The organism is Streptomyces sp. NPDC001204 (genome assembly GCF_053598035.1).
Window position 1 is genome coordinate 100429 of the sequence record NZ_JBSFJL010000012.1, and the last position, 57671, is coordinate 158099.

At 68.9% G+C, this 57671-nt stretch carries 49 protein-coding genes, 2 tRNA genes and 1 pseudogene (2 of these 52 only partly in view); 22 read left to right on the forward strand and 30 right to left on the reverse strand.

The window, feature by feature from the left end; all coding sequences use genetic code 11:
- From ACWC91_RS18685 to pknB, 3 genes are all read left to right on the forward strand, one after another.
- A protein-coding gene (locus tag ACWC91_RS18685) for an FtsW/RodA/SpoVE family cell cycle protein (protein WP_225076468.1) crosses the window boundary here: on the forward strand, positions 1 to 515 show its 3' portion. 922 nt of this gene lie to the left of the window's left edge; 515 of the gene's 1437 nt are visible here — the last part of the coding sequence; its start codon lies beyond the left edge, outside the window; the stop codon is at positions 513 to 515.
- The gene (locus ACWC91_RS18690; protein ID WP_450640981.1) at positions 512 to 1996 is read left to right on the forward strand and encodes a peptidoglycan D,D-transpeptidase FtsI family protein; all 1485 of its coding nucleotides are present in this window, start codon (positions 512 to 514) and stop codon (positions 1994 to 1996) included. Before ACWC91_RS18685 ends, ACWC91_RS18690 begins: the two co-directional genes overlap by 4 nt.
- A 170-nt stretch (positions 1997 to 2166) precedes the next feature.
- A complete protein-coding gene (pknB, locus tag ACWC91_RS18695; RefSeq protein ID WP_225076466.1) occupies positions 2167 to 4146 on the forward strand; it encodes a Stk1 family PASTA domain-containing Ser/Thr kinase in 1980 nt (659 codons plus the stop codon).
- Between the two features lie 74 nt (positions 4147 to 4220).
- Here pknB and ACWC91_RS18700 read toward each other — a convergent pair whose 3' ends face one another.
- The 5 genes and pseudogenes from ACWC91_RS18700 to ACWC91_RS18720 form a co-directional block, all read right to left on the reverse strand.
- Positions 4221 to 4994, reverse strand: coding sequence for a class E sortase (locus tag ACWC91_RS18700; RefSeq protein WP_225076465.1), 774 nt, complete (start codon positions 4992 to 4994; stop codon positions 4221 to 4223).
- 14 nt (positions 4995 to 5008) lie between these two features.
- Positions 5009 to 6169 (reverse strand): class E sortase, encoded by a 1161-nt coding sequence (locus ACWC91_RS18705; RefSeq protein ID WP_281154613.1) that lies wholly within the window; start codon positions 6167 to 6169, stop codon positions 5009 to 5011.
- On the reverse strand, positions 6166 to 6804 hold the full coding sequence (locus ACWC91_RS18710; RefSeq protein WP_450640984.1) for an aminodeoxychorismate/anthranilate synthase component II: 639 nt from the start codon (positions 6802 to 6804) through the stop codon (positions 6166 to 6168). Before ACWC91_RS18710 ends, ACWC91_RS18705 begins: the two co-directional genes overlap by 4 nt.
- A pseudogene (locus tag ACWC91_RS18715) lies at positions 6801 to 7009 on the reverse strand (hypothetical protein). The gene ACWC91_RS18710 and the pseudogene ACWC91_RS18715 overlap by 4 nt, the downstream one beginning before the upstream one ends.
- 218 nt (positions 7010 to 7227) lie before the next feature.
- On the reverse strand, positions 7228 to 8004 hold the full coding sequence (locus ACWC91_RS18720) for a DUF881 domain-containing protein (RefSeq protein WP_225076463.1): 777 nt from the start codon (positions 8002 to 8004) through the stop codon (positions 7228 to 7230).
- Between the two features lie 140 nt (positions 8005 to 8144).
- On the opposite strand from ACWC91_RS18720, the gene crgA reads away from it, so the two are divergent.
- Positions 8145 to 8399, forward strand: a complete 255-nt coding sequence (gene crgA / locus ACWC91_RS18725; protein WP_225076462.1) for a cell division protein CrgA — start codon at positions 8145 to 8147, stop codon at positions 8397 to 8399.
- A 269-nt stretch (positions 8400 to 8668) separates the two neighbouring features.
- On the opposite strand, the gene ACWC91_RS18730 is transcribed toward crgA, so the two are convergent.
- Together ACWC91_RS18730 and ACWC91_RS18735 are read right to left on the reverse strand one after the other, a co-directional pair.
- Positions 8669 to 9595 carry a rhomboid family intramembrane serine protease gene (locus tag ACWC91_RS18730; RefSeq protein WP_450640985.1) on the reverse strand — a complete coding sequence of 309 codons (927 nt, stop codon included), beginning with the start codon at positions 9593 to 9595 and terminating at the stop codon, positions 8669 to 8671.
- A 131-nt stretch (positions 9596 to 9726) separates the two neighbouring features.
- Positions 9727 to 10260, reverse strand: coding sequence for a peptidylprolyl isomerase (locus ACWC91_RS18735; RefSeq protein ID WP_225076460.1), 534 nt, complete (start codon positions 10258 to 10260; stop codon positions 9727 to 9729).
- Between the two features lie 372 nt (positions 10261 to 10632).
- On the opposite strand from ACWC91_RS18735, the gene ACWC91_RS18740 reads away from it, so the two are divergent.
- Both ACWC91_RS18740 and ACWC91_RS18745 read left to right on the forward strand, forming a co-directional pair.
- Positions 10633 to 11343 (forward strand): DUF5324 family protein, encoded by a 711-nt coding sequence (locus ACWC91_RS18740; protein ID WP_225076459.1) that lies wholly within the window; start codon positions 10633 to 10635, stop codon positions 11341 to 11343.
- Positions 11344 to 11479: 136 nt separating this feature from the next.
- On the forward strand, positions 11480 to 11746 hold the full coding sequence (locus ACWC91_RS18745; RefSeq protein ID WP_281154617.1) for a hypothetical protein: 267 nt from the start codon (positions 11480 to 11482) through the stop codon (positions 11744 to 11746).
- A 147-nt stretch (positions 11747 to 11893) separates the two neighbouring features.
- Here ACWC91_RS18745 and ACWC91_RS18750 read toward each other — a convergent pair.
- A tRNA-Ala gene (locus ACWC91_RS18750) sits at positions 11894 to 11966 on the reverse strand.
- Positions 11967 to 12147: 181 nt separating this feature from the next.
- Here ACWC91_RS18750 and ACWC91_RS18755 point away from each other — a divergent pair.
- Together ACWC91_RS18755 and ACWC91_RS18760 are read left to right on the forward strand one after the other, a co-directional pair.
- On the forward strand, positions 12148 to 12696 hold the full coding sequence (locus tag ACWC91_RS18755; RefSeq protein WP_225076457.1) for a helix-turn-helix domain-containing protein: 549 nt from the start codon (positions 12148 to 12150) through the stop codon (positions 12694 to 12696).
- A gap of 74 nt (positions 12697 to 12770) precedes the next feature.
- Positions 12771 to 14384: a serine/threonine-protein kinase gene (locus tag ACWC91_RS18760; RefSeq protein ID WP_450640987.1), complete on the forward strand. Its 1614-nt coding sequence runs from the start codon at positions 12771 to 12773 to the stop codon at positions 14382 to 14384.
- Between the two features lie 81 nt (positions 14385 to 14465).
- Here the strand turns inward: ACWC91_RS18760 and ACWC91_RS18765 are convergent, their stop codons facing one another.
- Together ACWC91_RS18765 and ACWC91_RS18770 are read right to left on the reverse strand one after the other, a co-directional pair.
- Positions 14466 to 15803 (reverse strand): hypothetical protein, encoded by a 1338-nt coding sequence (locus ACWC91_RS18765; protein WP_450640989.1) that lies wholly within the window; start codon positions 15801 to 15803, stop codon positions 14466 to 14468.
- Between the two features lie 233 nt (positions 15804 to 16036).
- A complete protein-coding gene (locus ACWC91_RS18770; protein WP_003999697.1) occupies positions 16037 to 16165 on the reverse strand; it encodes a DLW-39 family protein in 129 nt (42 codons plus the stop codon).
- Between the two features lie 338 nt (positions 16166 to 16503).
- Here ACWC91_RS18770 and ACWC91_RS18775 point away from each other — a divergent pair, with 338 nt between their 5' ends.
- Both ACWC91_RS18775 and ACWC91_RS18780 read left to right on the forward strand, forming a co-directional pair.
- Complete coding sequence (locus ACWC91_RS18775) at positions 16504 to 16857, forward strand: DUF6344 domain-containing protein (protein WP_281154620.1); 354 nt, start codon at positions 16504 to 16506, stop codon at positions 16855 to 16857.
- Positions 16858 to 17038: 181 nt separating this feature from the next.
- On the forward strand, positions 17039 to 18286 hold the full coding sequence (locus tag ACWC91_RS18780) for an MFS transporter (protein ID WP_225076556.1): 1248 nt from the start codon (positions 17039 to 17041) through the stop codon (positions 18284 to 18286).
- 106 nt (positions 18287 to 18392) lie between these two features.
- Here ACWC91_RS18780 and ACWC91_RS18785 read toward each other — a convergent pair.
- The 9 genes from ACWC91_RS18785 to dnaA form a co-directional block, all read right to left on the reverse strand.
- Positions 18393 to 18469: transfer RNA gene (locus ACWC91_RS18785), tRNA-Ile, on the reverse strand.
- A gap of 133 nt (positions 18470 to 18602) precedes the next feature.
- Entirely contained in the window at positions 18603 to 19346 is a 744-nt protein-coding gene (locus ACWC91_RS18790; protein WP_450640991.1) for a DUF3566 domain-containing protein, read from the reverse strand.
- 18 nt (positions 19347 to 19364) lie between these two features.
- Positions 19365 to 21959: a DNA gyrase subunit A gene (gyrA, locus tag ACWC91_RS18795; protein ID WP_450640992.1), complete on the reverse strand. Its 2595-nt coding sequence runs from the start codon at positions 21957 to 21959 to the stop codon at positions 19365 to 19367.
- Positions 21960 to 22001: 42 nt separating this feature from the next.
- Positions 22002 to 24083 (reverse strand): DNA topoisomerase (ATP-hydrolyzing) subunit B, encoded by a 2082-nt coding sequence (gene gyrB / locus ACWC91_RS18800; protein WP_141359849.1) that lies wholly within the window; start codon positions 24081 to 24083, stop codon positions 22002 to 22004.
- Between the two features lie 373 nt (positions 24084 to 24456).
- Positions 24457 to 24993 carry a DUF721 domain-containing protein gene (locus ACWC91_RS18805; protein WP_225076451.1) on the reverse strand — a complete coding sequence of 179 codons (537 nt, stop codon included), beginning with the start codon at positions 24991 to 24993 and terminating at the stop codon, positions 24457 to 24459.
- Positions 24990 to 26111, reverse strand: a complete 1122-nt coding sequence (recF, locus tag ACWC91_RS18810; RefSeq protein ID WP_225076450.1) for a DNA replication/repair protein RecF — start codon at positions 26109 to 26111, stop codon at positions 24990 to 24992. The genes ACWC91_RS18805 and recF overlap by 4 nt, the downstream gene beginning before the upstream one ends.
- Before the next feature lie 53 nt (positions 26112 to 26164).
- Complete coding sequence (gnd, locus tag ACWC91_RS18815; RefSeq protein ID WP_450640993.1) at positions 26165 to 27040, reverse strand: phosphogluconate dehydrogenase (NAD(+)-dependent, decarboxylating); 876 nt, start codon at positions 27038 to 27040, stop codon at positions 26165 to 26167.
- A 162-nt stretch (positions 27041 to 27202) separates the two neighbouring features.
- Positions 27203 to 28333 carry a DNA polymerase III subunit beta gene (gene dnaN / locus ACWC91_RS18820; RefSeq protein ID WP_225076449.1) on the reverse strand — a complete coding sequence of 377 codons (1131 nt, stop codon included), beginning with the start codon at positions 28331 to 28333 and terminating at the stop codon, positions 27203 to 27205.
- A gap of 838 nt (positions 28334 to 29171) precedes the next feature.
- Entirely contained in the window at positions 29172 to 31163 is a 1992-nt protein-coding gene (dnaA, locus tag ACWC91_RS18825) for a chromosomal replication initiator protein DnaA (protein ID WP_450640994.1), read from the reverse strand.
- Between the two features lie 377 nt (positions 31164 to 31540).
- On the opposite strand from dnaA, the gene rpmH reads away from it, so the two are divergent.
- The 9 genes from rpmH to ACWC91_RS18870 all read left to right on the forward strand — a co-directional run bounded on the left by rpmH (position 31541) and on the right by ACWC91_RS18870 (position 38449).
- Positions 31541 to 31678 (forward strand): 50S ribosomal protein L34, encoded by a 138-nt coding sequence (gene rpmH, locus ACWC91_RS18830; RefSeq protein ID WP_003956500.1) that lies wholly within the window; start codon positions 31541 to 31543, stop codon positions 31676 to 31678.
- Between the two features lie 21 nt (positions 31679 to 31699).
- On the forward strand, positions 31700 to 32071 hold the full coding sequence (gene rnpA, locus ACWC91_RS18835; protein WP_225076447.1) for a ribonuclease P protein component: 372 nt from the start codon (positions 31700 to 31702) through the stop codon (positions 32069 to 32071).
- The gene (gene yidD, locus ACWC91_RS18840; RefSeq protein WP_225076446.1) at positions 32068 to 32421 is read left to right on the forward strand and encodes a membrane protein insertion efficiency factor YidD; all 354 of its coding nucleotides are present in this window, start codon (positions 32068 to 32070) and stop codon (positions 32419 to 32421) included. The genes rnpA and yidD overlap by 4 nt, the downstream gene beginning before the upstream one ends.
- Before the next feature lie 3 nt (positions 32422 to 32424).
- A complete protein-coding gene (yidC, locus tag ACWC91_RS18845) occupies positions 32425 to 33705 on the forward strand; it encodes a membrane protein insertase YidC (protein WP_281154622.1) in 1281 nt (426 codons plus the stop codon).
- A 15-nt stretch (positions 33706 to 33720) separates the two neighbouring features.
- The gene (locus tag ACWC91_RS18850) at positions 33721 to 34233 is read left to right on the forward strand and encodes a Jag family protein (protein ID WP_141359858.1); all 513 of its coding nucleotides are present in this window, start codon (positions 33721 to 33723) and stop codon (positions 34231 to 34233) included.
- Between the two features lie 116 nt (positions 34234 to 34349).
- Positions 34350 to 35066, forward strand: coding sequence for a 16S rRNA (guanine(527)-N(7))-methyltransferase RsmG (gene rsmG / locus ACWC91_RS18855; protein ID WP_281154623.1), 717 nt, complete (start codon positions 34350 to 34352; stop codon positions 35064 to 35066).
- Positions 35067 to 35318: 252 nt separating this feature from the next.
- Positions 35319 to 36392 (forward strand): ParA family protein, encoded by a 1074-nt coding sequence (locus ACWC91_RS18860; protein WP_281154644.1) that lies wholly within the window; start codon positions 35319 to 35321, stop codon positions 36390 to 36392.
- Positions 36389 to 37507, forward strand: coding sequence for a ParB/RepB/Spo0J family partition protein (locus tag ACWC91_RS18865; RefSeq protein ID WP_225076443.1), 1119 nt, complete (start codon positions 36389 to 36391; stop codon positions 37505 to 37507). The genes ACWC91_RS18860 and ACWC91_RS18865 overlap by 4 nt, the downstream gene beginning before the upstream one ends.
- Before the next feature lie 324 nt (positions 37508 to 37831).
- Positions 37832 to 38449: a GNAT family N-acetyltransferase gene (locus tag ACWC91_RS18870; RefSeq protein WP_450640996.1), complete on the forward strand. Its 618-nt coding sequence runs from the start codon at positions 37832 to 37834 to the stop codon at positions 38447 to 38449.
- Between the two features lie 94 nt (positions 38450 to 38543).
- On the opposite strand, the gene trxA is transcribed toward ACWC91_RS18870, so the two are convergent.
- From trxA to ACWC91_RS18905, 7 genes are all read right to left on the reverse strand, one after another.
- Entirely contained in the window at positions 38544 to 38876 is a 333-nt protein-coding gene (gene trxA / locus ACWC91_RS18875; protein ID WP_141359862.1) for a thioredoxin, read from the reverse strand.
- 43 nt (positions 38877 to 38919) lie between these two features.
- Positions 38920 to 39891, reverse strand: coding sequence for a thioredoxin-disulfide reductase (gene trxB, locus ACWC91_RS18880; RefSeq protein WP_225076441.1), 972 nt, complete (start codon positions 39889 to 39891; stop codon positions 38920 to 38922).
- Between the two features lie 169 nt (positions 39892 to 40060).
- Positions 40061 to 40921, reverse strand: coding sequence for an anti-sigma factor family protein (locus tag ACWC91_RS18885; RefSeq protein WP_281154624.1), 861 nt, complete (start codon positions 40919 to 40921; stop codon positions 40061 to 40063).
- Positions 40918 to 41688, reverse strand: a complete 771-nt coding sequence (sigM, locus tag ACWC91_RS18890) for an RNA polymerase sigma factor SigM (protein WP_376501239.1) — start codon at positions 41686 to 41688, stop codon at positions 40918 to 40920. Before sigM ends, ACWC91_RS18885 begins: the two co-directional genes overlap by 4 nt.
- A gap of 26 nt (positions 41689 to 41714) precedes the next feature.
- Positions 41715 to 43433 (reverse strand): protein kinase family protein, encoded by a 1719-nt coding sequence (locus ACWC91_RS18895; protein WP_225076438.1) that lies wholly within the window; start codon positions 43431 to 43433, stop codon positions 41715 to 41717.
- Positions 43434 to 43551: 118 nt separating this feature from the next.
- Positions 43552 to 45882 (reverse strand): murein biosynthesis integral membrane protein MurJ, encoded by a 2331-nt coding sequence (gene murJ / locus ACWC91_RS18900; RefSeq protein WP_450640999.1) that lies wholly within the window; start codon positions 45880 to 45882, stop codon positions 43552 to 43554.
- Positions 45883 to 45927: 45 nt separating this feature from the next.
- Entirely contained in the window at positions 45928 to 48378 is a 2451-nt protein-coding gene (locus tag ACWC91_RS18905) for a DUF6049 family protein (protein ID WP_225076436.1), read from the reverse strand.
- Positions 48379 to 48675: 297 nt separating this feature from the next.
- On the opposite strand from ACWC91_RS18905, the gene ACWC91_RS18910 reads away from it, so the two are divergent.
- The gene (locus ACWC91_RS18910) at positions 48676 to 50148 is read left to right on the forward strand and encodes a CCA tRNA nucleotidyltransferase (protein ID WP_225076435.1); all 1473 of its coding nucleotides are present in this window, start codon (positions 48676 to 48678) and stop codon (positions 50146 to 50148) included.
- 107 nt (positions 50149 to 50255) lie between these two features.
- Here ACWC91_RS18910 and ACWC91_RS18915 read toward each other — a convergent pair whose 3' ends face one another.
- The 4 genes from ACWC91_RS18915 to ACWC91_RS18930 form a co-directional block, all read right to left on the reverse strand.
- Positions 50256 to 50789 carry an LppU/SCO3897 family protein gene (locus tag ACWC91_RS18915; protein ID WP_225076434.1) on the reverse strand — a complete coding sequence of 178 codons (534 nt, stop codon included), beginning with the start codon at positions 50787 to 50789 and terminating at the stop codon, positions 50256 to 50258.
- A gap of 99 nt (positions 50790 to 50888) precedes the next feature.
- Positions 50889 to 52151, reverse strand: a complete 1263-nt coding sequence (locus ACWC91_RS18920; protein ID WP_376501245.1) for an MFS transporter — start codon at positions 52149 to 52151, stop codon at positions 50889 to 50891.
- A gap of 100 nt (positions 52152 to 52251) precedes the next feature.
- Positions 52252 to 53334 (reverse strand): inositol-3-phosphate synthase, encoded by a 1083-nt coding sequence (locus tag ACWC91_RS18925; protein ID WP_225076432.1) that lies wholly within the window; start codon positions 53332 to 53334, stop codon positions 52252 to 52254.
- A gap of 44 nt (positions 53335 to 53378) precedes the next feature.
- A complete protein-coding gene (locus tag ACWC91_RS18930; protein WP_141359873.1) occupies positions 53379 to 54062 on the reverse strand; it encodes a PadR family transcriptional regulator in 684 nt (227 codons plus the stop codon).
- A gap of 399 nt (positions 54063 to 54461) precedes the next feature.
- On the opposite strand from ACWC91_RS18930, the gene ACWC91_RS18935 reads away from it, so the two are divergent.
- Together ACWC91_RS18935 and ACWC91_RS18940 are read left to right on the forward strand one after the other, a co-directional pair.
- Positions 54462 to 57167, forward strand: coding sequence for a transglycosylase domain-containing protein (locus tag ACWC91_RS18935; protein WP_450725979.1), 2706 nt, complete (start codon positions 54462 to 54464; stop codon positions 57165 to 57167).
- 108 nt (positions 57168 to 57275) lie between these two features.
- Positions 57276 to 57671 carry the 5' portion of a glycosyltransferase family 87 protein gene (locus tag ACWC91_RS18940; protein ID WP_450642427.1) on the forward strand. It continues 1113 nt past the right edge of the window, so only the first 396 of its 1509 coding nucleotides appear in the window; it begins with the start codon at positions 57276 to 57278; its stop codon lies off the right edge, out of view.

A 57671-nucleotide genomic window follows, 5' to 3' on the forward strand; every position in this document is an offset into this window, starting at 1 on the left:
AGGAGTACAAGCTCAGCCAGGCCGGCTCCATCGGCCACTCCGAGCAGTCGATGGAAGCGCTGTGGGCGTTCGGCTCCGGCGGCACCCTCGGCTCCGGCCTCGGCCAGGGCCACTCCGACCTCATCAAGTTCGCCGCCAACTCCGACTTCATCCTCGCCACCTTCGGCGAGGAGCTGGGCCTGGCCGGCATCATGGCGATCCTGCTGGTCTACGGCCTGATCGTGGAACGCGGCGTGCGCACCGCGCTGGCCGCCCGCGACCCCTTCGGCAAGCTGCTCGCCATCGGCCTCTCCGGCGCCTTCGCGCTTCAGGTCTTCGTCGTGTCCGGCGGCGTGATGGGCCTCATCCCGCTCACCGGTATGACGATGCCATTCCTGGCGTACGGCGGTTCCTCCGTGATCGCCAACTGGGCCCTGATCGGCATCCTGATCCGGATCAGCGACACCGCCCGCAGACCCGCGCCCGCGCCCGCCTCCAACCCCGACGCCGAGATGACCCAGGTGGTCCGCCCGTGAACAAGCCCCTGCGCCGAATCGCGATCTTCTGCGGCCTCCTCGTCCTCACGCTGCTCATCCGCGACAACTGGATCCAGTACGTCAAGGCCGACACCCTCAAGGACGACAAGCACAACCGCCGCGTCACCATCGCGCGTTACGCCACCCCACGCGGCGACATCATCGTCGGCGGCAACCCGGTCACCGGGTCGGTCGAGACCAAGAGCAACGGACTCAACGACCTCAAGTACAAGCGCACCTACAAGGACGGCCCGATGTGGGCGCCCGTGACCGGGTTCACCTCCCAGGCCTACGGCGCCACACAGCTGGAGAGCATCGAGGACGGCATCCTCACCGGAAACGACGACCGGCTGTTCTTCCGCAACACCCTGGACATGATCACGGGCAAGCCCAAGCAGGGCGGCAACGTGGTCACCACGCTCAACGCGGACGCGCAGAAGGCGGCCTTCAACGGCCTGAAGAAGGTCGGCGGCAAGGGCGCGGCGGTGGCCCTGGACCCCTCCACGGGCAAGATCCTCGCCCTGGCGTCCTACCCGTCCTACGACCCGTCGTCGTTCGCCGGCACCTCCGACGCGGACGCCAAGGCCTGGAACAAGCTCCAGAAGACTTCCGACCCCAACGACCCGATGCTGAACCGGGCACTGCGCGAGACCTACCCGCCGGGCTCCACCTTCAAGGTGGTCACCGCGGCCGCCGCGCTGGAGAACGGGCTGTACAAGTCGGCGGACGAACGCACCGACTCGCCGCTGCCGTGGACCATGCCCGGCACCACCACCGAGCTGCCGAACGAGGGCAACATCCCCTGTAAGGACGCCACCATGCGCGAGGCGCTGCGGTGGTCCTGCAACACCGTCTTCGGCAAGATCGGCGCGGACCTCGGCAACGACAAGATGCTCGAGGAGGCGAAGAAGTTCGGCTTCGACAGCGAGCAGTTCACGCCGGTGCGCGCCAACGCCTCGGTGTTCTCCAAGGACATGAACAAGTCGCAGACCGCGCTGTCCTCCATCGGCCAGTTCAACACCGCCGCCACCCCGCTCCAGATGGCCATGGTCGCCTCCGCCGTCGCCAACGACGGCAAGCTGATGAAGCCGTACATGGTCGACAAGCTCCAGTCTCCCGGCGTGGACACCCTGGAGCAGACCCAGCCGCAGGAGCTGAGCCGGCCGCTCAGCTCGCAGAACGCCCAGATCCTGCAGTCGATGATGGAGACCGTCGTCAAGGACGGCACGGGCAAGAACGCGCAGATCAACGACGTCACGGTGGGCGGCAAGACCGGTACCGCCCAGCACGGCGTCGACAACAGCGAGAAGCCCTACGCCTGGTTCATCTCCTACGCCAAGCTCGCCGACGGCAGCTCGCCGGTCGCCGTGGCGGTGGTGGTCGAGGACAACAACGCCAACCGCGACGACATCTCCGGTGGCGGCCTCGCGGCGCCCATCGCGAAGAACGTCATGGAGGCGGTCATCAACTCCAGGCAGTGAGCCCTGTCACGCCCCCTTCACATCGGTGCACGTTGCGATACCGGTCCTGTATCGGGTGACGGGCTTGGCCAGGTCACACAGAGCGAGCCGGGTACGGTAGGCCCGGACAGCAGCCTCCGGCGGCACATGCGGTGCCGGTCGGGACCGACGGAGAGGGCTGGTAGGTAGCTATGGAAGAGCCGCGTCGCCTCGGCGGCCGGTACGAGCTGGGCCATGTGCTCGGCCGTGGTGGCATGGCGGAGGTGTACCTCGCGCATGACACCCGGCTGGGACGCACCGTGGCGGTGAAGACGCTGCGCGCCGACCTGGCGCGCGACCCTTCCTTCCAGGCCCGGTTCCGCCGGGAGGCCCAGTCGGCCGCCTCGCTCAACCATCCCGCGATCGTCGCGGTCTACGACACGGGCGAGGACTACATCGACGGGGTCTCGATCCCGTACATCGTGATGGAGTACGTCGACGGCTCCACGCTCCGTGAACTGCTGCACAGCGGCCGCAAGCTGCTGCCCGAGCGGTCGATGGAGATGACCATCGGCATCCTCCAGGGCCTGGAGTACGCCCACCGCAGCGGCATCGTCCACCGCGACATCAAGCCGGCCAACGTCATGCTGACCCGCAACGGCCAGGTCAAGGTCATGGACTTCGGCATCGCCCGCGCCATGGGCGACTCCGGCATGACCATGACCCAGACCGCGGCCGTCATCGGCACCGCCCAGTACCTGTCTCCCGAGCAGGCCAAAGGCGAGCAGGTCGACGCGCGCTCGGACCTGTACTCGACGGGTTGCCTGCTCTACGAGCTGCTGACGGTCCGCCCGCCCTTCGTGGGCGACTCCCCGGTCGCGGTGGCCTACCAGCACGTCCGCGAGGAGGCGCAGCCGCCGAGCGTCTTCGACCCCGAGATCACGCCCGAGATGGACGCGATCGTGATGCGGGCACTGGTCAAGGACCCCGACTACCGCTACCAGTCCGCCGACGAGATGCGCGCCGACATCGAGGCCTGCCTCGACGGCCAGCCGGTCGCGGCCACGGCGGCCATGGGCTCCGTCGGCTACGGCGCCTACCCCGACGACCAGCCGACCACCGCGCTGCGACCCGACGCCGGCCCCGCGGCCGCGACGACGATGCTGCCGCCCATGAACCCGGACGACGGCGGCTTCGGCTACGACGACCGCCCCGACCGGCGCCGTCAGAAGAAGTCCAACACCTCGACGATCCTGCTGATCGTCGCCGGCCTCCTGGTCCTCGTCGGCGCGATCTTCATCGGCATGTACGCCTTCGGCGGGAAGGGCGCCAACAACGACATGGTGCCCGTGCCCAACTTCGTCGGCCAAACGAAGGTCGCCGCCGAGAAAATGGCCGAGAACGGCAGCGTCGCGGTGGCCTTCACCCAGGACACCTGCGAGGACCAGCCCAAGGGCAAGGTCTGCTCGCAGGACCCCAAGGACGGCAAGGTCAAGAAGGGCGACACGGTCAACCTGGTGCTGTCCACCGGGGCGCCGAAGGTGACGGTTCCCGATGTCCGCGGCGTGACCTTCGAAAAGGCTCAGTCCCAACTGAAGGAGAAGGGCTTCACGGTCGAGAAGAAGACCCAGGAGTCCGACCAGACCCCCGACGTGGTCATCAGCCAGGACCCCGAGGGCGACACGGAGCTGGAGAAGGGCTCCACCATCACCCTCACGGTCGCCAAGCCGGTCGCGAAGTCGACGGTCCCCGATGTCACCAACGCGACCTGCGACGACGCCCTGGCCCGGATGCGGGAGAACAACCTCCAGGGCGAGTGCGTCGACAACCCCGTGAACGACCCCAATCAGGACAACAAGGTCATCTCGACCGTTCCGGGCCCCAATCAGTCGGTCGACAAGAACTCCAAGGTGACCATCAACATCGGCAGGCTCCAGCAGGAGAAGAAGCGGGTGCCGAAGGTCCAAGGCATGCGTCTGGGGGACGCCAAGCAGGTTCTGGCGCAGAACGGCTTCACCAACATCCAGTTCGCTGAGGGAAGCAGCCAGGACGACAACGCGTTTGTCGTCAAGCAGGACCCGAACGAGGGCCAAGAGGTCGACGACCCCAACACGCCGATCACGCTGACGACCTTCGGCGGCGGCGGCAACAACGGCAACGGGAACGGCAACGGCGGCTTCTTCGGCGGCTGACCACCGACCCCTGACGCGCAGAGCCCCGGTCCCCCTCGCAGGAGGGGAACCGGGGCTCCGTCGTACCGGTCACCTCACCGCAGTTCCTTCGGCGGAGTCCGCTTGGCGTCCACCTTTTCCGTGCGGACCAGTTCGCCCCAGACCACGTAGCGGTAGCGGGAGGTGTACACCGGTGTGCAGGTCGTCAGGGTGATGTAGTGGCCGGGCTTCTTGACGCCCGACTCCTTGGGGACCGAGGACAGGACCTGGACGTTGTACTTCGACGTCTCGGGGAGGATGTCGTAGACCTTGTAGACGTACCACTTGTCCTTGGTCTCGAAGACGACCGGATCGCCCACCCGCACCTTGTCGATGTTGTGGAACTTCGCGCCGTGACCGTCCCGGTGGGCGGCGAGGGTGAAGTTGCCGGACTTGCCGGACGTCGGCAGGGTCGCCTTGGCGGGGTCCACGTAGTAACCGGCCACGCCGTCGTTCAGCACCTCGGCCGACGTGCCCTTCTTGATCAGGACCTCGCCGTTGTGCATGGACGGCACGTGCAGGAAGCCGATGCCGTCCTTGGTGTCCAGCGCTCCGGGGCCGGCCTCCACGGACTGGGCCCACTCGTCGCGGACCTTGCCGCCCTCCTGGCCGGCCTTGCGGTCCGCCAGGACGTTCGTCCACCACAGGGAGTAGACGACGAACAGGCCGAGGACCAGACCCGCCGTGATGAGGAGTTCGCCGAAGACGCTGACGGCGAGGGCCAGCGGGCCGGTACCCCGGCGGCGCCGCGCCCGGCCGGGGCCCGACGCGTCACCGTGCCCTTCGCGGCCGTCGGTGTGCCCTGCCGTGTCGTCCGTGGTCGCTGCCACTGTTCTTCCGCCCTTTAACTGACGAGCGCATCCGGCTTGCCCTTGCTGCGCGGCCGTTCCTCGACCATCTTGCCCCAGACGATCATCCGGTACTTGCTGGTGAACTCCGGTGTGCAGGTGGTCAGCGTGATGTAGCGGCCGGGCCCGGTGAAGCCCGATCCCTTCGGGACGGGATCGAGGACGCTGATGTTGGCCGGCGAGGTCACCGGCAGAATCGACGCCATCTTGTAGACGAAGTACGTGTCCTGCGTCTCCACGACGATCGCGTCGCCCGGCGAGAGCTTGTTGATGTAGCGGAACGGCTCACCGTGCGTGTTGCGGTGGCCCGCGAGCCCGAAGTTGCCCGTCTTCGCGTCCGGCATCGCCGTGTTGAGGTCGCCCTGCCCGTAGTGCCCGACCATGCCCTTGTCCAGCACCCTCGGCTTGCTGGTGCCCTCCGCGATGGGCACCACCACGTCCAGCTTCGGGATGTGCAGGAGGGCGAATCCCTGCCCCGGCTCGAACGTCCCGGGATTGCGCTTGCCGCTCGCCCAGTCGTCCTGCAACTGGTGCGCCTCACTGCCCGCCTGCGCGTGCGCCCGGACGTTCGTCCACCACAACTGGTAGGTGACGAAGAGCAGCATCACCACACCGGTGGTGATGAACATCTCGCCGATGACCCGGCTGGCGATCACCGCCGGGCTCGCCCGGCGTGCCCGCGCCTGCCGGCGCGCCTCCACGCGGGACAGCGGCGCGGACGCCCGGTCGGCCGGGCCGTCCTCCTCCGAGGGCGCGCCCGCCTCGGCCCCACGACGGCCGTGACGGCGCCTGGCGGCCTTTCTGCGGGCCGCGCGTCCACCCGGTGGGGGTGCGGGGGCCCGCACGGCGGAAGACGCGCCAGGCGGCGGATCCGGGATCCGCAGCGCCATCGTCTCGTCGTCGGCGGGAGGCAGATAGGCCGTCGCGTCGCCCGCGGGCCCGTACGGCACCCCCGCAGCGCTCTGCTGGGGCTCCGCGCGCTGCTGGGGCGCGCTCGGCTGAGGCGCCGCCCCGGGAGAGCCGTAGGGCGTCGCGTGGGGGTCCTGGGGCATGCCCTGCGCCCCGCCGCCGTACCACTCCTCGAACGCGTCCGGCCCCCCGTACGACTGCTGCCCGTACGAGGTGTCCGTCTCGCGCTCGGGGCGCAGCGCGGTCACGCCGTGGCCCTGCCCACCACCGGGGCGAGCCCCGCCGACCTCGCCACGGCCTCCTTGTCGCCGCACTCCGCCAGCCAGTTGGCCAGCATCCGGTGCCCGTGCTCGGTCAGCACCGACTCGGGATGGAACTGCACGCCCTCGACGGGAAGTTCACGGTGCCGCAGGCCCATGATGATGCCGTCGTGCGTGCGCGCCGTGACCACCAGTTCGTCGGGCACGGTCGCCGGCTCGGCGGCCAGGGAGTGGTAGCGGGTCGCCGTGAAGGGGGAGGGCAGGCCCGAGAAGACGCCCGTGCCCTCGTGCTCCACCAGCGAGGTCTTGCCGTGCAGCAGCTCGGGCGCGCGGTCCACCACGCCGCCGTAGGCCACCTGCATCGACTGCATGCCCAGGCACACGCCGAAGACGGGAACACCGGTCGCGGCGCAGTGCCGGACCATCTCCACGCAGATGCCGGCCTGCTCGGGCGTGCCCGGCCCCGGCGAGAGCAGCACGCCGTCGAAGCCGTCCTGCGCGTGCGCCGCCGACACCTCGTCGTTGCGCAGCACCTCGCACTCGGCCCCCAGCTGGTACAGGTACTGGACCAGGTTGAAGACGAAGCTGTCGTAGTTGTCGACGACGAGAATCCGCGCACTCACTGGTTGTCCACCGTCACATCGTTGAAGGGAAGCAGCGGTTCGGCCCACGGGAAGACGTACTGGAACAGGGCGTAGACCACGGCCAGGACCAGCACCAGTGAGATCAGCGCCTTCACCCACGCGTTCCCCGGCAGATGCCGCCAGATCCAGCCGTACATGCCGTCCCTTCCGTCTCCCACGGCACCAGACTCACGCCGTGCGCCACCAGACTAACGGCGCGGCGCCCGAGGTTTCCCGGCCTCCGCGAGCTGTGCGAAAACCGCGTGCGACCGGACGTACGTGGCACAGCGTCGATCACCTCAACGATCGCGGACACGGTTTTGCACGGCCCTTTGTCGATCCGATACGCGAATCAGGCCGTTCCGTTCACCAGTACGACGTCAGGGCGCCCGCACCGGGGTGCCGGCGCCCTGGCGTCCGGGCCTACTGCACGGGCTTCGCGTGGTGCAGGTCCACCGTGCCGGAGTAGCCGGGCAGCGTCACCGTTCCGTCGTCGGTGACCTTCCAGCCGAGGCCGTAGACGTTGACGTACACCATGTAGTTCTGGATCGCCGGGGAGTCCGCGAGCGCCTTCTGGAGCTTCCCCGGATCCCCGACCGCCGTGATCTTGTACGGCGGCGAGTAGACGCGGCCCTGGAGGATCAGCGTGTTGCCCACGCAGCGCACCGCGCTGGTGGAGATCAGCCGCTGGTCCATCACCTTGATGCCCTGGGCGCCGCCCTTCCACAGCGCGTTGACCACGGCCTGGAGGTCCTGCTGGTGGATCACCAGGTAGTCGGGCTGCGGCTCGGGGTAGCCGGGGAGCTTCGCGGTGGCGTCGGGCGGGGCGTCGTTGAGCGTGACCGTGATCGCCTCGCCCGTGAGCTTCCGGGTGCCCGCGCTCTTCTCCAAGCCGTTCAGCCTGCCGTCCTGGGGCTTGCCGCCGTCGTCGCGCGCGGCGAGGGACTCGATGTCGTCGCGCAGGGCGGCGTTGGACTCGTCCAGCTCCTTGTTCTTCCGGCTGCGCTCCTGGACGAGGTCGGACAGCTTCAGAAGGGACGCGTCCGTGCGGATGTTGGTGCCCTTGGCCGTGTTGAAACTAGTGAAGAAGATCAACCCGGCGAGGGCGAAGACGGCCACGGTCATGATCCGCACGGGCCTCGGTCGGCGCGTGCGGTCCGGGCCGGCACCCGTCCCCGGGAAGTCGGCAGAATTGCTCAACGTACCCTTATCTCCTTCGGCGCCGCGGAAGCACTACGCTAACGGACGTCCGGGGGAGTGCTCAGTGTGCCCTTGTACGCTGCTCCGGAGCCAGCCCAGTTCCCTGCGCGGCCACCAGCGCATCGACAGGAGAGACCCTCGTGCCGAAGTCACGTATCCGCAAGAAGGCCGACTACACGCCGCCGCCGGCCAAGCAGGCCGCGAGTATCAAGCTCGAGGGCCGCGGCTGGGTGGCGCCCGTCATGCTGGCGCTCTTCCTCATCGGCCTGGCCTGGATCGTCGTCTTCTATGTGACCGACGGCTCCCTGCCCATCGACGCCCTGGGCAACGCGAACATCGTCGTGGGCTTCGGCTTCATCGCGGCCGGATTCGCCGTCTCCACGCAGTGGAAGTGACGTCGGCCTCCCGGTGAACACAGCTCTGCCCACGGGTATCCGCTGAGTTATCCACAGGCCGGAGGAATTTCCACATGCGGCCTGGGGAAAACGCTGATGATCTGTGGATAACCAGTGCGCCATTGACACCGGTACGACTGTCACACCGCTCATCCACAGTGTGTAAGCCCCCTGCCTGACCTGCGACAACACAGGTCGACGGCAGGGGGCACAGGTGTTCCCGCACGCTATGCACAAGATCGGACACCAACTGTGGACAACAAGCGCTCTCAGGTGAGCTGAACCGTTCTGAGCAGCGTCAACACGACGACGACCACCAGCACCAGCGCACAAGTGCCGTACTGCACCAGGTCCCGTCGCTCACGCGGGGCGTGCACCATCGCGTACCCCACCACCACACCGGCGACCAAGCCTCCGATGTGGGCCTGCCAGGCGATGTTGCCCCAGCCGAAGGTGATGATCAGGTTGATCACCAGCAGGGCGATGATCGGCCGCATGTCGTAGTTGAGCCGGCGCATCAGCACCGCGGTGGCGCCGAACAGTCCGAAGATGGCGCCGGAGGCGCCGAGCGAGGCCTGGTTGGGCGCGGCGATCAGATAGGTGAGCGCGCTGCCGGCGAGCCCGGCCGTGAAGTAGAGCGCGAGATATCGGGCGCGGCCGAGAGCCGCCTCGAGCGGGCCGCCGACCCACCACAGGCTGAGCATGTTGAACAGGATGTGGATGTAGCTGCCGTGCAGAAACATCGCGGTGAGCAGCCGATACCACTGGCCGTCCGCGACCCCTTCGAAGGAGCCCAGCGAGGGGAAGTAGGCCCAGCCGATGAGGTCGAACCGATCGGTGAACCGGTCTCCAACGGAGAGCTGGACCAGGAAAAAGGCGAGGTTGAGGCCGATCAGCACCTTGGTGAGCAACCGGGGATCGGCGGTCATGGTGCCGCCGGCCAGCGTGCGGGACCGCGACGCCGCGGGCGGGTGGCCGGTGCCGGAGCCGCCGCGGACGCAGTCCGGGCACTGGAAGCCCACCGAGGCGTCGACCATGCACTCGGGACAGATCGCCCGGTCGCAGCGGGCGCAGCGGATACCGGTCTCGCGGCCCGGATGGCGATAGCAGGTGGGCAGGCGGTGGGCGTCCGGCGGGCCGTGGTCCGCCGGGTCCTGGCCCGCCGGGCCCTGCGGGCTGCCTGGTGCCTGGTCCATGGGGTTCCCCTCGATTCGTCCTGCGCGGAGCACGGCTGCGGCTGCTCGCTGGCAATGCACCGCCCCGCCCATCCTTACGGACAAGCGGGGCGTTTGGTTCCCTGGGGGAGGTGTCGGGACGGGCCCTTCACTCAGCCTTCGCGGGTCTCGACGACGACCGACTCGATGACGACGTCGTTGACCGGGCGGTCGGTGCGCGGGTTGGTCTGCGCGGTCGCGATGGAGTCCACGACCTTCTGGCTGGCCGCGTCGGTGACCTCGCCGAAGATGGTGTGCTTGCGGTTCAGCCAGGACGTCGGGGCGACGGTGATGAAGAACTGCGAGCCGTTGGTGCCCGGGCCCGCGTTGGCCATCGCCAGCAGGTAGGGCTTGTCGAAGGAGAGGTCCGGGTGGAACTCGTCCTTGAACTGGTAGCCGGGACCGCCGGTGCCGTTGCCCAGCGGGTCACCGCCCTGGATCATGAAACCGCTGATCACCCGGTGGAAGACCGTGCCGTCGTAGAGCTTCGCCGAGGACTTCTCGCCGGTGGCGGGGTGGGTCCACTCGCGCTCCCCCTTGGCGAGTTCGACAAAGTTCCGGACCGTCTCGGGAGCGTGGTTCGGCAGGAGCCGGACCTCGATGTCGCCGTGGTTGGTCTTCAGGGTGGCGTAGAGCTGCTCAGCCACGATCTGCCTTCCGTTGTCTTCCTGTGACTCCCCGATCCTCGCACGGCCCGCGCCGTGCGTCGCCCAGCGGTCGCTTCCCAGGGGAGATCCGCCGGATTCGGTTGCGGAAAACCGGGCGAGTCCTCCCGGACGGGAGCGCGGCACGGCGATCCGTGGCATTGTCGACGACAAGCTCCTGTTGCTCCTTATTCATCCCCTATCGCACGTGATCGTCTCCCGGCGGACTCCCGATCGGCAGGGCCACCGCGGTGACCGCGGTCGTCACCCGTGACCCGGATGCCCGTTCGCACATGCCGCCGGGCCCGTTGGCAGGCATGATCCGTAAAAGGGTGGAAAGTCGAATTACCGTACGCCACCGAGGAGGAGGAACCCGTGACCCGCATCGACAGCGTGCGCGCCGCGACCGGCTCGGCGAGGGACAGCGTGCTGCACGCCGCGGAAGTGGTGGCGCCCTACGCCGACACGGCCAGGGAAAGGGCCGCGCACTACGCACACGAGGCACGCGTACGGCTCGCGCCGAAGGTGACGCTGGCCGCCGACCAGGCCCGCGTCCAGTACGGCGCCCATGTCGCACCCCGGCTGGAGCAAGCCCGTACGCAGGCCATGGCCCATGTGCCGCCCAAGGTCGACCAGGCCGCCCAGGAGGCCGCCGAGCGGACGCGCCGGGCCGCGCGGCAGGCCGCCGAGTACTCCCGGCCGCGGATCGAGCAGGCGATGGCCGTGGCGGGGCCGGTCGCGGACGAGGCCGCGGCGCGCGGCGCCGCCGCGCTGGTGGCGCTGCGCGGTCAGGTCCCGGCCCGGAAGATCCAGAAGCTGGCCCGCACACAGCAGCGGCGGGCGCGGGCCGGGCGCGCCGTGAAGCTGCTCGCGCTGGCGGGCACGCTCGCCGGCGGTGCCTTCGCCGCCTGGAAGTGGTGGGACAAGCAGGCCAACCCCGACTGGCTGGTGGAACCGCCGGCCGCGACCGAGGTACCCGATTCGGGCCGGCTGACGTCCGTGGACGGCACCGGCCAGTCCGTGCTGGACCCCGAGGTCCAGGCGAAGGAGGCCGAGGAGGCGGCGGACCGCGACGAACAGGGCTGACCGCCAGCGGCGAAAGACCCCGCCTGACCGGTGTTTCCACAGGTCAGGCGGGCTTTTGTCGCGTGCACGTGGTTCCCGGTCCGCCTGCGGGTAGGTTGAGGTCGCCTGAGGCACCAGCAAGGATCGAAGGGGGACCATGCTCGACGCAATCACGGCAACCATTGCCATCGGCGTCACCGTGGCGTTGGCAGCCGTCGGCGGCCGTGCCTCGAAAAAGCGCAAGAAGGCTTTCTGGGAGCGCTATGGGTCCTTCGAAGGGTTCCGGGGCCAGGTCGACGAGGCGAAGATCCAGCGGGTGCGCAGGGAACAGGGCGATGTCGTCGCCATCAAGGTGGTACGGCAGACCTACCCGTACGTCCCGCTCCTCCTCGCGAAGCGCTGCGTGGAGGAACTCCCGGCATAGCCGAGGGACCCCGCTCGGAAGCATCCATCGGGGCGCGCTCCGAAGGCGGACGGACAAGCGCACACACGCCTGTCCGGGCGCACCGCGTGCAGCACGAAAAACGCCCCCCGACACCGCGTTTCCGCAGGTCAGAGGGCGTTTCACCGGTGGAGCCTAGGGGAGTCGAACCCCTGACATCTGCCATGCAAAGACAGCGCTCTACCAACTGAGCTAAGGCCCCGGACGAGAGCACCCGGCCGGAAGATCCGCTCACCGGTCGGTGCCGCAGACCAGAGTACCGGGTCACCCCCCGGATCTCGCAAAAAGATTGGGGCTCCCCGCGGCCGACCACTCTCCGTAAGATGCTCCGCGTGGTTCGCTACAGCGAACCGCGGTACTTGGGGAAGCGATGGGGAGACGCAATGGACGCCGCACAGCAGGAAGCCACCGCAAGAGCGCGGGAACTGCAGCGGAACTGGTACGGGGAGCCGTTGGGGGCGCTCTTCCGCAAGCTCATAGACGACCTCGGGCTCAACCAGGCCCGACTGGCGGGGGTACTGGGACTGTCCGCCCCGATGCTGTCGCAGCTGATGAGCGGCCAGCGCGCGAAGATCGGCAACCCTGCGGTGGTCCAGCGGGTCCAGCTGCTCCAGGACCTGGCGGGCCAGGTGGCGGACGGCAGCGTCAGCGCGGCCGAGGCGACCGAGCGCATGGAGGAGATCAAGCGGTCGCAGGGCGGCTCGGTGCTCAGCAACACCACGCAGACGACGAGCACTTCAGGGGCGCCGACGGTCAAGCGGGTGGTCCGCGAGATCCAGTCGCTGCTCCGCTCGGTCGCGGCGGCCGGTGACATCATCGAGGCCGCGAACACCCTCGCCCCGACCCATCCCGAACTGGCGGAATTCCTCCGGGTGTACGGCGCCGGCCGCACCTCGGACGCGGTCGCGCACTACCAGTCCCACCAGAACTGACGCCACGGGGGTCGTATCGCGCGTCGAGGGGGATGCGAGGGGGACAACCGCAGGGGGAGGAGCGACGCACAGCCATGGGTGAGGTCTTCGCCGGCCGGTACGAGCTGGCCGACCCGGTCGGACGCGGGGGAGTCGGCGCGGTCTGGCGGGCCTGGGACCACCGCCGCCGCCGGTACGTGGCCGCCAAGGTCCTCCAGCAGCGCGACGCGCACTCCCTGCTGCGCTTCGTGCGGGAGCAGGCGCTGCGGATCGATCACCCCCATGTGCTCGCACCGGCCAGCTGGGCCGCCGACGACGACAAGGTCCTGTTCACCATGGACCTGGTGGCCGGAGGCTCGCTCGTCCACCTGGTCGGGGACTACGGCCCGCTGCCCCCGGCGTTCGTCTGCACCCTGCTCGACCAGTTGCTCTCCGGCCTCGCCGCGGTGCACGCGGAAGGTGTCGTGCACCGCGACATCAAGCCCGCGAACATCCTGCTGGAGGCCACCGGGACCGGCCGGCCCAGGCTGCGGCTGTCGGACTTCGGCATCGCGATGCGGCTGGGCGAACCGCGGCTGACGGAGACCAACCTGGTGGTGGGGACACCGGGTTACCTCGCTCCCGAGCAGATGATGGGCGCCGAACCGGACTTCCCCGCCGACCTGTTCGCCACCGGTCTGGTCGCCCTCTATCTGCTCCAGGGCGCCAAGCCGGACGCCAGGGCGCTCGTGGAGTACTTCGCTGAGCACGGAACTCCCGGTGCGCCCAAGGGTGTTCCCGAGCCGCTGTGGCAGGTCGTGGCCACCCTGCTGCAACCCGATCCGCAGGCCAGGTTCCGTACCGCGACGGGTGCGCGCAAGGCCCTTGCCACGTGCGCCGAGCTGCTGCCGGAGCCGGGCCCCGACGACGAGCTGATCGAGATCTTCGACCAACTCGGCCCGCTGCCACCGGGGTTCGGACCCGAGGGACCGCTCACGCGGAGCCCTGGAGTGACGGTCGGGCGTACGGCGGCGTCCGCCTCCGCCGGTTCGGCCACCGGGTCTGTGGTTCCCGGTGCCGGTGCCGGTACCGCCGCTTCCGGTACCGGCTCCGTGGCTTCCGGTTCTGCTACCGCTTCCGGTACCGCGAGCGTGCCGGACCCGCGTCTCGATCCACGGGAGGGGACCGGGTCGGCTCCGAGGACGGACGGCAGCGGCTCGTCGACCGGGCCGCCCCAGCCCTCCACCATGTCCGACACAGGCAGCTTCCACCTGCCGCCGCCCCGGACCGCCGCCCCGGAGCGGGAAGTCCCACGGCACCGGGCCGCTCCCCCGCAGGCAGTTCCACCCCCAGCCGCGCCCCCGCAGGCCGTCCCCCCGGCACCGGCCGCCCCGCCCTCCGGCGACGTGCCGCTCGAACCCGCGGTCCAGCCCGCGACCCAACCCCCGGTCCGGCCTCCGGTCCAACCCGCGGCCCAGCCCGTGGTCCACGTCTCCTTTCACGACCCCACGCATGTGCTGTCCTCCCCCGATCCACGGCAGCGTGCTGATGTCTCTACTGCTTCGTACACCGCCGAATCCCCGCAGGTTCCCGTTCCGGCGCTGGGAATCTCACGCCACCGCGCCAGGCGCCCGCGCCGCCCCGGCCCACCCGCGACGGTGGCGGTCCCGCTCCTGCTCCTCGCGCTGGCCTGCTACGCCATCGGTTTCTGGGCGCTGAGCCGTCTGTGAGACCCGCCGGGCCGATCCCGGCCGGGTCCCGGTCCCCCTGTTCCCTCCCGTCCCTCCGCCCCTCCCGTCCCTCCCGCCGCCCTACCGGGCTTCGGCCCTGCGCCGGGCAAGCACGGTCCACACCCCGAGGACGGCCAGCAGGACCGTTCCCGCGCCGATCCCGCCGACGGCGAGCGCCCGGAGTGCCGCGGAGCCGTCCGCCGCCCCGGCCGGGGTCGCGGCGGCCCGGTCGTGGGCGGTGACCTCGAAGAGCCGGCCGGGCTCGGACCGGCCCGCGTAGTCCGGTCCCGGCTGTGCCGTGCCGTCCACCCGCACACGCAGGATCAGCCCGTAGGGCCCCTCGCCGAAGGAGTCGGCGGTCTGGGCGGCGAGGTGCACGACCAGGTAGTGGAGGCCGGCGAACCGCATCCCCTTGACCTGGTCGGCGAAGCCGTTGCGGTTGGCGTGGGCGACGGGCGGCAGGGGACCGAGGACGGCGGACGTCTGCCGGCCGGTGTATCCGGCGTACGCCTCCTCGACGTATCCGCGTACCGGGTTGTAGAGCGACAGGGTCAGCGCCCCGCTCACGTAGCCGCTGCCGCCGCTGGAACTGCCCAGTTCGACGATGGCGTTCGGCTGCTGTCCCCAGTCGACCGGGACCTTGTAGAAGAGCGTCTGGCCGGGCCGGATCCGGGTTCGCCACACGCCTTGCCCGACCGTGCGCGCCGCGACGAACCCGGCGCCGCCGGCCCGTTCGACCACCTGGCCGGTGACAGGTTCGGGCGAGGCGGAGTTCCAGGCCTCGGGCGCGCTGGTGGCCCCGGTGCGTTTCAGCGGCGGTTCCGAGACGGCGGCGAGTTCCAGGGGCCAGACGTCGGACGAGGATCCCTTGGCGCCGACGCGTTCGACGAGCACGTAGTACGCCCCGGCGCCCTGGCACAGGCTGCGCCCGGAGGAGACCTCGCGCGCGCCCCACGCGGCGATGGGGTGCGGACTGCGGCTCGGGCCGAAGCGAACGGCCTGCAAGGAGCAGGGGGCGCCCTGGGCACTCTGCACCGAGATCCTGAGGCCGTCGGTGGCGGCGACCGTGGTGCCGGGTCCGGGCACCGCCGTGACGGAGACGTAGGCGGTGGAGGTGGCGTCCAGGTCGAGGCGGTAGTAGAGCTTGCCGCTGCCCGGCAGGGAACTCCTGTAGGTGTGGCCCGGCTCGAGGCGTGCGGCGTCCGTGGTGCTCGCGGCTCCGGTGACGGACCGGGCGCCTTCGGTGAAGGCGTACGGGTCCGGTTCACCGGCCGCGAACGCGCTCGGGCCGGGGACGGCCGCCGCGAGGCACAGCGCCGCCGCGGCCGCGCCCAGGCGCCCGGCGAGCTTGTGCGAGGGATGCCGGCCGCGCCGGAGGCACCCTGCCCTCGCCTGCCGTCCCGCCCCACGCCGTACCATGCCGCGCCACCCCTCGCGTTCCGTCGCTCCGGACGTCGCCCATCCTGCCCCGAGGGCCGCTACGCCATCCGCGCATTCCCCAGGCGCGTACGCAACACCGGCCTCAGGAGCGACGCCTACCCCACCTTCCACGACCCCGCAACACGGGGCCCGGCCCGGCCGGTTCGGGGGACCACAACACAAAACCCCGACCGCTACGGCGGTCGGGGCCTGCTCAGTTCGGGAATCAGTGCTCACGAACCCGTGGGCACGGAGTCAGTCGCCTCCGTCCACAGATCCTGCTCGGCGCGATCCGCCTGGATCTGGCGGTACACGAGGAGCCCGCCGATGGCGGCCAGTGCGACCAGGAGAAGCTTCTTCACCGCGCGACCTCGTCTTTCCTTGACGTAGGGGACCTCTGGCGCCCGACTATACACACCGGCCGATACCGATCGGTGACCTGCGTCGGCTGTCAACTGCCGTGCGCGTGAGCGCAATAGACGCGGACGAAACCGCTCTCGATCGGAGGGTGATCGCACCCGCACGGACGGTGACTTTGGCCACCCTCCTCCCGGCTTCGCACCTTTTCACCGCTCATGAGCCCATCCGAGTGGTGTTCATCCGAAGATCGCTGCGCCACGGGCGTCGGTCCACCACTTCGCGACGCTCATACACATGATGAGCAAAGTACGCAAATCGCCCAACCCGAAAGTGAGGGGCCATGGACCAGCACAAGGTCATCAAGCTGTGGACCGCCATCGTCACCGCCTTCCTCGCGCTCTGCACGGCGCTCGGACTCATCACCACGACCGCCTCCGCGGCCTCGGCCGCACCGCAGCCCGAAACGGCGCCCAAGAGCACCGCACCGGTGCCGGCACAGACGACGACGTCCTTGTCCAGTCCCCACACCCGGTCCCTGCCTCCCACGATGCAACAGCGCATCCGCGCCGAGGCCCACGGAAGGACCCCCGGCTGCCGCCACCGCCCGCCGACCGACGCCTTCTCCCTCGCCGCCGAACCCCGATGCCTCCCGGCCGAACCGCCGGCCCGCCCGACCATCCCCCTCCAACGCTGACAGTGCCGCACCGGCCCGGCCGGTGCCACCACCAGCACCCATGACGTAACGGCGATTCGCGTACAGCACCTGCCGCATACGCGAAGCTCCCCGGTCATCACGATCGGGGAGCTTCGCCTGCGTGGATATCCGGTCTTGGGACACCCTGTGCTGCGCGACCGCGCATAGTACGGTCCGCCGAGTGAATCCCCGTGCATCTCTGTCTGTCCTGGGAAACCGGCCATTCCGGCTCTTACTGCTGGCCAGGCTGATCTCCGTGAGCGGATCGGCCATGGCTCCCGTGGCGCTGGCCTTCGCCGTTCTTGGGTTCAACGCCCGGCCCGCGGCGCTGGCGACCGTGCTGGCCGGCAACACTCTTCCTCAACTTGTGCTCCTGCTGGTCGGTGGCGTTGTCGCGGACCGGTTCTCCCGCCGCGGCCTGATCGTGGTCGGCAACCTGGCGGCCGGACTGGCCCAGGCCGGCGTCGCGCTCCTGATCGCCACGGGTGCGGCCAACACCACGCGGGTGGCGCTGCTGGCCGCTGTTACGGGCGGCGCCAATGCGCTGATGACCCCGGCAATGAACAGCCTGCTGCCCCAGCTGGTGGACGCCCGGCAACTTCAGGAGGCCAACGTCCTCGTGCGGCTCCCCACCAACATCGTCAGGATCGCCGCTCCTGCCCTGGGAGGCGCCCTCGTCGCTCTGATCGGCCCGCAATGGGTCCTCAGTTGGGACGCCGCGAGTTTCGCCCTCGCGGCGCTGCTGTGCGCGTTCCTGACCATCGCCGGGACAGCGAAACCCGGTCCGGGCGCCTCCGTGCTGCACGACTTCCGCACCGGCTGGCGGGAGTTCGCGCAGCGTTCCTGGCTCTGGTCCTACACCCTCTCGGGCACCGTCGTCGTGGCCCTGTGGCTCGGCAGCTACCAGCTACTGGGCCCTGTCGTCCTGGACCGTACCGACCTGGGTGCCGCGGCCTGGGGGACAGTGCAGGGCAGTTTCGCTGTCGGGCTCGTTCTCGGTGGCCTCATCGCCCTCCGCTGGAAGCCCGACCGGCTCATGATCGCGTGTGTGGCCACCGGCCTCCCCCTGGCGTTGCCACTCGTGATACTCGCGACCGGACCTCACCTTGTCGCCCTGGCAGCATCAGCAGCCGTGGCCGGAATCGGGCTCGACCTGTCGATCGCCTACTGGAACACCGCGCTGCAGCAACAACTCCCGACAGACGTCTTGGGCCGAGTCACCTCTTTCAGTTCCATCGGAGAACTCATGGCTGTTCCCCTCGGATACGTCATCGTCGGCCTGACCGCTACCTCCACCGGCACGACTCCCGTCCTCCTGACGAGTGCCGTCCTCATCTTCCTGGCCTCGATCGTTCTGTTTGCCGTGCCCAGCCAGTGGACGATCCGCCGCCTGCCCACGGAGGCAACGGCGCAGCCGGCCACGGCATGACCGCGACTTGGAAGTCAGGGGAGCCAGGACGCTCCGGGCCGCAGCCGGTCTCTTCGCCTGAACCCACAAAAGACCCCCAACCATGATCGGTTGGGGGTCTTCTCGCTGGTGGGGCTAACAGGATTTGAACCTGTGGCCTCATCCTTATCAGGGATGCGCTCTAACCAACTGAGCTATAGCCCCGCCGCGCTCTGCGGTGTGTGTCCCGCGCGCTGACTCCTGAAGATTAGCGCACGAGGGGGGCAGTCCCAAAATCGGTTGTCGGAGGACCGTCAGCGGACGTTCCGCGACACCGGCGCAGGCGCGGCCGGTCCGTCTACTCGTCCTCGGCCAGCGTCAGCTCGACGCCGCCGACGAAGCCCGCGGAGAGGTTGTAGATGAACGCTCCGAGGGTCGCGAGGGCGGTCGCCAGCACCACGTCGATCACGGCGATGATCGACGTGAACATCAGCACGTGGGGAAGGGACAGGAAGGACTGGAGGTCGAAGCCGTTCGACTCGTTGGAGCCAGTGGCCTCCGAGATCGTCCCGCCGACCGTGGAGAACACGCCCATCGTGTTCATGACCATCCACAGCACGGCGGACGCCACGATCGTGCAGATGCCCAGGGCGATGGAGAGCAGGAAGCTGACCTTCATCACCGACCACGGGTCGGCCTTGGCCACGCGCAGCCGGGCCTTGCGGGTGCGCGGGGCGGTACGCACGCCCGTGCGCGGCCGGCGCACCGCCTGGGAGGCGGGCTCGGCCGACTGGTAGGCCTGCGGCGGGTGGTACGGCCCGGAGGGCTGCTGCGTCTGCCGCTCCCCCGGCAGCGGAGAGCCCGCCGCCTGCTGACCGGCCGCGGCGTTCGCCTGCTGGGCCTGCGGGCCTCGGGTGTCCGTCACCGTTCCCCCCTGGGATCCGTGAGTGTGGGGCGTGTGCGCATCGGTCGCGGGCGACTTGATCGCTTGCAGATTGGTCGTATGCGTGTCCGTCGCAGGCGCGGCGGAGCCACGGCCGCCGCCGTCCGCTCCTGTACCCGTGGAGGTACCGGCCGATCCGGCGCCCGTGGCTCCGCTCACGATGACTCTCTCCTCGTGCTACTCGGCCGAGGGCACCTCGCCCTCGTCCGTGCCGCTGGTCGCGGCCCCCTCGACGGTCTCGTCCACGGCCACGTCGCCGTCGACTTCCTCCGCCTCGCGCCCCGCCTCGGCGTTACGTGCGATACCGACGACGGCATCGCGCTTCCCCAGGTTGATCAGTTGGACGCCCATGGTGTCACGGCCCGTCTCCCTGACCTCGTTGACTCGCGTACGAATCACACCGCCCGAGAGCGTGATGGCGAGGATCTCGTCGGTCTCCTCGACCACCAGCGCCCCCACGAGCGAACCGCGGTCCTCCACGATCTTGGCGGCCTTGATGCCGAGGCCGCCGCGACCCTGGACGCGGTACTCGTCGACTCGGGTCCGCTTGGCGTACCCGCCATCGGTGGCAGTGAACACGAACGTACCGGGTCGAACAACATTCATCGAGAGCAGTTCGTCGCTCCCGCGGAAACTCATGCCCTTGACACCCGAGGTGGCACGGCCCATCGGACGCAGAGTGTCGTCGGAGGCGGTGAACCTGATCGATTGCGCCTTCTTGCTGATCAGAAGCAGATCGTCATCTGCGGAGACCAGCTCGGCCCCGATCAGTTCGTCATCGGAACCGTCCTCCTGCTCGCGCAGGTTGATCGCGATGACACCACCGGAGCGAGGCGAATCGTAATCCTTCAGAGGCGTCTTCTTGACCAGGCCAGCCTTGGTGCCGAGCACCAGGTAGGGCGCCGCCTCGTAGTCGCGGATCGCGAGGATCTGGGCGATCGCCTCGTCCGGCTGGAAGGCCAGCAGGTTGGCCACGTGCTGGCCACGCGCGTCCCGGCCGGCGTCCGGCAGCTCGTAGGCCTTGGCCCGGTAGACCCGGCCCTTGTTGGTGAAGAACAGCAGCCAGTGGTGCGTGGTGGAGACGAAGAAGTGGTCGACGATGTCGTCTTCCTTCAGCTTCGTGCCGCGCACACCCTTGCCGCCGCGCTTCTGGGCGCGGTAGTCGTCGGTCTTGGTCCGCTTGATGTAGCCGCCGCGGCTGACCGTGACGACGATGTCCTCTTCGGCGATCAGGTCCTCGATGGACATGTCGCCCTCGTAGGGGATCAGCTTCGTCTTGCGGTCGTCGCCGAACTTCTCGACGATCGCGGCCAGCTCCGCGCTGACGATCCCGCGCTGGCGGACCGGCGAGGCGAGGATCTCGTTGTACTCGGTGATCTTCGCCTGGAGCTCGTCGTGCTCCTGGACGATCTTCTGGCGCTCCAGGGCGGCCAGACGACGCAGCTGCATCTCGAGGATGGCGTTGGCCTGGATCTCGTCGATCTCCAGCAGGCCCATCAGGCCCTCGCGCGCGACCTCGACGGTCGCACTGCGCCGGATCAGCGCGATGACCTCGTCGATGGCGTCCAGGGCCTTGAGCAGGCCGCGCAGGATGTGGGCGCGCTCCTCGGCCTTGCGCAGCCGGAAGCGGGTCCGGCGGACGATGACCTCGATCTGGTGCGTCACCCAGTGGCGGATGAACGCGTCCAGCGACAGGGTGCGCGGCACGCCGTCGACCAGCGCCAGCATGTTGGCGCCGAAGTTGGTCTGGAGGTCGGTGTGCTTGTAGAGGTTGTTCAGGACGACCTTGGCGACCGCGTCCCGCTTGAGGACGATCACAAGGCGCTGACCGGTGCGCGAGCTGGTCTCGTCGCGGACGTCCGCGATGCCGCCGATCTTGCCGTCCTTCACCAGGTCGGCGATCTTCTGCGCGAGGTTGTCCGGGTTGACCTGGTACGGCAGCTCCGTGACCACCAGGCACTGGCGGTTCTGGATCTCCTCGACCTCGACCACGGCGCGCATGGTGATCGAGCCGCGACCGGTGCGGTACGCCTCCTCGATGCCCTTGCGGCCGACAACGAGCGCTCCGGTGGGGAAGTCCGGGCCCTTGATCCGCTCGATCAGCGCGTCGAGGAGCTCCTCGTGGGAGGCCTCCGGGTTCTCCAGGTACCACTGGGCACCGGAGGCGACCTCGCGCAGGTTGTGCGGCGGGATGTTGGTCGCCATGCCCACCGCGATACCGGCCGAGCCGTTGATCAGCAGGTTCGGGAAACGGGACGGCAGGACGGTCGGCTCCTGGGAGCGGCCGTCGTAGTTGTCCGTGAAGTCGACGGTCCCCTCGTCGATGTCGCGGACCATCTCCATCGACAGCGGCGCCATCTTGCACTCGGTGTAGCGCATGGCCGCCGCCGGGTCGTTGCCCGGCGAGCCGAAGTTGCCGTTGGAGTCCACCAGCGGCATCCGCATCGCCCACGGCTGCGCCAGGCGGACCAGCGCGTCGTAGATCGAGGAGTCGCCGTGCGGGTGGTAGTTGCCCATGACGTCGCCGACGACGCGGGCGCACTTGTAGAAGCCGCGCTCGGGGCGGTAGCCGCCGTCGTACATGGCGTACAGGACGCGGCGGTGGACGGGCTTGAGACCGTCCCGGACGTCGGGCAGCGCACGCGAGACGATGACGGACATCGCGTAGTCGAGGTAGGAGCGCTGCATCTCCGTCTCGAGCCCGACGGGCTCGACACGCATGGCGAGGTCGCCGCCCTCTTCAGGGGTGACTGGAGTGTTCTCGTCGGCCATTGCTGGTGAGGATCCTTCCTGGTTCGGTCAGCTGAGACCGACTCAGATGTCGAGGAAGCGGACGTCCTTGGCGTTGCGCTGGATGAACTGGCGGCGGGCCTCGACGTCCTCGCCCATCAGGACCGAGAACAGGTCGTCGGCCTGGGCGGCGTCGTCGAGGGTGACCTGGCCGAGCACCCGGTGCTCCTGGTCCATGGTGGTCACGCGCAGCTCCTCGGCGTTCATCTCGCCGAGGCCCTTGAAGCGCTGGATCGAGTCCTCCCGCACCCGCTTGCCGCGCTGGCGGCCCAGCTCCAGGAGCGCGTCGCGCTCGCGGTCGGAGTACGCGTACTCGACGTCCTCCCGGCCCCACTTGATCTTGTAGAGCGGGGGGCGGGACAGGAACACGTGCCCGGCCTCGACCAGGGGCCGCATGAAGCGGAACAGGAAGGTCAGCAGCAGGGTGTTGATGTGCTGGCCGTCGACGTCGGCGTCCGCCATCAGGATGATCTTGTGATAGCGGAGCTTCTCGATGTCGAAGTCCTCGTGCACACCAGTGCCGAACGCGGAGATCAGCGCCTGGATCTCCTGGTTCTGGAGGATCTTGTCGATCCGCGCCTTCTCGACGTTGAGGATCTTGCCGCGGATCGGCAGGATCGCCTGGTACTCCGGGTTGCGGCCGGACTTGGCCGAGCCGCCGGCGGAGTCACCCTCGACGATGAAGATCTCGCACTTGGTGGGGTCGTTCGACTGGCAGTCGGAGAGCTTGCCCGGCAGGGAGGCGGACTCCAGCAGGCCCTTGCGGCGGGTGAGGTCGCGGGCCTTGCGGGCCGCCACACGCGCCGTGGCCGCCTGGATGCCCTTGCGGATGATGTCCGCCGCCTCGACCGGGTTGCGGTCCAGCCAGTCGTTCAGGTGTTCGTAAACGGCCTTCTGGACGAAGGTCTTCGCCTCCGTGTTGCCCAGCTTGGTCTTGGTCTGGCCCTCGAACTGCGGCTCGCTCAGCTTGACCGAGATGATCGCGGTCAGACCCTCGCGGATGTCGTCGCCCGTGAGGTTGTCGTCCTTGTCGCGCAGCAGCTTCTTGTCGCGCGCGTACTTGTTGATCAGGCTGGTGAGGGCCGCGCGGAAGCCCTCCTCGTGCGTACCGCCCTCGTGCGTGTGGATGATGTTCGCGAAGGAGTACACGCCCTCGCTGTAGCCGCCGTTCCACTGCATGGCGACCTCGAGGGACAGGCTCTTGTCCTTGTCCTCGGCCTCCAGGTCGATGACCGTGGGGTGCACCACCTCTCCCTTGCGGGAGTTGAGGTACTTCACGAAGTCGACGATGCCGCCGTCGTAGCGGTAGACGACGGCCTTGACCTCGTCCTTCTCGTCCGCTCCCGCCTCGTCCGCGCCGGACGTGGCCTTCGCTGACTCGCGCTCGTCGGTGAGCTTGATCGTCAAGCCCTTGTTGAGGAACGCCATCTCCTGGAAACGCCGCGACAGCGTCTCGAAGGAGTAGTCGGTGGTCTCGAAGATGTCCGGGTCGGCCCAGAACGTCACCGAGGTTCCGGTGTCGCCGGTCTCCTCGTGCTGGGCGAGCGGGGCCGTCGGCACGCCCAGCTTGTAGTCCTGCGTCCAGCGGTGGCCGTCGGTCCTGATCTCGACCGACACCTTGCTGGACAGGGCGTTCACGACGGAGACGCCGACGCCGTGCAGACCGCCGGAAACCGCGTAACCACCGCCGCCGAACTTGCCGCCCGCGTGCAGCACGGTCAGCACGACCTCGACGGCGGGCTTGCCCTCGGACGGGACGATGCCCACGGGGATGCCACGGCCGTTGTCGACGACGCGGACGCCGCCGTCGGCGAGGATCGTCACGTCGATCGTGTCCGCGTGCCCGGCCAGTGCCTCGTCGACGGAGTTGTCGACCACCTCGTACACGAGGTGGTGCAGGCCACGCTCACCGGTGGAACCGATGTACATGCCGGGTCGCTTGCGGACCGCGTCCAGGCCCTCGAGCACGGTGATCGCGCTGGCGTCGTAAGAGGCCGTGACCTCACCGTTCGAGGATGCGGCCCCGTTCACGCCGGCTTCGGTGGACGGGATGTTCTCGTTGGGGTTGCCGGAATCGGCCACGAAGCGCCCTTTCTGGCACAGCACGAGCCGGGCTCGTCGGCGGGTTGCCGGAGCGGCTGCGGCATGTTGCGTTGGTAAGCCTTGCTCAGCGTTGCTCAGCTTGTCCCGGACGGTCCCCACGATTGGGGCGGGATTGCCTTCCAGTCTACCGGTAGCGCTGACAGTGATGGGGGTTTGCCGGTACCTGAGTACGCATGTGGCGCCCTCAACCGGTCTTGGCCGGGTCCCGATATGCACAAGGGGGCTCCAAGAGGCTCACAGCGGCACTCAGCGCTTCCGGACGTCAACACTTCGCTACTCCCGGGTCAGGTCGGGATTCGCAAGGGCGTGCGGTTGTACGAAGGACGGCCGTCATGGGCCCGGAGACGACCACCGCAAACCCGTCGTGTGACGTCTGTCACCCATAGGTGTCGCCGGGGCCCGTGCTGCCCGGCACCCGCAGCGGACCGTACCTGCGGCCGCCACCGCCCGGCCCGAAGACCTTGATCGTCCGCACCGCGCCGTGCCCCAGGTCCTCGTTGAGCCGGGCCACCAGCGTCGGAGCGAGCAGACGCAGGTTCGTCGCCCACGCCGTCGAGTCGCAGCGCACCGTCAGCACCCGCTCGTCCTCGTCGTACCGGTCCGGCACGCAGTGCTTGGCCACATCCGCCCCGACGATCTGCGGCCAGCGCCCCATCACGCCGCCCACCGCGGCCGGCGCCTCCCAGCCGCGCTCGGTGATCAGCCGGTTGATCGCGGCGCCGAGAGCCATGGGATCACGGCCGTCGGCCCGCGCACCGGAACGCAGACCACCGCGCCGTGCCTGCCGGCGCTGCTGCGCCACGTCCCCACGCGCGCGTGCCGCCTCCTTCGCCGCGCGCAGCGCCACGCGTGCGAGGTCGACGCCCGACGGCTCGGGCGCCTTCCCCCGGCCCGGGTCCCGCTCGCCGCTCATACGCGCTCCACCGTTCCGTCCGACACGGCGAACCGCGTACCCGTCAGCACGTGCGGCACGTCGTCGTCGACCGCGGCGGTCACCAGGACCTGCTCACCGGGCGCCACCAGCTCCGCCAGCCGCTCACGGCGACGGGTGTCCAGCTCCGCGAAGACGTCGTCGAGGATCAGCACCGGCTCATTGCCCTCCGCGCGCAGCAGGTCGTACGACGCCAGACGCAGTGCCAGCGCGAACGACCAGGACTCCCCGTGGGAGGCGTACCCCTTCGCCGGCAGCTGACCGAGTCTGAGCACCACGTCGTCCCGGTGCGGCCCCACCAGCGTCACGCCCCGCTCGATCTCCTGCTTGCGGACGTCCGCGAGCGCGGCCATCAGCTGGGCGAAGAGATCCTCACGCGTGTGTGCCTCGCCGGGCGCCGACGGCTTGTACTCCAGCACGACCGGACCGCCGCCGGGAGCCAGCTGCTCGTACGCCTTGTCCGCCAGCGGCTCCAGCGCGCCGAGCAGGTCCAGGCGCTGGGCGAGCAGTTCGGCGCCCGCCCGCGCCAGATGCTGGTCCCACACGTCCAGCGTGGACAGGTCCATCGAACGGCCACCGTGCCGACGCGCCAGCGCGGCCGACTTCAGCAGCGTGTTGCGCTGCTTGAGCACCCGCTCGTAGTCGGAGCGCACCCCAGCCATGCGTGGAGAACGCGCCGTCACCAGCTCGTCGAGGAAACGCCGCCGCTCCCCGGGATCGCCCTTGACCAGGGCCAGGTCCTCGGGCGCGAACAGCACGGTGCGTACGATCCCCAGCACATCCCGCGGCCTGACCTGCGAGGACCGGTTGATACGGGCGCGGTTGGCCCGGCCGGGGTTCAGCTCCAGCTCGACCAGCTGCTGCCGCTCGCCCTGCCGCACCTGCGCCCGGATCACCGCACGCTCGGCGCCCATGCGGACCAGCGGGGCGTCGGAGGTGACCCGGTGGCTGCCGAGCGTGGCCAGGTAGCCGATCGCCTCGACGAGGTTCGTCTTGCCCTGGCCGTTGGGGCCGACGAACGCCGTGACACCCCGGTCGAGCGGAACCTCGGCCCGGCCGTACGAGCGGAAGTCGGCCAGCGACAGATGCGTGACGTGCATGGTCGTTCGCCGACCTCCCCCGGCGTTGCGGACCGCTCAGGCGGTCCGGTGGACTACTTCTTCTCCACGGCGTGACCGCCGAACTGGTTGCGCAGCGCGGCGATCATCTTCATCTGCGGCGAGTCCTCCTGGCGCGAGGAGAACCGCGCGAACAGCGAGGCCGTTATCGCGGGCAGCGGCACGGCGTTGTCGATGGCGGCCTCCACGGTCCACCGGCCCTCGCCGGAGTCCTGCGCGTAGCCCCTCAGCTGCTCCAGGTGCTCGTCCTCGTCGAGGGAGTTCACCGCCAGGTCGAGCAGCCAGGAGCGGATGACGGTGCCCTCCTGCCAGGAGCGGAAGACCTCGCGGACGTTCGCCACGGAGTCGACCTTCTCCAGCAGCTCCCAGCCCTCGGCGTAGGCCTGCATCATCGCGTACTCGATGCCGTTGTGGACCATCTTGGCGAAGTGGCCCGCCCCGACCTTGCCGGCGTGCACCGCGCCGAGGTCGCCCTCCGGCTTGAGCGCGTCGAAGACCGGCTGCACCTTGGCGACGTTCTCCGCGTCGCCGCCGTACATCAGCGCGTAGCCGTTCTCCAGGCCCCACACGCCGCCGGAGACGCCGCAGTCGACGAAGCCGATGCCCTTGGCGGCCAGCTCCTCCGCATGCCTCTCGTCGTCCGTCCAGCGGGAGTTCCCGCCGTCCACGACCACGTCGCCGGGCTCCAGCAGCTCGGCGAGGGCGTCGATCGTGCCCTGGGTGGGCTCGCCTGCCGGGACCATGACCCAGACCACGCGCGGGCCGTGGAGCTTGCCCACAAGCTCTTCCAGGCTGTGGACATCGGCGAGGTCCGGGTTGCGGTCGTATCCGATGACGGTGTGGCCTGCGCGGCGGATCCGCTCGCGCATGTTGCCGCCCATCTTGCCGAGGCCGACGAGACCGAGCTCCATCAGTTGCGTTCCTTAGGTTTCACGACGTGACGTTCCGGCACTTTCGTACCTGCGTCCGAGCCTAGACCCGGACGCTCGCGCACATCCGTGGGCATAAGCGCTCATGCGTATGCCCGGACCTGAGGTCGCCACCTGCGGAAACGCGCCCGGCCGTCAGCCGGCTCAGCCGCTCAGCCGTACCGGCATGATCAGGTACTTGTAGGCCTCGTCCGCCTCGGCGTCCACCGCGGGCTTGCCGCTGAGCAGCGCCGGCTTGGTGGACGTCGTGAAGGACAGCTGGGCCACCGGGGAGTCGATCGCGCTGAGGCCGTCCAGCAGGAACGTCGGGTTGAAGGCGATCGAGATGTCGTCGCCCTCCAGCTGCGCGTCGACCCTCTCCACAGCCTGTGCGTCGTCGCTGGAGCCGGCCTCCAGGATCAGCACGCCCTGCTCGAAGCTCAGACGCACCGGGGTGTTGCGCTCGGCGACCAGCGCCACGCGCTTGACGGCCTCCACGAAGGGGGCAGTCTCGATGACGGCCACGGAGTTGAACTCCGTCGGGAACAGGGTGCGGTACTTCGGGAGGTCGCCCTCCAGCAGACGCGTGGTCGTACGCCGCCCGGCACCCTCGAAGCCGATCAGGCCCTCACCGGAACCCGAGCCGGACAGCGCCAGGATCACGCTGTCGCCGCTGGTCAGCGCCTTGGCGGTGTCCAGCAGGGTCTTGGCGGGCACCAGGGCGACCGCGGAGGCGTCCGGGTTCTCCGGCTTCCACAGGAACTCGCGGACCGCGAAGCGGTAGCGGTCGGTGGAGGCCAGCGTGACGGTGTCGCCCTCGATCTCGATACGGACACCGGTCAGCACGGGCAGCGTGTCGTCGCGGCCGGCCGCGATCGCCACCTGCTGCACGGCGGAGGCGAAGACCTCGCCGGGAACCGTGCCCGTCGCGTTCGGCATCTGCGGGAGCGCCGGGTACTCCTCCACAGGCAGGGTGTGGAGTGTGAAGCGCGAGGAGCCGCAGACCACCGTCGCCCGTACACCGTCTGTGGAGATCTCCACCGGGCGGTTGGGCAGGGCGCGCGAGATGTCGGCGAGCAGGCGACCGGAGACGAGGACCGTGCCCTCCTCGTCGACCTCGGCCTCCACGGACACGCGCGCGGAGACCTCGTAGTCGAAGCTGGACAGGCTCAGCTGGCCGTCCTCCGCCTTGAGCAGCAGGCCGGCGAGAACAGGCGCCGGCGGACGGGCCGGGAGGCTGCGTGCCGCCCAGGCCACTGCCTCCGCGAGTACGTCGCGTTCCACCCGGATCTTCACCGTAAGCCGCCTCCTGCTGTTGCTACTGAGTCCTCCGACTCGGTGTCGCCGCCCACTGGGACGGGAAGGACACCGGGGACCAGTCTGACGCACGGCACTGACAGTAGGCGCCTGTCGGGGTCAAGTCGCTCCGAGGGGCGGTCGGGCTCGAGAGCTCGAGTTGTGCACAGGCCCCGCTTCGAAACGGATTCCGCACTCTCTCTAGTCGGGAGTAGTAGTAGGTCCTGTGGATACCGTGGATAACCACGTTTGCCCAGCTCAGCGCGGGAATTTTGTCCACTGGCCCTGTGGGTGGGACCGGTGGACAACCGGGCGTCTCTGTGGAGAACGGGAAGTTCTGCACACCCCGCCCACAGCCCGAGGGCAGTTCTCCCCAGCTGCGTCCCCAGGTTTACCCACGTTTCCCACACGGCAATCGCGCACCTTGGTGTGACGGCTTTCACTCGACGCGGTGACCGGGGGCGTCGCGTTGCCGAACAGTGGACAGGGGTGTGGAGAAGCAGCCGATCACTGGGGACAACGGTCTCCAGCCTGTGGGTTGCCGGTGGACAACTTTGGCCGCGGCCTGTGGATCACTGCTTCGTCCACAGTCTGTGGAGAGTGTTCGTCCACGATTCCACAGGCCCCTGAGCTGGTGTGATGGTGTTCCGACCACACAGCCTGTGGAAGCGATCTGGACAACTTCCCAGTCCCCAGGATGTGGACGGAAGAAAGTCGCCGAATCTGTGGAGGACGGCCGTAACCCGGTGCGGATTCGAACAGCGGCGGACGCCACAACGACTCAGGGCGCCCCCGGGATCCGCTCCCGGAGGCGCCCTGAGCGCCGCTCCGCGTGTTCTCAGCCGTTCTTGATGCGGTTGGTCAGCTCCGTGACCTGGTTGTAGATGGAGCGCCGCTCGGCCATCAGCGCGCGGATCTTCCGGTCGGCGTGCATGACGGTCGTGTGGTCGCGGCCGCCGAACTGGGCGCCGATCTTCGGCAGCGACAGATCGGTCAGCTCACGGCACAGGTACATGGCGATCTGGCGGGCGGTGACCAGGGCCCGGCCGCGCGAGGTGCCGCACAGGTCCTCGACGGTGAGGCCGAAGTAGTCGGCCGTGGCCGCCATGATGGCCGTCGCCGTGATCTCCGGGGCCGAGTCCTCGCCGCCGGGGATCAGGTCCTTCAGGACGATCTCCGTCAGGCCCAGGTCCACCGGCTGCCGGTTGAGCGAGGCGAACGCCGTCACCCGGATCAGCGCCCCCTCCAGCTCGCGGATGTTGCGCGAGATCCGGGAGGCGATGAACTCCAGCACCTCCGGCGGGGCGTTCAGCTGCTCCTGCACCGCCTTCTTGCGCAGGATCGCGATACGGGTCTCCAGCTCGGGCGGCTGGACGTCGGTGATCAGGCCCCACTCGAACCGGTTGCGCAGCCGGTCCTCCAGGGTCACCAGCTGCTTGGGCGGCCGGTCGCTGGAGAGCACGATCTGCTTGTTGGCGTTGTGGAGGGTGTTGAAGGTGTGGAAGAACTCCTCCTGCGTCGACTCCTTGTCCGCGAGGAACTGGATGTCGTCGACGAGCAGGATGTCCATCTCGCGGTAGCGCTTGCGGAAGCTGTCGCCCTTGCCGTCGCGGATGGAGTTGATGAACTCGTTGGTGAACTCCTCGGAGCTCACGTAGCGCACGCGGGTGCCCGGGTACAGGCTGCGCGCGTAGTGGCCGATCGCGTGCAGCAGGTGGGTCTTGCCGAGTCCGGACTCCCCGTAGATGAACAGGGGGTTGTACGCCTTGGCGGGTGCCTCGGCGACGGCGACCGCGGCCGCGTGCGCGAAGCGGTTGGACGCGCCGATGACGAACGTGTCGAAGAGGTACTTGGGGTTCAGGCGCGCGGTCGGCTCGCCGGGGCCGGCCGCCGGTGCGGGCTGCGCGGCCAGCGGGCCGGGGGCGCCGGTGGTGGGCAGGTTCGGGCCCACCGGGCCGCCGCGGTGCACGTGGCCGGAGCCGGCCGTCGGTTCCGGCGGCTCGCGGTGGCCGGCGTCGCGCTGGTCGTAGTCGCGGGCGTCGTACTCGCCGCGGGACGGGTCGTAGTCGGAGCGCGGCTGGTCGTACGGCGGGCGCTCCATCGACGGGGACCGGTAGTCCTGCGCGTAGGAGTCCTGGGCAGGCGGATACGCGTCCTGGCGGCCGTATCCGGTGTCCTGCGGGCCGTAGGGGTCCTGGGACGGCGAGGCGTAGGGGTCCCGCTCCGGGAAGCCGAGCCGTTGCTGCTGCCACCCGTAGTCGTCCTGGTGGTGACGCGGCCAGGCGCCGGGCTCGGGACGCTGGTACTCGGCGTACTCCGACGGATAGGCGGGGCGGGCGGTCGGGAGCTGGTCGCCGCCGTCCGCCGGCTGCGGGCCCGTGCGCGGGGGCGGCAGATGGTCGCCCTGGGCGCCCGGGAACTGGTCGGGGCGGGCGGGACGGTGGATGTCCGCCCGGCGCCGGCCGTAGCCCTCGTAGCCGCCGCCATGGCCCGTGGGCAGCTCCTGGTCCTCGTAGCGCGCCGCCGGTGCGGGCGCGGGGGCCTGGGGCTCGCCGACGGAGCTGTCGACGGTGATCGCGATCCGGATCGGGCGGCCGCACTCACGGCTCAGCGTCTCGCTGACGACCGGGGCGAGGCGCCCTTCGAGTACGCCCTTGGCGAACTCGTTCGGTACGGCGAGCAGCGCGGTGTCCGCGACCAGCGCGAGGGGCTGGCAGCGCCGGATCCAGTGTTCGTCCTTCGTCTCGACGCCCTGTCCGCGTCCCTCGCCGAGAAGCTGCTCCAGAACTCGTGGCCACACTGCGGCAAGATCGGCAGGTACGTCAGCCACAGGGCACGCTCTCTCGCAGGTCCCGCGACCGTGTGGTGCGGGACGGGTCGGTATCTAAAACGGGTGGGGCGGGGGACATGGGAACGAATCGGAGTCCAGTCACGGTAGTCAGGGCCACGGGTGCGGTTCAAGTCGTTGTCCCCAGGCTGTGGACAGTGTCTCTCGGAGGCGGCTGGTTTGACCGAATGGCGTAGCCGCGCGTACCGTGACCAGGTCGAGTTGTCGATGGCTGCTGCCGCCTGCCTCCGAATGGCACAGATCGCGTCATAGGGTGATCGGAAAGCGGTGCACTCGGGCGTTACTGCGAGCTGATCGTGGGCGCACGGTGACAGCCAGGACGGCACCCCGCCACTACTGATTCTTTCTGGAGCCCCCGAGTGAGCAAGCGCACCTTCCAGCCGAACAACCGTCGTCGCGCGAAGACCCACGGCTTCCGGCTGCGTATGCGCACCCGTGCCGGCCGCGCGATTCTCGCGTCCCGCCGCAGCAAGGGTCGCGCCCGTCTGTCCGCCTGATTCCGGTCAGGTCATGACATCGTGCTGCCCACCGAGAACCGGCTGAGGCGGCGCGAGGACTTCGCGACCGCGGTACGGCGAGGGCGTCGCGCTGGACGCCCGCTTCTCGTCGTCCATCTACGTAGCGGTGCCACGGACCCGCACGTGCCAGGGGAGAGCGCTCCCCCGTCACGTGCGGGTTTCGTCGTGAGCAAGGCGGTGGGTGGCGCGGTCGTCCGCAACGCGGTGAAGCGCAGACTTCGCCATCTGATGCGTGACCGAGTCGCCTTGCTGCCCCCCGGTAGCCTGGTAGTCGTACGAGCGCTGCCCGGTGCGGGCGACGCCGATCACGCACAGCTGGCCCGAGACCTGGATGCCGCCCTTCAGCGGCTGCTGGGAGGGGGCACGCGATGAAGTACCCGCTGTTGGCTCTGATCAAGCTGTACCAGTGGACCATCAGCCCGTTGCTCGGGCCGGTGTGCAAGTACTACCCGTCGTGTTCCCACTACGGCTACACGGCCATCGACCGGCACGGTGCGATCAAGGGAACCGCGCTCACCGCGTGGCGCATCCTGCGGTGCAATCCGTGGTCGCTCGGCGGTGTGGACCATGTCCCGCCGCGCAAGCGTCCGCGGTGGCACGAAATGCTGCGTGACGCCTGGCGTGCGCGCAGGGGCGGGCCCTCCGCCGCCGAAACGGCCACCGACGGGAAGATGCCGGCGGTCCCGGCCGCAGAGACCTCGCCCCATGCCCAAGGAGCATGATTAGTGGACACGATTGCCAGCCTCTTCAGTTTCATCACCTGGCCCGTCTCCTGGGTCATCGTCCAGTTCCACACGGTGTACGGGGCGATCTTCGGGCCTGACACCGGGTGGGCCTGGGGCCTGTCCATCGTGTCCCTGGTGATCCTGATCCGTATCTGCCTGATCCCGCTCTTCGTGAAGCAGATCAAGGCGACCCGGGCGATGCAGACGCTCCAGCCCGAGATGAAGAAGATCCAGGAGCGCTACAAGAACGACAAGCAGCGCCAGTCCGAAGAGATGATGAAGCTGTACAAGGAGTCGGGTACCAACCCGCTCTCCTCGTGCCTTCCCATCCTGGCGCAGTCCCCGTTCTTCTTCGCCCTGTACCACGTGCTCAACGGCATCGCGACGGGCAAGACGATCGGCGTCATCGACGATCAGCTGCTGGCCAGTGCCCGTAAGGCGCACATCATCGGGGCGCCGCTCGCCGCGAAGTTCATGGACAGCACCGACAAGGTCGCCGCGCTCGGCGCCTCGCTGACCGACGTCCGTGTGGTGACCGCGGTCATGATCATCCTGATGTCGGCGTCGCAGTTCTACACGCAACGCCAGCTGATGACGAAGAACGTCGACACGACGGTGAAGACGCCGTTCATGCAGCAGCAGAAGATGCTGATGTACGTCTTCCCGGTCATGTTCGCCATCTTCGGTATCAACTTCCCCGTCGGCGTCCTCGTCTACTGGCTGACCACCAACGTGTGGACCATGGGCCAGCAGATGTACGTCATCCACAACAACCCGACCCCGGGTTCCAAGGCGCAGGCCGCCTATCTGGAGCGGCTCTTCAAGCACGTCTCGCACCATGGCAAGACCCGCAACCGGCGTGAGAAGGCCATCGTCAAGGCGATCGTCGTCAAGGGCCGGGACCGCAACGAGTTCGAGCGCAAGTTCATCAACGGACTGAACAAGACGGGTCTCGCGGCCCAGTCCGACGGTTCCGTGGTGAAGAGCGACAGCGCCGCCGTCGCGCAGGCCGAGGACGGTACGACCACCACCACCGCCACCGCCACTGCTCCCCGGCGCCAGCAGCCCAAGCGGCAGTCCAAGTCGCAGCGTCAGGGTGGTACGAAGCCGGCCGGTGAGGCGACGGAGTCTCCGTCGCTGACCAAGTCCGACGAGCCGGAGGACGCTTCGGCCGCAGCCGGCAAGAAACCCGCCTCGAAGCCAGGCAACGGCGCCCGCAGCAAGGCCCAGTCCGGACAGCGCAAGGGTCCGCAGCGGCCCAAGTCCCCGTCCAAGAAGTAAGAAGGAGCCCATCCCGTGACGGAAGGCACCACCTCCGCCGCTGCCGAGGGCGCGGACGCCCTGACCCGCCTGGAGCAGGAGGGCGAGATCGCGGCGGACTACCTCGAGGGTCTACTGGACATCGCCGACCTCGACGGTGACATCGACATGGATGTCGAGGCCGACCGCGCCTCTGTCTCGATCATCAGTGACACCGGCGGTCGCGACCTGCAGAAGCTGGTCGGCCGTGACGGTGAGGTGCTGGAGGCACTGCAGGAGCTCACGCGCCTGGCCGTGCACCGGGAGACCGGCGACCGCAGCCGCCTGATGCTGGACATCGCGGGCTACCGCGCCAAGAAGCGGACCGAGCTGTCCGAGCTGGGTGCGAAGGCCGCCGCCGAGGCCAAGAGCAGCGGCGAGCCCGTGAAGCTGAAGCCGATGACTCCGTTCGAGCGCAAGGTCGTGCACGACGCGGTCAAGGCCGCCGGCCTGCGCAGCGAGTCGGAGGGCGAGGAGCCGCAGCGCTTCGTCGTCGTGCTTCCCGCCTGAGCGGTCCCACGTTCCACCGGCCCCGTCTGTTGCGCAGGCGGGGCCGTACTTTGTCAGCCTGGTAGTTCTGATGGTCGGCGTCGAGAGCGCCGATGTGGTACGGAAGGACGGTCCCCGTGACGGCGGAAGCGGAGCTCCCCCCTGCGCCCGAGCAGGCACGTGACGTATTTGGTGATCGCTTCACGGATGCGGTCCGGTACGCCGAGCTGCTGGCCGAGGCAGGAGTGCAGCGAGGGCTCATCGGCCCGCGTGAGGTACCCCGTCTGTGGGAGCGGCATCTGCTGAACTGTGCGGTGCTCTCGGAGGTGGTTCCCGAGGGGGTGACGGTGTGCGACGTCGGTTCGGGCGCCGGTCTGCCGGGTATCCCCCTGGCCCTGGTCCGGGAAGACCTGAAGATCACGCTGTTGGAGCCGTTGCTGCGGCGCACCAACTTCCTCACCGAGGTCGTGGAACTGCTGGGACTCGACCACGTCACCGTCGTCCGGGGCCGTGCCGAGGAAGTGATGGGCAAGCTCCCGCCGGTGCATGTGGTGACTGCCCGCGCGGTCGCGCCGCTGGACCGCCTGGCCACGTGGGGCATCCCGTTGCTGCGTCCCTACGGGGAGATGCTCGCCCTGAAGGGGGACACTGCCGAGGAGGAGCTGAAGAGCGCGGCCGCCGCCCTGAGCAAGCTCGGCGCGGTGGAGACCTCCATCCTGCATGTGGGTGAGGGCATCGTGGATCCGTGCTCCACCGTCGTGCGGGTCGAGGTCGGGGAAAGCCCGGGCGGAGTACGCTTCGCGGCCAAGCGGGCGAAGGCGGCGCGGACGGGGCGGACGCGACGGCGCCGATAGCCGCCCGTACTCCACACAAGCTGCCAAACCTCCGCATGCCGGAGTGTCGCGACAGTCCGGCCACGGCCGCTGTGCATCGTGTTTCACGTGAAACGTCGCTCACTGTTGCACGGCATCATCAACCGTGGCCGCGCTGCGGCCCAACCCCGCGACCGCAAGCCTCTCAGCCCACTCGGACAGGGAACGGAGTTGTCCACAGAGGTGGATTTCTCCACAGAACGTCAGGCCTCACTGGTTCACAACCCCGAAGGCATGGGAGGCTCTGTTCATTGCGAGCCTGAAGTCGAGGAGAGTGAATCCTTGCGGTCCGACGCCAACATTGCGGGACCGATGACCGATCCGGTCCCCGGTCCCCGTACCGAATCGATGGGGGAGGATGTTTCACGTGAAACGCCGCCCCCGATGGACGACACTCCCATCGGTCGTGCTGCCCAACTGGCGGTCGAGGCTCTGGGCCGCGCCGGCGAGGGCCTGCCCCAGCCTGAACAGACCCGCGTCATGGTGGTCGCCAACCAGAAGGGTGGCGTGGGCAAGACGACGACGACCGTCAATCTTGCCGCTTCGCTGGCTCTGCACGGTGCCCGCGTCCTGGTGGTCGACCTGGACCCGCAGGGCAATGCCTCCACGGCGCTGGGCATCGACCATCATGCCGAAGTCCCCTCCATTTACGACGTCCTGGTGGAGAGCAGGCCGCTGGCCGAGGTCGTCCAGCCCGTCCCCGATGTCGAGGGTCTCTTCTGCGCCCCCGCCACGATCGATCTCGCCGGTGCGGAGATCGAGCTGGTGTCCCTGGTGGCGCGGGAGAGCCGGTTGCAGCGGGCGATCCAGGCCTACGAGCAGCCGCTGGACTACATCCTCATCGACTGCCCGCCCTCACTCGGCCTGCTGACGGTTAACGCGCTCGTCGCCGGCCAGGAGGTCCTCATCCCAATCCAGTGCGAGTACTACGCGCTGGAAGGCCTGGGCCAGTTGCTCCGCAATGTCGACCTGGTCCGGGGGCACCTCAACCCCGCCCTGCATGTGTCGACCATCCTGCTCACCATGTACGACGGCCGGACGCGCCTTGCGTCCCAGGTCGCGGAAGAGGTGCGCAGCCACTTCGGCGACGAGGTGCTGCGGACGAGCATTCCCCGCTCCGTCCGTATCTCCGAGGCGCCGAGCTATGGGCAGACGGTGCTGACTTACGATCCAGGGTCAAGCGGTGCCCTCTCCTATCTTGAGGCGGCACGAGAAATCGCGCTGAGGGGTGTCGGTGTCAGCTACGACGCCACGCACGCCCACCTCGGCGCACAGGGTGATCCGAAGATGGTGGAGGGGATTCAGTGAGTGATCGACGGAGGGGGTTGGGTCGTGGTCTCGGCGCGCTGATCCCCGCTGCTCCGACCGGGGAGAAGCCGCAGGCTCCGGCGACGGCTGGGGGCGCGAGCTCCGCGTCGTCCACGGCTGTCCCGGTGCTGACCGGTGACCGCGGTGAACGGGGGGTGGCGGCGGCCAAGGTGACCACACTGCCGCCTGTTTCACGTGAAACATCGCCGCCGCCGGCGAGCAGCCCGGCTGAGATGAACGCGTCGGTGATGGGTGCCCACTTCGCCGAGATCCCCCTCGACTCCATCACGCCGAACCCGCGTCAGCCGCGTGAGGTCTTTGACGAGGACGCGCTGGCCGAACTCGTCACCTCCATCAAGGAGGTCGGACTCCTCCAGCCCGTCGTCGTCCGCCAGCTCGGTTCCGGGCGCTATGAGCTCATCATGGGTGAGCGGCGTTGGCGAGCCTGCCGTGAGGCGGGGCTCGCGGCCATCCCGGCGATCGTGCGGGCCACGGATGACGAGAAGCTCCTCCTGGACGCCCTGCTGGAGAACCTGCACCGGGCCCAGCTGAACCCGCTGGAAGAGGCGGCCGCCTACGACCAGCTACTCAAGGACTTCAACTGCACGCACGACCAGCTGGCGGACCGGATCGGCCGTTCCCGCCCGCAGGTCTCCAACACCCTGCGTCTGCTGAAGCTCTCCCCGGCGGTGCAGCGGCGGGTCGCCGCGGGGGTTCTCTCGGCCGGACATGCCCGGGCGTTGCTCTCCGTCGAGGACTCGGAGGAGCAGGACCGGCTGGCCCATCGGATCGTCGCCGAGGGGCTGTCAGTGCGGGCGGTCGAGGAGATCGTGACCTTGATGGGGTCGCGGCCGACGACGGCTCCTCGCTCCAAGGGCCCGCGTGCCGGTGGGCGCGTCTCTCCGGCACTGTCCGATCTTGCGACGCGTCTGTCCGACCGCTTCGAGACGCGGGTGAAGGTCGACCTGGGACAGAAGAAGGGCAAGATCACCGTCGAGTTCGCTTCCATGGAGGACCTGGAGCGCATCCTCGGCACACTGGCTCCGGGCGAGGGCCCGGTCATGCAGAAGAGCCTTCTGGACGGCGAAGAGCCGGAGGAGGAGATGGAGGGCTGAGCCCGTTCGAGGGACGGCTTCGTCTCGATCGATCAGCGCGGGCGGGTCGTGTCCGGTGTGTACCGGAACACGGCCTGCTCTTTGCTTTCAGGCGGTATCGATGCAATCGCATCGTCGGTACGATGCGATTCGGGTACGACGCATCCACCCGGCGGTACCTCTAGAGGGAGGCAGGGGCATGCGAACGGTAAGCCGCACCGGAATGCTCGGCGCGGTCTTGGGGCTGGGCGCGGTCGGCGGATTCGTCGGCAGCCTCCTCAAGGAACGCAGCGCTCTGACAGCCGCGCGTGGCGCCGCAGGCGAAGGAAGCGAGGAACCGCCTTCATGGGCCGTAGGCTCGTACCGCTCACGCTGGACAAACTTCAAGACCTTCCCCAGCGCTGCCGTGCGTGCGTCTTCTGGGAGCTGGACCCCGTCAGTGGTGAAGCAGCGCTGAAGGCCGGCACGTCCGTGGCGGAAAAGGAAGCGTGGATCTCCGCGGTCCTGCTGGACTGGGGCTCCTGCGGCCGTGTCGTCTACGTCGATGACGCGCCCGTGGGCTTCGTGCTCTACGCTCCCCCCGCCTACGTCCCTCGCTCCACGGCGTTCCCCACGAGTCCCGTCTCTCCGGACGCGGTGCAGCTGATGACCGGCTTCATCATGCCGGGCTACCAGGGGCAGGGGCTGGGCCGTGTGATGGTCCAGACGGTCGCTAAAGACCTGCTGCGGCGGGGCTTCAAGGCCATCGAGGCATTCGGGGACGCCCGATGGAAGGAACCCGCCTGCATGCTCCCCGCCGACCATCTGCTGGCCGTGGGGTTCAAGACCGTCCGGCACCACCCGGCCCACCCGCGGCTCCGGCTGGAACTCCGGACGACGCTGTCCTGGAAGGAAGACGTGGAAATGGCGATCGACCGGTTGCTGGGCGCCGTGCAGAAGGAACCGGCGCTGAGGCCGCTGTAAGCGAGCTGCCACACACGAATGGGCCAACCCTGAAGGGTTGGCCCATTCGTGTTTCACGTGAAACATCGCCGCCGGCTCGGCGGCCCTGCCGTGATTACTCGGCGACGAAGTCCTCGAGGTCGCGAACGATCGCAGCCTTCGGCTTCGCCCCCACGATGGTCTTGGCGACCTCGCCGTTCTGGTAGACGTTCAGGGTCGGGATGGACATGACCCCGTACTTGGCGGCGGTGTTCGGGTTCTCGTCGATGTTGAGCTTGACGACCTCGATCTTGTCGCCGTACTCGGCGGCGATCGCCTCGAGGGACGGAGCGATCTGGCGGCAGGGACCGCACCAAGCGGCCCAGAAGTCCACCAGGACGGGCTTGTCGCTCTTCAGGACGTCCTGCTCGAAGGAGTCGTCGGTCACGTTCTTCAGGGTGCCGGCCACAGCGGGCTCCTTAACTGGTCGTGCGGTGGGGTGGTTGGAGGTCTCAGACGGTGGACTTCTCGGGCTCGGCCTTCTGCTCGTTGTCCGCGAGGGCCGCGAGGAAGCGCTCGGCGTCGAGGGCAGCGGAGCAGCCGGTACCGGCCGCGGTGATCGCCTGGCGGTAGGTGTGGTCGACCACGTCGCCGGCGGCGAAGACACCGGTCAGGTTGGTGCGGGTGGACGGCGAGTCGACCTTCAGGTAACCCTCCTCGTCCAGGTCCAGCTGGCCCTTGAAGAGCTCCGTGCGCGGGTCGTGGCCGATCGCGATGAACAGGCCCGTCACCGGCAGGTCCGACAGCTCGCCGGTCTTGACGTTGCGCAGCTTCAGGCCGGAGAGCTTCTGCTCGCCCTGGATCTCGGCGACCTCGCTGTCCCAGGCGAACTTGATCTTCGGGTCGGCGAAGGCGCGCTCCTGCATCGCCTTGGAGGCACGCAGGGTGTCCCGGCGGTGGACGACGGTGACGGACTTGGCGAACCGGGAGAGGAAGGTGGCCTCCTCCATGGCGGTGTCACCGCCACCGATCACGGCGATGTCCTGCTCCCGGAAGAAGAAGCCGTCACAGGTGGCGCACCAGGAGACCCCCCGGCCGGAGAGCGTGTCCTCGTTCGGCAGACCGAGCTTGCGGTGCTGCGAGCCGGTGGTGACGATGACGGCCTTCGCCTGGTGCACCGTGCCCGCGGTGTCCGTGACGGTCTTGATCTCACCGCTCAGGTCGACGGAGACCACGTCGTCCGGGATGAGCTCGGCGCCGAAACGCTCGGCCTGCGCACGCATGTTGTCCATGAGCTCGGGACCCATGATGCCGTCGCGGAAGCCGGGGAAGTTCTCCACGTCGGTGGTGTTCATCAGTGCACCACCCGCGGTGACCGCACCCTCGAAAACCAGCGGCTTCAGCGACGCGCGCGCGGTGTAGAGCGCCGCCGTGTATCCGGCGGGCCCGGAGCCGATGATGATCACGTTACGGACATCGCTCACGGCTTGATTCCTCGTCTCTGGACTGTGTCGTACGGCCGGTGGGAGCCTGTCTCACAGCTCTCACCCCACCCAACGGATCCTAAGGGGCATGCATTCCCGGTGTGCCGGGGCACACGGAGGCGCGACAGCGCACGGGATGCCATGCAGCGCGAGGACCGAGCGTGCGGGCTCAGGAACGCGCGTAGGAGTGCGACAGCAGCACCTTGGCCGTGACCTCCGGGTGGCGGACACAGGCCGCGTCGACCAGGTAGGCCGTGACGCGGGTGCTGTCGCCGGAGGCGTCGGGCAGTACGACGAGATAGGCCTCCTTGCCGTCATAGGTGCCCGCCCGGGCGGCGAGTGGGGTGCTGCTGTCGTTGATGCCCTGCCGTACGCACGAGGGGACCGTCTGGGGCCGGCTCTTCAGCAGCTTTGGCTTGCCGGTACCGGGACCGGAGTCCACGCCGAAGCTGTGCGGGGCGTGGGTGTCGCCCGGCGGCTGCTGTTCCTGGTCGAGGAGATCGGCGACGTCGTTCTTGAGAGTGCTCGCGGAGAAGGTGTCTGCGGACGTGATCGGACGGTCGTGCGCCGCGGTGTCGGATCCCTTGTTGTCGTGGAGCGTCGCCAGAACCACGGACGTCACGCCCAGGGCGGCGAGAGCGACGACGGACCCCAGAACGGCGACCCTGCGACGTCCCCGCCGGGCCCCTGTCTTGCGACCCGGTCCGGTGCTGGAGGCGCGAGGGTGACCGGAGGGGCGATCCGCGGCCGATGTTTCACGTGAAACACGCGTGCCACCCGAGACAGGGACCTCGGCGGCGAGAGCCGCATCGATACGGTCCGCCACATCGGCCGGCATGGCGGGCACATCCGGCAGGGAGCCGAGCAGGCCACGGATCTCCGTCAGCGACGTGTGGACGTCGGCGCATGGCTCGCACTCGTCCAGATGCCGCTGCAGCTCCGTTGCCTGGGCGGGGCCGAGGAGGCCTTCGGTGAGGTCGGAGATCTCCGTGACGTCCGGGTGCCCGGCCGCGTCTGTCGTGGATGTCACGCTCGCCCACCTCCGCCCTTCACAGCAGCTGAATCGCTTGATCCCGTGTCCTGCGTGTGCGTGCCTTCAAGACCCTTGCCCTTCGGACTCGTGCCCTTACGGCCCGTGCCTTCAAGACCTGTCGCCGGTGGGACGGATGTCCCCTGCGCCCGGTTCCGTCCCGCACCCGATTCCTTCTCGTCGCCGGTGCGGCCCGGTCGCAGATGGGTGAGCAGCGGCAGGAGTCTCGCTCTGCCCCGAGCGCAGCGGCTCTTCACCGTTCCGGTCGGTACATCGAGGATGCGGGCGGCCTCGGCGACCGGGTAGCCCTGCATGTCCACGAGCACCAGGGCGGCCCGCTGATCCGACGGGAGCGTGTCCAGCGCCTCGACGAGCTGCCGCTGCACGTCGTTCCTCTCGGCGGGCGCCGAGGCCGACTCGTGCGGCTCCAGCAGCTGCTCCAGGCGCTCGGTGTCACTCACGGGCGAGGTCTTGCGCGAGGCGGCCTTGCGGACCCGGTCCAGGCAGGCGTTCACCGTGATCCGGTGCAGCCAGGTCGTGACGGCCGACTGGCCACGGAAGGTCCCCGCGGCCCGGTAGGCGGAGACGAACGCGTCCTGCACGGCGTCAGCGGCCTCCTCGCGGTCGCCCAGCGTGCGCAGGGCGACCGCCCAGAGACGGTCACGGTGGCGGCGTACGAGCTCACCGAAGGCTTCGGGGTCGCCCTCCACATGACGGGTGAGCAGCTCCTGATCGCTCGCTCCGCCGTATCCGGCGCCGTCCGCCATCTGACCCCTTCCCTCTCGGTGGGACGTCAGCCCGTGAACTTCACGTCGGTGATGGCCTGCTTGTAGCCGGATCCGCTGTAGCCGTCACTGGGGGCCATGGGAACGTCCGTGAGCCACAGAAGCACGTACTGCGTCTTCACCGACTTGGTTGCCTTCACCGTGAGAGAGGACCTGCTGGTGGTCGCGGTTCCGATCTCCTCCATCCCGTTGATCCCGGTGGAGGGGCTCAGGGAGTCGGCGGCGTAGAGATGGACCGTCGTGTGGTCACCGACGTAGCGCAGCCCTATCGACGCCGTCGAGATCTCCTTGACAGAGCCGAGGTCGTAGACGATGCCCACACCCGGTTTGTAGGGAGCGAGCTGTGGGCCGTCGTTGTAGCGCTTGGTCCGCCAGTACGTGGAACTGTCCCCGTCATACGTCTTGTCGACGTCTCCGGGAGCCTGTGCGTCACCACTGGCGACGTACTCCCGTGCCCCCTGGATCTGGAGTGGCTGGGCCGGCTTCGGCTGGTTGTCGTTCTTGTCGCCGCCGTCCTGGGTCTGCGACTGGGGGTCGTCGGACTTGCCTCCCTGGTCCAGCAGGGCGTCCGCGAGCTGCCAGCTGCCGAGGCCCAGGGCGGCGATGAGGAGGGCCGAGACGGCCCACTTCAGGGCCTTGCCGGTGCGGCTCTGCAGCGGGGGCGGCGGGGTCGGGACCGGCTGGGTGACCCCGGGATGCGGTGCCGGACGGCCGTACGAGCCCTGCTGGTAGGAGGTGCCCTGGTACTCCGGTGGCGCGGTGAATGTCGGCTCCGGCGGCCGCACGCGCGGCATCTCACCGATCGCCTTGACCAGTTCCTCCGGGGTGGTGCACGCCGACTCGTGCCGGGAGGCGGTGGCGCCGTCGTTGACGAGGGCGCGCATGGCGAGTTCGGACAGCCCGCGGTGGACGCCCGCGCGCACCTGGTCGGGGGCGATGAGGCCGATGTCCTTGGGCAGGCCGGACATGCCGTAGGCGTCGCTCTCGTACGGCCAGCGCTGGGTGAGCGCCGCGTACAGCAGGGCGCCGATCGCCTCGGTGTCCGTGCGCTGCGGGGTGTCGGAACTGATGCCGCGCAGCGCTGCGTTCACGGCGAGGCCGCGGACCCGCCACTGACCGGTGGAGGTGCGCAGCACGGCATTGGGGTTCAGGCGCAGATGGGCGAGGCCCTCGCGGTGCGCGGCGGCCATGGCGGAGGCGATCTGGCTGACCAACTGGTAGGCGTCGTGCGGCTCCAGAGGGCCCGAGGCCAGAAGCGTGGTCAGCTCCGTCGCGTCGGGCAGCCATTCGTGGACGACGTAGACGAGGTCGTTCTCCTCGACGGCGTCGAGCACCTGCACGAAGCGGGGATCGCCGAGCAGCGCGGAGGAGCGGGCCGCGGCCAGCACGGACCGGGCTCGCGTATGGTCCGCGGGCAGGATGTGCACCCCGACGGCGCGACGGAGCTTCTCGTCCACCGCTCGCCAACTGCTGAACCCGTCCAGACGGGTGACGCACTCCTCGAGGCGGTAGCGTCCGGCCAGTTTGTGGCCGCTGTGAAGTTCGGTCGGTGAGGCCTTCTTCCCGGGACTCTCCGTCCCGTCGCTCCCCTGTGCCTCGTCGTTGTCCGTGCCCCGATCCCGGTTCTGGGCCACCCCGTCGGACGTGGACTGGTCCGCCTCGGCGGTCAGCGACTGCTCGCCGCTGTTGTCTGCCACGTCGACGGCAGCCGTGATCCGTTCCGCCACCGTCGCTCCTGCCTCCCCATCCATCGCGCGCTGTCCGACGCCGAATCCAATTGTGCCCACAGTCCGCCGCTATGCACGACACACGGCTGCGGACGATGGTTGTGCGCCTACCCCCGACTCAACGCCCCAGGCGCCCGCGGACCATGCCCACGAGACCGTTGATTTCCTCGATGCGCATCCGGCGGGCGGCAACGAAGAAGACTCCGAGCAGCAGTGCGCCACCGGCCAGCAGCGCGACGAACGACCCGAAGACGCCCTGGCCCAGCGAGTGGCCGATGCCGTAGCAGGCCGCGCCGCTGACCAGTGCCGCCGGCACCGAGGCGATGCACAGCCGCGCGTACGTCCGCAGCACACGGGAGCCGTCGAGGTCGCCGCCCAGCCGCTGGCGCAGCCGGCGCCAGGCGACCCCGACGCCGATCGCGTATGCGAGACCGTACACGGCCGCCATGCCGGCCACGGACCAGCGGGCCGGAAGCAGGAAGTAACACAGGAGTGAGGCACCCGCGTTGACCGCGGCCACGATGACCGTGTTGTAGAAGGGCGTGCGGGTGTCCTCGTAGGCGTAGAACGCGCGCAGGACGACGTACTGCACGGAGTACGGGATCAGGCCGAGTCCGAAGGCCATGAGCATGTAGCCCATGTTGGTCGCGGCCGTGGTGCCCTGGGAGCCGAAGATCAGCGTGCACATCGGGATGCCGAGCGCGAGGAACCCGAAGGAGATCGGCACGATGGCGACCGCCGTCGTCCGCAGACCCTGCGAGATGTCGTCCCGGACCGCGCCGGCGTCGTTCTCGGCGGCCGAGCGCGAGATGCGGGGCAGCAGGGCAGCCATCAGCGAGACCGTGATGATGGCCTGGGGCAGGCCCCAGATCAGCTGGGCGTTGGCGTAGGCGCTGAAGCCGGTGCCGTCGATGTGCGTGCGGGCGACCGCGGAGGTGGCCAGCTGAGTGACCACCAGGGCGCCCGCCTGGTTGGCGAGGACGAAGAGGACCGTCCACTTGGCCAGCATGGCGGCCTTGCCGAGGCCGTGCCCCTTCCAGTCGAAGCGCAGACGGAGCTTGAACCCGGTCTCGCGCAGGTACGGGATCATCGCGAGTGCCTGCACGACGAGGCCGAGGAGCACGCCGACGCCGAGCAGTCGCTGGCCTTCCGGCGGGATGTTCGTGACGGTCATGTGGGAGTTCGCGGCCGTGCCGTAGACCCACAGGAACGTGCCGAGCGTGAAGATGATGACGATGTTGTTCAGGACCGGTGTCCACATCATCGCGCCGAACTTGCCCCGGGCGTTGAGGATCTGCCCCATCACCACGTGGACGCCCATGAAGAAGATCGAGGGCAGGAAGTACCGGGTGAAGGTGATGCCGACCTCGTTGGCCGCCGGATTGCTGGCGACCGAGTTGGAGAGCATCCGGACCAGAAGCGGCGCCGCGAACATCGTGAGGGCGGTGAGTGCGCCCAGTGCGACCATCACCAGGGTGAGCAGCCGGTTGGCGAACGCCTCGCCCCCGTCGTCGTCCTCCTTCATGGCGCGGACGAGCTGCGGGACGAACACGGAGTTCAGGCCGCCGCCAACGGTCAGGATGTAGATCATCGTCGGCAGCTGGTAGGCCACCTGGAAGGTGTCGCCCAGCAGGGCCGTGCCCAGTGCGGCCACGATCATCGCCGAGCGGATGAACCCGGTGAGCCGGGAGACCATCGTGCCCGCCGCCATGACGGCGCTGGACTTCAGCAGTCCCGCGGCCTTCCCGCCCTTCTTCGCCGCCGGAGCGGGGGCGGGCTCGGCCGCCGGGGCAGGGGCCTGGGCGACGGCCGGTGCGGCGGCGTACGGTCCCATCGGTCCCGCCCCGGCGGCCGGGGCCGGGGCGGGACCGGGAACCGAGGGGACGGCCATCTGCGGGCGTCCGTCCATGTCCTGCGGTGGCTGGTAGCCGTGCTGTCCCGGGCCCTGGTGGCCGTAGCCGCCCTGGCGCATGTCCGGACGGCCGCCCTGCTGCTGGTCACGGAAGAGGTGGGCGAAGGCGTCCGGCTCGTGGTGCTCCTCGCCGGAGTGGCTGACCAGGTCGTCGACGCCGACGAACTGCGTGGTGCGGGGATCCTCGCCGTGCGGCAGGCGCTGGGTGGGGCCCGACGGCTCCGGCGGCGGGGTCTGCGCCCACACACGCGGGTCGGGGGCGTACGGAGACTGCGTGGGGCGGCCGTACAGCGGCTGCTGCGGCCCGTTCGTACCGGGGGGAGGCGGAGGGTGCGCGGCGCGGTCGTACAGCGCCTCGCCGACCGGGTCCTGGGCGGTGAGATCCTGCGCCCGGTAGGGGTCCTCGTCGTAGGCGTCCTGGAGGTACATGTCCGCGGGAGGCTGCGGCGGCGTCTGGCCGTGCCCGGGCGGCGGCGCGTCGGGGTGACCCGAGCCGCCCACGGCCTGGCCGCGGTCACCGTCGTACGGCGCGTTCATGCTTACCCCACCTCATCGTCCCGGGCCCTCCGGGCCACGACATCCTCAACGGTCCACTTTCTCACCCGTGCCGGACGGGTCTGCGCTTTCCGCTGCGGTGTCCGGTGTCGGGTCACTCGGCTGCTCCGGGTCGTCCGCCCGGGACCGGGCGCCGGACTCTTCTGTGAGACGACCGGCGGTGCCTTCGAGGTTCTCCGGCCCACCGCCTACCGGCTCGTCCGCGCTCTCACCGGCTTCTCCGGCGCCGTCCCCACCGTCCTGTGCGTCCTCGGTGCTCCCGGCGGCGTGCGGGTCCCGGGCGGCATCCTTGGCCGCCGCCCGCTTGCGCTGGGTGTACATGCGGAAGCCGGCGAGGACGAGCAGCAGGACGCCGCCGCCGATGACCAGCATCACCGTGGCCGTGATCTCGGTGACCTTCACGTCGAAGGTGACGGGCGCGCCGTATTCCTGGCCGTCCTGCGTGTAGAGCTGGGCGACCACCGTCACGGGGCCGTTGGCGTTGGCCGACGTGGGGAACTTCACGGACTGGCTGTGCCCGCCGGAGACCGCGATGGGCTGCTCCGCGTACGCCTTGCCGTGGATCTTGAGGCGGGTTGGGTTGGTCGAGGTGAGCCGCAGCATCAGGTGGTCGACGCCCTGCACCAGGTTGTTCTGCACCGTCACCGGGATCGTGGCGCTGCGGCCGGAGAGCTTCGTCTCCGACTTGTCGATCAGCTTGACCTGCTCGGAGAGGTCGTCGAGGTACGCCTCCACGCCGTCCCGGAAGCTGGACGCCTCGCCGGTCCGGCCGCGCCACGACGTGGCCATCTCCCGGTTCATGGCCCGTCCGAAGGGCGTGACGACCCGGGACGGGTCGGTGAGGACGACCTGGAAGTTGTCGACCTTGTCCTGCGTCCTGGCGATCGCCCAGAAGGAGGCTCGCCCGAGTTCCTTCTTGCGCAGCGAGGAGGGGTAGTCCGCGGTGGGCGGGATCTTCGTGGTGGCCCCGGGGTCCGGCTTGGCCGCGGCGGCCGCGTTCAGGTCCTGCGACTGGGACCAGGTGCTCTGCTGGAGCGTGGTCAGCGCCTGCGCCATGGCCTGGGCCTGGGAAGCGGTGGGCATGCGCTGCGGGGCCACGACGATGCTGCGCTGCCGGCTCGTCTGGCTGTCGAGCTCCAGGCTCTGGGCGAGGAACTGCTGCACGGCGAGCGTGGTGGCGCCGGCCTGCGTCATATCGCCCTCGAACGCCGTCGACAGGCGGGCGTCCGCGACGATCGCCGTGGTGCCGCCGCCGATCGGACGGGCGGCGGAGGGCGTGTAGGTGAGCCCGCCGGTCTCCTGGAGGCTGTCGCTGCGCGTGATGACCTTGTCGGCGCCCGCGGAGGTGGCGACCTTGACGATCGACCGGTCGATGGCGCCGTCCACGGGCCAGGCGAAGTCCGTGCCCGGCTTCACGTGGAGCACCGTCTCCACCGTGCTGGCGGCGACGTCGGTGGCGTCCTTGAGCTGACTCAGTGAGCCGGTGACGCTCGTGCCGTTGTGGGCGAGGGAGGCCAGGTCCGGGTCTGCGAAGGGCAGGGCCACGACGTCCTTGCCCGCCACCGCCTGCTGGAGCTCGGCGAGCCACTTCTTGGCGACGTCCTGATGGGTGCCCGGCACGGGTGTGCCGTCGCCGGTCTGGATGCGGTAGTTGCGGGTCATGGCGTCGACGGACGCCAGCAGGTCGGGGTCGATCACCCAGGTGACGTCGAGATCCTTGCCCAGCGACAGCATCTGCTCCAGGCGTCCGCCGGGAGCGATGTCCTTGGCGAGGTCGTCGTCGAGGAAGACCGGCGTCTGTTGTGCTCCGGGGCCCGTCTCGGCCGTCATGTGGACGTCGGACACGAGCGGCCACAGATAGGTCGTCTTCGTCTTCGTGCCCGCGTCGTTCGGCTGCCACGGCAGGAACGTGCGCTGGATGCCCAGGACCTGCTCCCAGGGCTGGGCGGAGGTCTGGCCGGACAGCGAGACGGAGAGCTCGTAGACCCCGTTCGTGTCGAGGTTCAGCTTGTCGACCGGCACGGAGACGCTGAAGTGCTGGGCGACGCCCGGAACGAGCCGGGTGAACTTCTGGACGTACTTGTCGCCGACCTCGGGGCCGTCGGCGCCCGGCTCGAACCGGGTGCGCTGGGCCACGCTGTCGATCGCCGAGCGGGTGTCCAGCTCCGGGCCCACGCGCAGGCCCACGTGGGCGTCGGTGACGGCCTGCTTGCCCTTGTTCGTCACCGTGCCGGAGACGGTCAGCGTGTCCCCGTCCGAGGGGGCGCTGGGGCTGAGCGAGTCGAGGGAGACGGCCACCGTGCGCGAGCCCGACGCGGCCTGCTGGGACTCCTGCCCGGCGGCATGTGCGGACGGCATGGCGGGCAGCTGGAGCAGGGCGGCCAGCAGCGGCGCTCCGGCGAGCAGCGCCCCGGCACGCCGCAACCGGCGGCGGGCAGGTGAGGGACTGGTCCCCTGGAATTCTGCCGCCTCGGCCACGCGCTCGCCCGTCCCTCGTCGTCAGTGGTCGTCGGATGTGCGTCCACGCATGGTAACGATGTGCGCCGAGGGGAAGTGCCACGGAGGCGGCCCCAAGATCGCTGAACGCGAATGGACGCCCTGGATATACCCGTATCCAGGGATGCTGTTCGTTACATCACAAAGGCAGGGTTTGAGGAGGTAATAGAGAGGTCTGCCGCAGGACCTCCGGTGGTGTCGACCCGACGGACCGGCCGAGCCCGGTGCCCGAACAATGACGGCGCGGTCGAGCGCCCGGGCCACGTACCCTTTTCTGTTGTGCCGAACGCCAACGAAGACACTTCCCCTGCCCTGAACCAGGTGCAGCAGCGCGCGGTGAGCGAGCTGCTGCTGGTGGCCCCCGTCGCCGACGAGCTCGCGCGCCGTTTCCAGGAGGCCGGGTTCTCTCTCGCCCTGGTCGGAGGCTCGGTCCGGGACGCACTGCTCGGCCGGCTCGGCAACGACCTGGACTTCACGACCGACGCCCGCCCCGAGGACGTACTGAAGATCGTGCGGCCATGGGCGGACGCCGTCTGGGAGGTCGGGATCGCCTTCGGCACGGTTGGGGCGCAGAAGCAGGCCCGCGTCGGAGACGTCGACCGGTGCTTCCAGATCGAGGTGACCACCTACCGGTCCGAGGCCTACGACCGTTCCTCGCGCAAGCCTGAGGTGTCGTACGGCGACTCCATCGAGGAGGACCTCGTCCGCCGTGACTTCACGGTCAACGCCATGGCCGTGGCGCTGCCGGAGAAGACGTTCATCGACCCGCACGGCGGGATCGGCGACCTCGAGGCGCGTGTGCTGCGCACCCCGGGCACACCCGAGGAATCCTTCTCCGACGACCCGCTGCGCATGATGCGGGCCGCGCGCTTTGCCGCCCAGCTCGACTTCGACGTCGCCCCCGAGGTCGTCACGGCGATCAAGGACATGGCGGGGCGCATCGAGATCGTCTCGGCCGAGCGTGTCCGGGACGAGCTGAACAAGCTGATCCTGTCGGCCCACCCGCGCAAGGGCCTGACCCTGCTCGTCGACACCGGTCTCGCCGGTCATGTCCTGCCCGAGCTGCCCGCCCTGCGCCTGGAGAGCGACGAGCACCACCGGCACAAGGATGTCTACGACCACACGCTGATCGTGCTGGAGCAGGCAATGGCGCTGGAGGAGGAACCCGACCTGGCCCTCCGCCTTGCCGCCCTGCTGCACGACATCGGCAAGCCGCGCACGCGTCGCTTCGAGAAGGACGGCCGGGTCTCCTTCCACCATCACGAGGTGGTCGGCGCGAAGATGACCAAGAAGCGCATGACCGCGCTGAAGTACTCCAACGAGCTGGTGAAGGACGTTTCACGGCTGGTCGAACTCCACCTGCGCTTCCATGGCTACGGCACTGGTGAGTGGACGGACTCGGCTGTCCGCCGCTACGTCCGCGACGCCGGCCCGCTGCTTGACCGCCTTCACAAGCTGACTCGCTCGGACTGCACCACCCGCAACAAGCGCAAGGCGGCCGCGCTGTCCCGGGCGTACGACGGTCTGGAGGAGCGCATCGCCCAGCTCCAGGAGCGGGAAGAGCTCGACGCGATCCGCCCGGACCTCGACGGCAACCAGATCATGGAGATCCTGGGCGTCAAGCCCGGCCCGGCCGTCGGTAAGGCGTACAAGTACCTGCTGGAGCTGCGTCTTGAGAACGGCCCGATGGAGCACGATGCGGCGGTGGCGGCCCTCAAGGAGTGGTGGGCCGAGCAGGAGGAGCAGGGCTGAGGTCGTGTGAAGAGGGCCTGTGTTTCACGTGAAACACAGGCCCGAGAAACGCTGAGGGGCGATGTTTCACGTGAAACATCGCCCCTCAGTCATGGGTCATCCGGGTGTTACTGCGTCTCCTTCAGGCACAGCACCACGTCGTGCCCGCCTCCGGACTGGATGTAGGAGATGGTCCACCCCTTGACGCCTTCGCACTTGTCCTCGTCGGAGGAGCCGTCGAACTTCTGGACCACCTTGAACTCCGCCTCACTGGACGAGCAATCGACCTCCTTGAGGTCGGGGCTGGAGTCCGTTCCCTTGTTGTGCAGGCAGGAACCCACCGAGGTCGTCTCGGCGTCGTTCTGGCTGAACCACCAGCCGATGCCGAACTTGATGAGGAGGATGACGATGGCGAAGACGACCGCACCGATGATGCCCAGCGCCTTCTTGGCCCCGGACTTCGGCGGAACGGGCGGCGGGACCGGTGCACCCTGCTGCTGCGGGAAGGGGGCGTACGGAGTCTGCGGCGGGTAAGGCTGCTGCGGGGATCCGGGCTGACCGGGCTGCTGCCCCATGGGAGCGTTGGGCGCCTGGGCATACGGGTTCTGGCCCTGGGGCGGCGGCGGAGTGGTCACTTGGGGGTCCCCCTGGAACTTGGGCATGATGGCAGGAACATGCTGTCGAAATAAGACGCACGTAAGTTACAGGCCATGACTGACACTGCTGTAGCCCGGTGGGACTCTGTGTCGTTGATGTGACACTTATCGGCCTGCAAAGCGGGTCATAGCGGCCGCAACCGCGCCGTAGATCACGGCGATCATGACGACGAGCAGGGCCGACCGGCCGTCCGGTGGCAGCATCAGCGCGGCGACCCCCGCGGCGCCGACGAACGCCATGTTGAACAGCACGTCGTACACGGAAAAGATCCGGCCGCGGAAGCCGTCGTCGACCGCGGACTGCACCATCGTGTCCGTGGAGATCTTCGCGCCCTGGGTGGTCAGCCCCAGCACGAACGCCGCGACGAGAAGGGGGCCGGTGGCGAACGGCAGGCCCAGGGCGGCCTCGAGAAGCGCCGCGGAGCCGGCGCACACGGCGATCCAGCGGGCCGGTCCGAGCCGGCCGGCCGCCCACGGTGTCATCACGGCCGCCGCGAAGAACCCGGCGCCGGAGAGGGCCAGCGCCAGCCCGAGCAGACGCAGTCCCTCCCGTGTGTTCGAGGTCAGGCCGTAGCGGCACAGCATCAGCACCATGACGGTCAGTGCCCCGTAGCAGAAACGCATCAACGTCATCGAGGCCAGTGCCCAGGCGGCCTGCCGCCGGGGCGGCGCGGCGAGGTGCCGTACAGCCGCCGCCAGGTCGCGTGCGGTGACGGTCAGTGCCGTGCCCAGCCGTGTCCGCTCCGGCCCCCGGTCGGGCCCGAGCAGATCCGGTGCCATGAGCAGCGAGGTCAGGGCCGCGCACAGATACAGGGCGGCCCCCAGCAGCACCACGGCCGCGTCGGAGTCCGCTCCCGCCAGCCGTACGACGAAGGCGAGACCGCCACCCGCGAACGCGGCCAGGGAGCCGGCGGTCGGCGACAGGGAGTTGGCCATCACCAGCCGCTCGGCGTCGACGACGCGCGGCAGCGCGGCCGACAGGCCGGCGAGGACGAAGCGGTTGACGGCGGTGACGCACAGCGCGGAGACGTAGAACAGCCAGTCCGGCACGGCGGCGACCATCAGCACGGCCGTGGCGGTCGCCATCACGGCACGCGCCAGGTTGCCGTAGAGGAAGACCTGACGGCGGCGCCAGCGGTCCAGCAGGACGCCCGCGAAGGGACCGACCAGGGAATACGGCAGGAGCAGGACCGCCATCGCGGAGGCGATCGCGGCGGGCGAGGTCTGCTTCTCCGGGGAGAAGACGACGTAGGTGGCGAGCGCGACCTGGTAGACGCCGTCGGCGCTCTGGGAGAGCACCCGCACGGCGAGCAGGCGTCTGAAGTTCCTCAAGCGCAGCAGGACACGCAGGTCACGGACGACGGCCATGGGGCACAGCCTCACATGTGGGAGGGCCCCCGGGTGCACGCACGGCGTACACGGACGGGGGCCCAACAGCCCTGGCAGGAGCGGTTTTGTGAAGCGCTCTCTAGCGCTCGACCTCGCCGCGGATGAACTTCTCCACGTTCTCGCGGGCCTCGTCGTCGAAGTACTGCACCGGCGGGGACTTCATGAAGTACGAGGACGCCGACAGGATCGGACCGCCGATGCCCCGGTCCTTGGCGATCTTCGCGGCGCGCAGGGCGTCGATGATGACACCGGCGGAGTTCGGGGAGTCCCAGACCTCGAGCTTGTACTCCAGGCTCAGCGGGACGTCGCCGAAGGCGCGGCCCTCGAGGCGGACGTAGGCCCACTTGCGGTCGTCGAGCCAGGCCACGTAGTCGGACGGGCCGATGTGGACGTTCTTCTCGCCGAGGTCCCGGTCGGGGATCTGGGAGGTGACGGCCTGCGTCTTGGAGATCTTCTTGGACTCCAGGCGGTCGCGCTCCAGCATGTTCTTGAAGTCCATGTTGCCGCCGACGTTCAGCTGCATGGTGCGGTCCAGGATGACACCGCGGTCCTCGAACAGCTTCGCCATGACGCGGTGCGTGATGGTCGCGCCGACCTGCGACTTGATGTCGTCGCCGACGATCGGGACGCCCGCCTCGGTGAACTTGTCCGCCCACTCCTTGGTGCCGGCGATGAAGACCGGGAGCGCGTTGACGAAGGCGACCTTGGCCTCGATGGCGCACTGGGCGTAGAACTTCGCCGCGGCCTCGGAGCCCACGGGCAGGTAGCAGACCAGGACGTCGATCTGCTTGTCCTTGAGGACCTGGACGATGTCGACCGGGGCCTCGGCGGACTCCTCGATGGTCTCCCGGTAGTACTTGCCGAGACCGTCGAGGGTGTGGCCGCGCTGAACCGTCACACCGGTGCTGGGCACGTCGCAGATCTTGATGGTGTTGTTCTCGGAGGCGCCGATGGCGTCCGCGAGGTCCAGGCCGACCTTCTTCGCGTCGACGTCGAAGGCGGCGACGAACTCGATGTCACGCACGTGGTAATCGCCGAACTGCACGTGCATGAGGCCCGGGACCTTCGACGCCGGGTCGGCGTCCTTGTAGTACTCGACGCCCTGCACCAGCGACGCGGCGCAGTTGCCCACGCCGACGATGGCTACGCGAACCGAACCCATTCCGGTTGCTCCCTGTGTGTATTCGGTGAAGCCCCGACGGGACCTCACGTGGCGGTGTCGTCGGGCGTATCCGGTCGGGGAGACTCCCCGGACCGGGGCAGGCCGCCCGTCGTTCCAGTGGTGGTGTCCAGCGACGCGGGTCCCCCGGAGGCGGAACCCTTGAGGTCCCGCCCGGCCCGCTCGCTCTCGATGAGCTCGTTCAGCCAGCGCACTTCGCGCTCCACGGACTCCATCCCGTGGCGCTGGAGCTCGAGTGTGTAGTCGTCGAGGCGCTCCCGGGTGCGCGCCAGAGAGGTGCGCATCTTCTCCAGACGCTCCTCCAGCCGGCTGCGGCGGCCCTCCAGCACGCGCATGCGTACGTCGCGCGACGTCTGCCCGAAGAAGGCGAAGCGCGCGGCGAAGTGCTCGTCCTCGTACGTGTCGGGGCCCGTCTGCGAGAGCAGCTCCTCGAAGTGCTCCTTACCTTCGGCCGTCAACCGGTAGACGATTTTGGCGCGGCGCCCTGCGAGCGCGGCGGAGACGGCGTCCTCAGGAGCGTTCCCCGGCTCCTCGATCAACCAGCCGTTGGCGACCAGCGTCTTGAGGCAGGGATAGAGCGTCCCGTAGCTGAACGCACGGAACACACCCAGTGACGTATTGAGTCGTTTGCGCAGCTCGTAGCCGTGCATCGGAGATTCGCGGAGCAGGCCGAGAACGGCGAACTCGAGGATGCCGGAACGCCGGCTCATCGTCGCCTCCTCTCTCCTGCGATCCGGCGGCGGCGGGGGCCGCTCCGGGTGCCCTGGTGGTGCTTATCTCGGACTGATGTATCGACTCGATACATCACGACGATAGATCCCAGCCCCGGATGCGACAAGAGGGGGCAGAGTGAACGGGATCACATCGCAAGTCGGTCGGAGGCAAGTTGCCTGATTTGGGGTGAACTTCGAGGCTCAGCGGGTTTTGCCAGTGCGTAGTCTGTGCGCCATGCACACCGCCGGGAACCAAGTGACGCCCGGGGGACGTCCCCGTCCCCGGTGCGGTACGGGTGAATACACGACCGACCACATCCGTACTTCGGGGGGACCGGAAACCAGCCGCCGTTTCCAGGCGCGCAAGGGTGCGCCTGCCCGAGGAGTAATCGTTCGATGAGCGAGCACCGTCGCAAACCGCCGCAGCCGCAGGGAGGCGGACGTGCCGCGGCCCGACGTGGCCAGTCCGGCTCGTCCTCCGGCCGCCGCGCGGCACCGCGAGGCGCCAGCGGATCTCCTGCCGATTCCTATGGATCCGGTTCCCAAGGGCCGGGCCCGGGGGCGGGTTCGTATGGCGCGGGAGGTGAGGAGCGCCCGTACGAGGGTCGTGCCGCCGCTCGGCGGGCGGCACAGAGAGGTGGCGGCCGTCGTGGCCGCCCCGACGGCCCGAACGGGCCCGGGCGCGGCCGTGGCCGGGCGGCGCCGCCCGCCAAGAACCGGATCGTCGACTACCCGCGCGCGGGCAAGGACGGATGGCACCGCTGGGTGCCGTCCTGGAAGCTCGTGACGGGGCTGTTCATCGGCTTCCTCGGGAGCATGGTGGCGGTCGCCGGTATCGGCTACGCCATGGTGGGTGTGCCCGATGTCGCCGAGACCGCGACCGCGCAGAACAACGTCTACCTCTGGTCCGACGGCTCGCCGATGGTCTCGACCGGTGGCGAGACGAACCGGCAGATCGTCAACCTGTCGCAGATCCCCGAGGCGATGCAGTGGGCGGTCATCTCCCAGGAGAACAAGACCTTCTACTCCGACAGCGGCGTCGATCCCAAGGGCATTGCCCGCGCGTTCTTCAACATGGCCACCGGTGGCCAGACCCAGGGTGGTTCCACCATCACCCAGCAGTACGTGAAGAACGCGAGGCTGGACGACCAGTCGCAGACGATCTCCCGTAAGTTCAAGGAGATCTTCATCTCGGTCAAGGTGGGCACCACCGTCGACAAGAAAGAGATCCTGGCGGGCTACCTGAACTCGGCCTACTACGGCCGGGGTGCCTACGGGATCCAGGCGGCCGCGCGCGCCTACTTCAACAAGGACGCCCTCGACCTGGACCCGGGCGAGTGCGCCTTCCTGTCCGCGATGCTCAAGGGCGCGACGTACTACGACCCGGCGGGCCAGACCTCCATCGACCCCACCGGGGCCACCGCGGAGAAGAACACACAGCGCGCCCTGACGCAGATGCAGGACACGCTCGACAAGATGGTCCAGGGCAAGCATCTGAGCGTCACCGAGCGGGCCAAGTACACCAAGCTCCCCGACTGGAAGAACCCGCGGTCGAACACCCAGCTGAGCGGTCAGATCGGCTACCTCGTGGACCTGGCCAACAGCTATCTGGTCACCCACAGTGACGAGACCCACATCACCGCGGACAAGCTGCGGCTGGGCGGCTACAAGATCAGGACGACCTTCGACAAGAAGAAGGTCACGAAGCTCGAAAACGCGGTCAAGAAGGTCCAGAAGGCCAACATCAACCCCAAGCTGCGCCCGAAGACGGACACGCACGTCCAGTTCGGCGGGGCCTCGGTGGACTCGAAGACGGGTGCCATCGTGGCGATCTACGGCGGTGAGGACGCGACCAGGCACTTCACCAACAACGCCGACGCTACCGGTGCCCAGGTCGGTTCGACCTTCAAGCCGTTCGTACTCGCCGCGGCCATGCGGGACGGCGTCCGTGACCCCAGCCTGGGCGATTCGCAGTCACAGGACGAACGCACCCAGGTGTCGCCCAAGAGCCGGTTCAGCGGTAAGAACAAGCTCAAGATCAAGAAATACGACGGGACCGTCTGGAGGAACGAGAAGGACGAGGAGTGGCTGCAGACCAACGACGGCAACGAGTCGCGCGGAAAGCCCCCGAGCTACTTGATCGACCTGCGCGAGGCGATGCAGTGGTCGGTGAACTCCGCCTTCGTGCAACTCGGCATGGACGTCGGCCTGGACAAGGTCAAGCAGGCCGCCCTCGATGCCGGTCTGAAGGAGAACAGCCTGACCGGCACCGGCTTCCCGTCCTTCTCCATCGGCATCTCCGACCCCAGCGCCATCCGCATGGCGGGCGCCTATGCCACCTTCGCCAAGAGTGGTGAGCAGAACGACCCGTTCTCCGTCCTGACGGTCGACAGCAAGGACGGGCAGATCTACGAGCACCGGGGCACGCCCAAGCAGGCCTTCACGTCGGTGGTCGCCGACAACGTCACGGACATCCTCAAGACCGTGGTCGAGAAGGGTACGGGCTCCAACGCCCAGCTGCCCGGTCGTGAGGTGGCCGGCAAGACCGGTACCACGGACGGGAACAAGTCCGCCTGGTTCGTCGGCTACACCCCGCAGCTCTCCACTGCGATCGGTATGTTCCGGCTGGACGACAACGAGAAGAACAAGTCGCGGAAGTTCGAGGAGATGTACGGCACGGGTGGCCAGGACAAGATCCATGGCGCCTCGTTCCCGTCCGAGATCTGGCACGACTACATGCTGGAGGCACTCCAGGGCGTGCCGGCCGAGAAGTTCCCGAAGCCCGAGCCCATCGGCGAGATCGTCAACCCGGTGCCCAGCCCCACGCCGACGCCCTCGCCCACCCCGACCGAGGAGACCAGCCCGACACCGTCTCCCACGCCCAGCGAGGTCGAGCCCAGCCCGACGCCCTCGCCGACCCCGTCGCGCTGCGGCTTCTTCGGCTGCGACGGCAACGGCGGTAATACGGGCGACGGCGGTACGGACGGAGGCAGCAGCCCATCGCCCTCACCGACCGATTCAGGCAGTGGCAATGGCAACGGCAACGGAGGCGGCAACAGAGGCAACGGCAACGGAGGCTTCTTCGGAGGCACGACCAACTAGCCGCCTGACCGCCCCACGAGGTTGTTTCACGTGAAACGAGGGCCGCCGCACCTGCCGGGTGCGGCGGCCCTCGGCCTTTTCCCGGATGCGTACGGCAGGATGTGCCCCATGCCCAGTGCTGAATCGACGCAAGCGAGCGTGCACGAGCCGGACCCGGTGCGGCCCACCAAGGAGGACGAGGTCGCGGCGGCCGGCAGTGAGCTGATCGGCGGCCCCGTCGGGCGGCGTGCCCTGCTCGGGAGGTCCTGGTGGACCCCCGTACGGGTCGTCGCGCTCGTCGCGATCGGCATGTTCGCCCTCGGCCTGGTCCAGAAGGTCCCCTGCTACCACGGTGCCTGGTTCTTCGGTGCGAGTTCGCAGTACACGAAGGCCTGCTACTCGGACATTCCGCACCTCTACCAGGGGCGCGGCTTCGCCGAGGGCCTCGTGCCCTACTTCGACAAGCTCCCCGGCGACATGCCGTACCTGGAGTACCCCGTACTGACCGGGGTGTTCATGGAGGTG

What these genes read in the sequence shown, in the direction of transcription:
- pknB (WP_225076466.1), top strand. Translation starts at nt 2,167, where the DNA reads ATGGAAGAGCCGCGTCGCCTCGGCGGCCGGTACGAGCTGGGCCATGTG.
- ACWC91_RS18730 (WP_450640985.1), bottom strand. Translation starts at nt 9,595, where the DNA reads ATGGACCAGGCACCAGGCAGCCCGCAGGGCCCGGCGGGCCAGGACCCG.
- ACWC91_RS18745 (WP_281154617.1), top strand. Translation starts at nt 11,480, where the DNA reads ATGCTCGACGCAATCACGGCAACCATTGCCATCGGCGTCACCGTGGCG.
- ACWC91_RS18755 (WP_225076457.1), top strand. Translation starts at nt 12,148, where the DNA reads ATGGACGCCGCACAGCAGGAAGCCACCGCAAGAGCGCGGGAACTGCAG.
- ACWC91_RS18760 (WP_450640987.1), top strand. Translation starts at nt 12,771, where the DNA reads ATGGGTGAGGTCTTCGCCGGCCGGTACGAGCTGGCCGACCCGGTCGGA.
- ACWC91_RS18765 (WP_450640989.1), bottom strand. Translation starts at nt 15,803, where the DNA reads ATGGTACGGCGTGGGGCGGGACGGCAGGCGAGGGCAGGGTGCCTCCGG.
- ACWC91_RS18775 (WP_281154620.1), top strand. Translation starts at nt 16,504, where the DNA reads ATGGACCAGCACAAGGTCATCAAGCTGTGGACCGCCATCGTCACCGCC.
- gyrA (WP_450640992.1), bottom strand. Translation starts at nt 21,959, where the DNA reads ATGGCCGACGAGAACACTCCAGTCACCCCTGAAGAGGGCGGCGACCTC.
- ACWC91_RS18805 (WP_225076451.1), bottom strand. Translation starts at nt 24,993, where the DNA reads ATGAGCGGCGAGCGGGACCCGGGCCGGGGGAAGGCGCCCGAGCCGTCG.
- recF (WP_225076450.1), bottom strand. Translation starts at nt 26,111, where the DNA reads ATGCACGTCACGCATCTGTCGCTGGCCGACTTCCGCTCGTACGGCCGG.
- gnd (WP_450640993.1), bottom strand. Translation starts at nt 27,040, where the DNA reads ATGGAGCTCGGTCTCGTCGGCCTCGGCAAGATGGGCGGCAACATGCGC.
- yidD (WP_225076446.1), top strand. Translation starts at nt 32,068, where the DNA reads ATGAAGTACCCGCTGTTGGCTCTGATCAAGCTGTACCAGTGGACCATC.
- ACWC91_RS18860 (WP_281154644.1), top strand. Translation starts at nt 35,319, where the DNA reads ATGGGAGGCTCTGTTCATTGCGAGCCTGAAGTCGAGGAGAGTGAATCC.
- ACWC91_RS18870 (WP_450640996.1), top strand. Translation starts at nt 37,832, where the DNA reads ATGGGCCGTAGGCTCGTACCGCTCACGCTGGACAAACTTCAAGACCTT.
- sigM (WP_376501239.1), bottom strand. Translation starts at nt 41,688, where the DNA reads ATGGCGGACGGCGCCGGATACGGCGGAGCGAGCGATCAGGAGCTGCTC.
- murJ (WP_450640999.1), bottom strand. Translation starts at nt 45,882, where the DNA reads ATGAACGCGCCGTACGACGGTGACCGCGGCCAGGCCGTGGGCGGCTCG.
- ACWC91_RS18915 (WP_225076434.1), bottom strand. Translation starts at nt 50,789, where the DNA reads ATGCCCAAGTTCCAGGGGGACCCCCAAGTGACCACTCCGCCGCCGCCC.
- ACWC91_RS18920 (WP_376501245.1), bottom strand. Translation starts at nt 52,151, where the DNA reads ATGGCCGTCGTCCGTGACCTGCGTGTCCTGCTGCGCTTGAGGAACTTC.
- ACWC91_RS18925 (WP_225076432.1), bottom strand. Translation starts at nt 53,334, where the DNA reads ATGGGTTCGGTTCGCGTAGCCATCGTCGGCGTGGGCAACTGCGCCGCG.
- ACWC91_RS18930 (WP_141359873.1), bottom strand. Translation starts at nt 54,062, where the DNA reads ATGAGCCGGCGTTCCGGCATCCTCGAGTTCGCCGTTCTCGGCCTGCTC.
- ACWC91_RS18935 (WP_450725979.1), top strand. Translation starts at nt 54,462, where the DNA reads ATGAGCGAGCACCGTCGCAAACCGCCGCAGCCGCAGGGAGGCGGACGT.